Source organism: Emticicia sp. MM, from assembly GCF_001649495.1.
Window position 1 is genome coordinate 1 of sequence record NZ_LXHX01000012.1, and the last position, 57,671, is coordinate 57,671.

Annotated in this window: 54 protein-coding genes, 1 pseudogene and 1 riboswitch (1 of these 56 running past the window's edge); of the genes and pseudogenes, 26 read left to right on the forward strand and 29 right to left on the reverse strand. The window is 36.1% G+C overall.

Translation table 11 applies throughout. The features are described 5' to 3' along the window. Positions 1–90 precede the first annotated feature (90 nt). A complete protein-coding gene (locus A6M55_RS01510; RefSeq protein WP_064196229.1) occupies positions 91–444 on the forward strand; it encodes a hypothetical protein in 354 nt (117 codons plus the stop codon). 180 nt (positions 445–624) lie between these two features. On the opposite strand, the pseudogene glyA reads toward A6M55_RS01510, so the two are convergent. The 6 genes and pseudogenes from glyA to A6M55_RS01540 all read right to left on the reverse strand — a co-directional run bounded on the left by glyA (position 625) and on the right by A6M55_RS01540 (position 6,490). Then, positions 625–1,927 (reverse strand): annotated as a pseudogene (gene glyA, locus A6M55_RS01515) (serine hydroxymethyltransferase). A gap of 337 nt (positions 1,928–2,264) precedes the next feature. After that, the gene (locus A6M55_RS01520; RefSeq protein ID WP_015029539.1) at positions 2,265–3,599 is read right to left on the reverse strand and encodes a hypothetical protein; all 1,335 of its coding nucleotides are present in this window, start codon (positions 3,597–3,599) and stop codon (positions 2,265–2,267) included. 109 nt (positions 3,600–3,708) lie between these two features. Beyond that, positions 3,709–4,209 carry a hypothetical protein gene (locus A6M55_RS01525; protein ID WP_015029540.1) on the reverse strand — a complete coding sequence of 167 codons (501 nt, stop codon included), beginning with the start codon at positions 4,207–4,209 and terminating at the stop codon, positions 3,709–3,711. Between the two features lie 52 nt (positions 4,210–4,261). Next, positions 4,262–5,008, reverse strand: coding sequence for a phosphatidylcholine/phosphatidylserine synthase (locus A6M55_RS01530; RefSeq protein ID WP_015029541.1), 747 nt, complete (start codon positions 5,006–5,008; stop codon positions 4,262–4,264). Between the two features lie 75 nt (positions 5,009–5,083). Then, positions 5,084–5,719 (reverse strand): MBL fold metallo-hydrolase, encoded by a 636-nt coding sequence (locus A6M55_RS01535; protein WP_064196230.1) that lies wholly within the window; start codon positions 5,717–5,719, stop codon positions 5,084–5,086. Between the two features lie 81 nt (positions 5,720–5,800). Continuing rightward, positions 5,801–6,490: an SAM-dependent methyltransferase gene (locus A6M55_RS01540; protein WP_015029543.1), complete on the reverse strand. Its 690-nt coding sequence runs from the start codon at positions 6,488–6,490 to the stop codon at positions 5,801–5,803. A gap of 138 nt (positions 6,491–6,628) precedes the next feature. Here A6M55_RS01540 and selD point away from each other — a divergent pair, with 138 nt between their 5' ends. The 3 genes from selD to A6M55_RS01555 all read left to right on the forward strand — a co-directional run bounded on the left by selD (position 6,629) and on the right by A6M55_RS01555 (position 9,642). Beyond that, positions 6,629–7,660, forward strand: a complete 1,032-nt coding sequence (gene selD, locus A6M55_RS01545) for a selenide, water dikinase SelD (protein WP_015029544.1) — start codon at positions 6,629–6,631, stop codon at positions 7,658–7,660. A 79-nt stretch (positions 7,661–7,739) separates the two neighbouring features. After that, positions 7,740–9,164, forward strand: coding sequence for a glycoside hydrolase family 125 protein (locus A6M55_RS01550; RefSeq protein WP_064196231.1), 1,425 nt, complete (start codon positions 7,740–7,742; stop codon positions 9,162–9,164). A 157-nt stretch (positions 9,165–9,321) separates the two neighbouring features. Beyond that, a complete protein-coding gene (locus tag A6M55_RS01555) occupies positions 9,322–9,642 on the forward strand; it encodes a hypothetical protein (RefSeq protein WP_064196232.1) in 321 nt (106 codons plus the stop codon). Between the two features lie 37 nt (positions 9,643–9,679). Here A6M55_RS01555 and A6M55_RS01560 read toward each other — a convergent pair whose 3' ends face one another. Beyond that, positions 9,680–10,042, reverse strand: coding sequence for a DUF779 domain-containing protein (locus tag A6M55_RS01560; RefSeq protein ID WP_064196233.1), 363 nt, complete (start codon positions 10,040–10,042; stop codon positions 9,680–9,682). Positions 10,043–10,120: 78 nt separating this feature from the next. Next, positions 10,121–11,644: an aldehyde dehydrogenase family protein gene (locus A6M55_RS01565; protein ID WP_015029548.1), complete on the reverse strand. Its 1,524-nt coding sequence runs from the start codon at positions 11,642–11,644 to the stop codon at positions 10,121–10,123. Positions 11,645–11,926: 282 nt separating this feature from the next. Between A6M55_RS01565 and A6M55_RS01570 the strand changes: the two genes are divergently transcribed. Beyond that, entirely contained in the window at positions 11,927–12,841 is a 915-nt protein-coding gene (locus A6M55_RS01570; protein WP_064196234.1) for an AraC family transcriptional regulator, read from the forward strand. A gap of 60 nt (positions 12,842–12,901) precedes the next feature. Here the strand turns inward: A6M55_RS01570 and A6M55_RS01575 are convergent, their stop codons facing one another. Continuing rightward, on the reverse strand, positions 12,902–13,765 hold the full coding sequence (locus A6M55_RS01575) for an alpha/beta hydrolase (RefSeq protein WP_197491645.1): 864 nt from the start codon (positions 13,763–13,765) through the stop codon (positions 12,902–12,904). A 64-nt stretch (positions 13,766–13,829) separates the two neighbouring features. Further along, positions 13,830–14,309, reverse strand: a complete 480-nt coding sequence (locus tag A6M55_RS01580) for a hypothetical protein (RefSeq protein WP_015029551.1) — start codon at positions 14,307–14,309, stop codon at positions 13,830–13,832. Positions 14,310–14,515: 206 nt separating this feature from the next. On the opposite strand from A6M55_RS01580, the gene A6M55_RS01585 reads away from it, so the two are divergent. Further along, on the forward strand, positions 14,516–15,496 hold the full coding sequence (locus tag A6M55_RS01585; protein WP_064196236.1) for a DUF4382 domain-containing protein: 981 nt from the start codon (positions 14,516–14,518) through the stop codon (positions 15,494–15,496). A gap of 150 nt (positions 15,497–15,646) precedes the next feature. Beyond that, a complete protein-coding gene (locus A6M55_RS01590; protein ID WP_064196237.1) occupies positions 15,647–16,909 on the forward strand; it encodes a DoxX family protein in 1,263 nt (420 codons plus the stop codon). 2 nt (positions 16,910–16,911) lie between these two features. Here A6M55_RS01590 and A6M55_RS01595 read toward each other — a convergent pair whose 3' ends face one another. Together A6M55_RS01595 and A6M55_RS01600 are read right to left on the reverse strand one after the other, a co-directional pair. After that, the gene (locus tag A6M55_RS01595) at positions 16,912–17,325 is read right to left on the reverse strand and encodes a DUF6157 family protein (protein ID WP_015029554.1); all 414 of its coding nucleotides are present in this window, start codon (positions 17,323–17,325) and stop codon (positions 16,912–16,914) included. Positions 17,326–17,376: 51 nt separating this feature from the next. After that, a complete protein-coding gene (locus tag A6M55_RS01600) occupies positions 17,377–18,183 on the reverse strand; it encodes an alpha/beta fold hydrolase (RefSeq protein ID WP_015029555.1) in 807 nt (268 codons plus the stop codon). A gap of 181 nt (positions 18,184–18,364) precedes the next feature. Then, positions 18,365–18,455, forward strand: a riboswitch (TPP riboswitch). Positions 18,456–18,559: 104 nt separating this feature from the next. On the opposite strand from A6M55_RS01600, the gene A6M55_RS01605 reads away from it, so the two are divergent. The 7 genes from A6M55_RS01605 to A6M55_RS01640 all read left to right on the forward strand — a co-directional run bounded on the left by A6M55_RS01605 (position 18,560) and on the right by A6M55_RS01640 (position 24,932). After that, a complete protein-coding gene (locus A6M55_RS01605) occupies positions 18,560–19,285 on the forward strand; it encodes a class I SAM-dependent methyltransferase (RefSeq protein WP_064196238.1) in 726 nt (241 codons plus the stop codon). Beyond that, positions 19,285–20,337, forward strand: coding sequence for an AIR synthase family protein (locus tag A6M55_RS01610; RefSeq protein ID WP_064196239.1), 1,053 nt, complete (start codon positions 19,285–19,287; stop codon positions 20,335–20,337). Before A6M55_RS01605 ends, A6M55_RS01610 begins: the two co-directional genes overlap by 1 nt. Then, on the forward strand, positions 20,334–20,945 hold the full coding sequence (locus tag A6M55_RS01615; protein WP_082892894.1) for a thiamine phosphate synthase: 612 nt from the start codon (positions 20,334–20,336) through the stop codon (positions 20,943–20,945). The genes A6M55_RS01610 and A6M55_RS01615 overlap by 4 nt, the downstream gene beginning before the upstream one ends. Positions 20,946–20,949: 4 nt before the next feature. Beyond that, complete coding sequence (locus tag A6M55_RS01620) at positions 20,950–21,216, forward strand: Trm112 family protein (protein WP_064196241.1); 267 nt, start codon at positions 20,950–20,952, stop codon at positions 21,214–21,216. A 415-nt stretch (positions 21,217–21,631) separates the two neighbouring features. Then, positions 21,632–23,311, forward strand: coding sequence for a GH39 family glycosyl hydrolase (locus A6M55_RS01630; RefSeq protein ID WP_064196243.1), 1,680 nt, complete (start codon positions 21,632–21,634; stop codon positions 23,309–23,311). A 35-nt stretch (positions 23,312–23,346) separates the two neighbouring features. Further along, complete coding sequence (locus A6M55_RS01635) at positions 23,347–23,922, forward strand: Crp/Fnr family transcriptional regulator (RefSeq protein ID WP_015029561.1); 576 nt, start codon at positions 23,347–23,349, stop codon at positions 23,920–23,922. A 320-nt stretch (positions 23,923–24,242) separates the two neighbouring features. After that, positions 24,243–24,932, forward strand: coding sequence for a DUF4386 domain-containing protein (locus A6M55_RS01640; RefSeq protein WP_064196244.1), 690 nt, complete (start codon positions 24,243–24,245; stop codon positions 24,930–24,932). A gap of 110 nt (positions 24,933–25,042) precedes the next feature. Here A6M55_RS01640 and A6M55_RS01645 read toward each other — a convergent pair whose 3' ends face one another. From A6M55_RS01645 to A6M55_RS01665, 5 genes are all read right to left on the reverse strand, one after another. After that, positions 25,043–26,383, reverse strand: a complete 1,341-nt coding sequence (locus A6M55_RS01645) for a TolC family protein (RefSeq protein WP_064196265.1) — start codon at positions 26,381–26,383, stop codon at positions 25,043–25,045. A gap of 11 nt (positions 26,384–26,394) precedes the next feature. Beyond that, positions 26,395–29,475 (reverse strand): efflux RND transporter permease subunit, encoded by a 3,081-nt coding sequence (locus tag A6M55_RS01650; RefSeq protein WP_082892896.1) that lies wholly within the window; start codon positions 29,473–29,475, stop codon positions 26,395–26,397. Positions 29,476–29,483: 8 nt separating this feature from the next. Continuing rightward, positions 29,484–30,521, reverse strand: coding sequence for an efflux RND transporter periplasmic adaptor subunit (locus tag A6M55_RS01655; RefSeq protein ID WP_064196246.1), 1,038 nt, complete (start codon positions 30,519–30,521; stop codon positions 29,484–29,486). A gap of 187 nt (positions 30,522–30,708) precedes the next feature. Further along, positions 30,709–31,326 (reverse strand): Crp/Fnr family transcriptional regulator, encoded by a 618-nt coding sequence (locus tag A6M55_RS01660; RefSeq protein ID WP_156510959.1) that lies wholly within the window; start codon positions 31,324–31,326, stop codon positions 30,709–30,711. A gap of 296 nt (positions 31,327–31,622) precedes the next feature. Further along, a complete protein-coding gene (locus A6M55_RS01665) occupies positions 31,623–32,642 on the reverse strand; it encodes an aldo/keto reductase (RefSeq protein WP_015029568.1) in 1,020 nt (339 codons plus the stop codon). A gap of 178 nt (positions 32,643–32,820) precedes the next feature. Here A6M55_RS01665 and A6M55_RS01670 point away from each other — a divergent pair, with 178 nt between their 5' ends. Continuing rightward, complete coding sequence (locus tag A6M55_RS01670) at positions 32,821–33,111, forward strand: hypothetical protein (protein WP_015029569.1); 291 nt, start codon at positions 32,821–32,823, stop codon at positions 33,109–33,111. A 287-nt stretch (positions 33,112–33,398) separates the two neighbouring features. After that, complete coding sequence (locus A6M55_RS01675) at positions 33,399–33,746, forward strand: VOC family protein (protein WP_064196247.1); 348 nt, start codon at positions 33,399–33,401, stop codon at positions 33,744–33,746. Positions 33,747–33,819: 73 nt separating this feature from the next. Here the strand turns inward: A6M55_RS01675 and A6M55_RS01680 are convergent, their stop codons facing one another. The 3 genes from A6M55_RS01680 to A6M55_RS01690 all read right to left on the reverse strand — a co-directional run bounded on the left by A6M55_RS01680 (position 33,820) and on the right by A6M55_RS01690 (position 36,283). Then, complete coding sequence (locus A6M55_RS01680; protein WP_015029571.1) at positions 33,820–34,260, reverse strand: DinB family protein; 441 nt, start codon at positions 34,258–34,260, stop codon at positions 33,820–33,822. 82 nt (positions 34,261–34,342) lie between these two features. Then, positions 34,343–34,690 carry a YrdB family protein gene (locus A6M55_RS01685; protein WP_064196248.1) on the reverse strand — a complete coding sequence of 116 codons (348 nt, stop codon included), beginning with the start codon at positions 34,688–34,690 and terminating at the stop codon, positions 34,343–34,345. 114 nt (positions 34,691–34,804) lie between these two features. Beyond that, on the reverse strand, positions 34,805–36,283 hold the full coding sequence (locus tag A6M55_RS01690) for a serine hydrolase (RefSeq protein WP_064196249.1): 1,479 nt from the start codon (positions 36,281–36,283) through the stop codon (positions 34,805–34,807). Between the two features lie 339 nt (positions 36,284–36,622). On the opposite strand from A6M55_RS01690, the gene A6M55_RS01695 reads away from it, so the two are divergent. Further along, positions 36,623–37,483, forward strand: coding sequence for a sugar phosphate isomerase/epimerase (locus A6M55_RS01695; RefSeq protein WP_015029574.1), 861 nt, complete (start codon positions 36,623–36,625; stop codon positions 37,481–37,483). Between the two features lie 266 nt (positions 37,484–37,749). Here the strand turns inward: A6M55_RS01695 and A6M55_RS01700 are convergent, their stop codons facing one another. Next, entirely contained in the window at positions 37,750–39,996 is a 2,247-nt protein-coding gene (locus A6M55_RS01700) for a c-type cytochrome (RefSeq protein WP_064196250.1), read from the reverse strand. 475 nt (positions 39,997–40,471) lie between these two features. Between A6M55_RS01700 and A6M55_RS01705 the strand changes: the two genes are divergently transcribed. From A6M55_RS01705 to A6M55_RS01720, 4 genes are all read left to right on the forward strand, one after another. Continuing rightward, positions 40,472–42,211 carry a family 43 glycosylhydrolase gene (locus A6M55_RS01705; RefSeq protein ID WP_064196251.1) on the forward strand — a complete coding sequence of 580 codons (1,740 nt, stop codon included), beginning with the start codon at positions 40,472–40,474 and terminating at the stop codon, positions 42,209–42,211. A gap of 103 nt (positions 42,212–42,314) precedes the next feature. Next, on the forward strand, positions 42,315–43,079 hold the full coding sequence (locus A6M55_RS01710; RefSeq protein ID WP_064196252.1) for a response regulator transcription factor: 765 nt from the start codon (positions 42,315–42,317) through the stop codon (positions 43,077–43,079). A gap of 72 nt (positions 43,080–43,151) precedes the next feature. After that, positions 43,152–43,544 carry a DUF1398 domain-containing protein gene (locus A6M55_RS01715; protein ID WP_015029578.1) on the forward strand — a complete coding sequence of 131 codons (393 nt, stop codon included), beginning with the start codon at positions 43,152–43,154 and terminating at the stop codon, positions 43,542–43,544. 119 nt (positions 43,545–43,663) lie between these two features. After that, complete coding sequence (locus A6M55_RS01720; RefSeq protein WP_064196253.1) at positions 43,664–44,656, forward strand: amidohydrolase family protein; 993 nt, start codon at positions 43,664–43,666, stop codon at positions 44,654–44,656. 31 nt (positions 44,657–44,687) lie between these two features. Here A6M55_RS01720 and A6M55_RS01725 read toward each other — a convergent pair whose 3' ends face one another. After that, positions 44,688–45,410, reverse strand: a complete 723-nt coding sequence (locus tag A6M55_RS01725) for a DUF1080 domain-containing protein (protein WP_064196254.1) — start codon at positions 45,408–45,410, stop codon at positions 44,688–44,690. 268 nt (positions 45,411–45,678) lie between these two features. On the opposite strand from A6M55_RS01725, the gene A6M55_RS01730 reads away from it, so the two are divergent. Beyond that, positions 45,679–46,311: a nitroreductase family protein gene (locus A6M55_RS01730; protein ID WP_015029581.1), complete on the forward strand. Its 633-nt coding sequence runs from the start codon at positions 45,679–45,681 to the stop codon at positions 46,309–46,311. Between the two features lie 150 nt (positions 46,312–46,461). Here A6M55_RS01730 and A6M55_RS01735 read toward each other — a convergent pair whose 3' ends face one another. The 6 genes from A6M55_RS01735 to A6M55_RS01760 all read right to left on the reverse strand — a co-directional run bounded on the left by A6M55_RS01735 (position 46,462) and on the right by A6M55_RS01760 (position 52,634). Then, the gene (locus A6M55_RS01735; protein ID WP_064196255.1) at positions 46,462–47,253 is read right to left on the reverse strand and encodes a polysaccharide deacetylase family protein; all 792 of its coding nucleotides are present in this window, start codon (positions 47,251–47,253) and stop codon (positions 46,462–46,464) included. 23 nt (positions 47,254–47,276) lie between these two features. Then, complete coding sequence (locus A6M55_RS01740) at positions 47,277–48,809, reverse strand: S9 family peptidase (RefSeq protein ID WP_064196256.1); 1,533 nt, start codon at positions 48,807–48,809, stop codon at positions 47,277–47,279. A 153-nt stretch (positions 48,810–48,962) separates the two neighbouring features. Next, positions 48,963–49,499 (reverse strand): NADPH-dependent FMN reductase, encoded by a 537-nt coding sequence (locus A6M55_RS01745; RefSeq protein WP_064196257.1) that lies wholly within the window; start codon positions 49,497–49,499, stop codon positions 48,963–48,965. A 10-nt stretch (positions 49,500–49,509) separates the two neighbouring features. Next, positions 49,510–50,241, reverse strand: coding sequence for a sulfite exporter TauE/SafE family protein (locus A6M55_RS01750; RefSeq protein WP_064196258.1), 732 nt, complete (start codon positions 50,239–50,241; stop codon positions 49,510–49,512). Between the two features lie 222 nt (positions 50,242–50,463). Beyond that, positions 50,464–51,321 (reverse strand): DUF4261 domain-containing protein, encoded by an 858-nt coding sequence (locus A6M55_RS01755; RefSeq protein ID WP_064196259.1) that lies wholly within the window; start codon positions 51,319–51,321, stop codon positions 50,464–50,466. Between the two features lie 44 nt (positions 51,322–51,365). Next, on the reverse strand, positions 51,366–52,634 hold the full coding sequence (locus A6M55_RS01760) for a DUF5690 family protein (protein WP_064196260.1): 1,269 nt from the start codon (positions 52,632–52,634) through the stop codon (positions 51,366–51,368). Positions 52,635–52,834: 200 nt separating this feature from the next. Here A6M55_RS01760 and A6M55_RS01765 point away from each other — a divergent pair, with 200 nt between their 5' ends. Together A6M55_RS01765 and A6M55_RS01770 are read left to right on the forward strand one after the other, a co-directional pair. Further along, entirely contained in the window at positions 52,835–53,227 is a 393-nt protein-coding gene (locus tag A6M55_RS01765) for a BlaI/MecI/CopY family transcriptional regulator (RefSeq protein WP_015029587.1), read from the forward strand. A 37-nt stretch (positions 53,228–53,264) separates the two neighbouring features. Then, positions 53,265–55,379, forward strand: a complete 2,115-nt coding sequence (locus A6M55_RS01770; protein ID WP_064196261.1) for a M56 family metallopeptidase — start codon at positions 53,265–53,267, stop codon at positions 55,377–55,379. Positions 55,380–55,570: 191 nt separating this feature from the next. Here the strand turns inward: A6M55_RS01770 and A6M55_RS01775 are convergent, their stop codons facing one another. Next, a complete protein-coding gene (locus A6M55_RS01775; protein ID WP_041694100.1) occupies positions 55,571–56,353 on the reverse strand; it encodes a DUF1080 domain-containing protein in 783 nt (260 codons plus the stop codon). A gap of 505 nt (positions 56,354–56,858) precedes the next feature. Between A6M55_RS01775 and A6M55_RS01780 the strand changes: the two genes are divergently transcribed. Further along, positions 56,859–57,275, forward strand: a complete 417-nt coding sequence (locus tag A6M55_RS01780) for a T9SS type A sorting domain-containing protein (RefSeq protein ID WP_015029591.1) — start codon at positions 56,859–56,861, stop codon at positions 57,273–57,275. Positions 57,276–57,395: 120 nt separating this feature from the next. Beyond that, positions 57,396–57,671: the 5' portion of a DUF3244 domain-containing protein gene (locus A6M55_RS01785; RefSeq protein WP_015029592.1), read on the forward strand. Its footprint extends 141 nt past the window's final position; 276 of the gene's 417 nt are visible here — the first part of the coding sequence; it begins with the start codon at positions 57,396–57,398; its stop codon lies beyond the right edge, outside the window.

The following is a 57,671-nucleotide window of genomic DNA, read 5'->3' on the forward strand; positions in this document are numbered from 1 at the left end:
AGGTACTATGTATTGCATAATACTAAATAAAACACATATCTTTGTATTGTCAATCAAATAGATGGTTCTGACACACAAAAAAACGACATTATGAAAAAGCTATTATTACTTCTTGCACTCTCTACTTTCAGCTTCAGTTCAATGGCTATGGGTTTCCCGCATAATACCTATAAACAACAACGAACTTTGAGTAAGAACATTCAGCAAAAGAATATTGTAAGCGAAATTGAAAATTCATTAAAAGTAAATTTTGGTGAATTATCAATGGTAAAAGAAGATACAAATGTACAGGAATCGTTGGTAGAGATGTTTACTAATTTTGTGGTAGATTTTTTTACAAAGACTCTTTTCGGAACTAATGTATGCAAAGTAAATACAATCAAAGAAATTCAAACAGAGCGAATTGCGGTAAAGCAAGACTTTGAGTATTGCTTAGTAGCTTAAGAAATTAAAAATGAATTTATATACGGTTTAGTTAGGGTTTAGAAAAAGGCTTGGGTCGTTGACTCAAGCCTTTCTTATTGTAGGACAGATTTGTAAGCTGTCGATTTTTTACATAAAAAAGTGTGATATAGCTTCAAACCATATCACACCCTTTGACAGGTTTCAAACCTGTACTACAGATTAATATTGAAACAATGGATAATCTTTCATCCATTTATTGATTTCGCCTCTAACATTCGCAATCTTTGTTGCGTTATCATGATTCATCAACACTTCATCAATCAAATTAACGATTTTTACCATATCAGTTTCAACCAAGCCACGAGTAGTCATGGCGGCAGTACCCACACGCATACCTGAAGTAGTCATGGCTGTTTTATCATCAAATGGAACCATGTTTTTGTTTACCGTAATATCTGCTTGGATAAGCGAATTTTCAGCAATTTTACCAGTTAAGTTTTTCGGACGTAAATCAATCAACATCAAGTGATTATCTGTACCACCAGAAATAACTTTATAGCCACGGTTAATAAACTCTTGAGCCATTACTTTAGCATTTTTCTGAACTTGTACTTGATAATTGTAGAAATTATCAGTCAATGCCTCTCCAAAAGCGATTGCTTTAGCAGCAATGATGTGCTCTAATGGACCACCCTGAGTGCCTGGGAAAACACCAGAATCAAGTAATGATGACATCATTCTGATTTCACCTTTTGGAGTAGTGATTCCGAATGGATTCGGGAAGTCATTGCGAAGCATAATCACACCACCACGTGTTCCGCGAAGAGTTTTGTGCGTAGTAGTTGTTACGATATGACAGTGGTCAAAAAAAAAATGGGTCATTTAATAAACCTTTAGCCACCAAACCTGCTGGGTGAGAAATATCGGCTAATAAAAGTGCACCAACCGAATCTGCAATCTGACGAAGACGTGCATAATCCCAGTCACGAGAATAAGCTGAAGCTCCACAGATAATTAATTTCGGACGCTCGCGTTGAGCGGTTTCTTCTACTTTATTCCAATCGATTAAACCTGTTTCTTGTTCTACGCCGTAGAAGAAAGGTTGGAAATATTTGCCCGAAATATTAACAGGAGAACCATGCGAAAGGTGTCCACCGTGCGAAAGGTTGAAACCTAAGATTTTATCACCTGGCTGCAAACATGCCAAGAAAACCGCCATGTTTGCCTGTGCACCAGAGTGTGGCTGAACATTGGCCCATGAAAGATTGAATAATTGTTTAAGACGGTCGATAGCGATTTGTTCTACTTGGTCAACAACCTCACAACCACCATAATAGCGTTTTCCAGGAAGACCTTCAGCGTATTTATTTGTCAAAACACTACCTGCCGCTTCCATCACCTGTGGCGAAACGAAGTTTTCAGATGCAATTAATTCGATGCCGTGCAATTGGCGATTGTTTTCTTTCGTGATTAAATCAAAGATTTGTGTGTCACGAACGATAGAAGTTTGTACAGAAGACATTGTCAATTATCAGTTATCAGTAAACAGTTATCAATATGCTTGTCTTTGGTTATTGAACTTGTGTTCAATGTTTAATTCAGTACTTTCGCAAGTACGCCGTATTATGGATTTGACAGAAACCTGCCCTGCTTGTGATGAAGAAATATGTTACAAAATTAACCGATTATTACGATAAGAAGAATTTTTGACAAAATATTATTTGGGCGGCTACGAATTGTTTTGAAGTTTCTTGATAAAGTTATATTTTCAACTTTATCTCACACAGCTCCGGTACCTGAGCGAAGTCGAAGGTAGCGAAGTTGAAGGTAGCGAAGTCGAAACCAAAAAAATAATCTTCCTACTTAATAAATGGATGTTCTTTCAACATTTTCTCTAAAACCTCACAACTTGACACATAAGAAAGCTCGGTTTGATAACTTCCTCCATTAATAATAAATACACGTGGATATGCCTTAAAAAATGCTTTTTTATAGGCATCTGCCAAAGTTTCTAAGCCAATATCAAGGCGTTTTTCATTGATTTCTGCTTCGCTATATTCCCCTAATGACTCTTTTTGCCAGTAACTTTTTGAGAGTTTTTTGTCAATTTCAGGAGTATTACATTTTGAATGAGGGTCTAATTGGAAGCGAAAAACTTTTACTTTCCCAAATGAAAAAACATTGAGTGAGGTATTTTTTGAAGTATTGATATCTTCTCTGCTACGAAAATTTCCTCTGCTGGCATAAATTCTATTAATATGGTGTGGTAATAACTTACCATCTCTGACAGCTTGGTTTATCAGTGAACTAATATCACTTTCTTGGGCTGGAAAAGAACTTGAAAATAGGTCGAGCACAATACTATTATTGAGTAGTGAATTATTAAAATTCTGTTCTGCAAAGAAAAAGGAAGCTCTATCTCTTGAAACGTTGCGAGAATCTCTACCCGAAAGACCAATTAAATTTTCGTCAGGAAATCCATTATCTTCAATGATTTTCGTGATTGTATTATAGACAACATGTTGATTTTTTGCAAATAATTCGTTTTGAATTTTTCTTAAACTGTCTTGTTGAAGCCTTAGTTTTTCGGGCAAACTATTGAAAAAATAAAGGCTATCTATAAAACCTACTCGCCTGATGTTGATTGTGGTGTCTTTACCATTCTGTTTGATTGTAAAAGTTGGCTGTGATGCTTGATTTTTTACGAAATACTCTCTTAAATCGGCTGTCAGAGGAACTCGAATATTTCTGGAACCTAATGCGTATAATTTTGTCAGACTATCTCTTAATTCTTGATTAATGTTGGGCTTGATGAACCTTATTTGGTTTTCAAATTTTTCCCACCTTTTGCATGTATCAGCCACGAAATGGAAGAAAATATCTTTGCGTAAACTATCAGAAGGATAGCCTTTTTCTACGATTTTCTCCAAATAATCAAACATAGTTGAGATTTTACCAACCATGGCGGCACAAATGGCTGCATTGTAATAATCTTTAGCAAAAGGTTTTTTTACATTATCGAAGGCTGCTTTATAATAATCGAGTGCTTCGTAGTAATTTGTGTCAACAATGGCCAATTCAGCAGAATTAATAATTGGATGATAAATCCGAGTGAAATCGCCTTGTGCGAATAAAAGGCCGCTTAGTCCACAACAATGGAGTAAAATAATGACAGTAAGTATTATTTTTTTCATAAAATGCTGGCGAACTACTTTTCTGAGCTATTCTAATAGCTAAAAATAGAAAAACCTGTCCATTTTGGGGCAGGTTTTAAGAAACATTAACAATGTCTTAACAAATATTTTAGACTAAATATTTAAGGTTAATGGCGTAAAGACCCGTAAAAATAGCTGAGGCAATCAACGACATAATACCAATACTCCAGCCGATGCTTCCTCCAAAAATGACGATTGGAGCAAGGATTCCAACCACATTACCTGCAATGTAAACCCAAAAACCTTTTTTGCGGAGCCCCCACATCCAAATTGCACCGAGCATGATTAATAAACTTGAAATTAAGTTAACTCCACCCGCTAATACTAGGTTATCTCTTTGAAACATCTTCTCTGTTTCTGCTTGAGATTCTTCCACTTTTTCGATGTCTTTTTCAGACATATATTTTGAGAACATATCCATCATCATTTCATTGGCTTGTTCTTTACTTTCCATTACTTTTTCAGGTGTGAAAGTATTCGGAATTGCTCCATAAAATTTATAGGCATTCCAGATGAGAGTTAGTACACACAAAATGGTGAGTAATGTTGGGCGTACTGAGCCCGTATTTTCTTCGAATGGATTTTGCATTGTTTTTAGTTTTAAGGTCTGAAAATAATTTCAACCAATGATAAATAACAGTTTATGAGTTTTTCGGGAGTAAATTATTGATAACTGATAAAATGATATACAAAAATATGATTAACGGTATTGCAAGAAACTTTAAGCTTAGAAGTAAAATTACAGAAAGTATTAGAAAAATGTATTTGATTTGATTCGAAGCCCACGAAAAACTCTTAAATTTTAATGCAAATAGTGGTATCTCCGAAATTAGTAAGTAACTCATAATGAGCGTGTACGCTATTAAGAATGTAGAATTAAGAATTAAGAATGCGTATTCAGAATTAAATTTTATAATTAACGGAAAAGCCGCTACTACAAACGCATTGGCGGGAGTAGGAACACCAATGAATGAATCAGACTGACGAGTGTCAATATTGAATTTGGCCAAACGTAGGCAAGAAAATAAGGCTAAAATAAAAGCACTATAAGCTAAAGTTGGTAAATGAGTTTGTGATAAAAGATTGGACGGAACCAAATCTGATAAAATTGTATTTTCTTGCGTTGAAAGTTGAATTAGCTTAGCTACAATAAACGATGGTAATACGCCAAAAGTAACCATATCGGCCAAGGAATCAAGTTGCTTGCCTATCTCGGAATGTTGTTTGAGCAAACGAGCCACAAATCCATCTAAAAAATCAAGGATTCCTGCGATAAAGATTAAATAAGAAGCCCAAAGCAGGTTCCCTTCAAAAACAAAAACAATACCTACACAACCACAGAGTAAATTACAGAGGGTCATGATATTCGGAATAGTAAATAATTTCATAAACTTGTAGGACAAGTTTCTAACTTGTCAGATTGTATTAAAATATTATTTGAGCGAACAATTCTGAAAAGTGTTCTACAAAAAAGGATTGGTTTTGCGTTCATAGCCGATAGTCGTGGGGTCGCCGTGGCCAGCATAAACCGTAAAGTCATCATCAAGCGTTAGAAATTGAGTTTCTATGCTTTTAATTAACGCTTCATGGCTACAAAACGGAAAATCAGTTCGCCCAACGCTACCTTTAAAAAGTACATCTCCTCCTATGACAAACTTTTGGGTATGATTTACAAAAGCTAAATGTCCGGGAGCATGTCCGGGCACGAATCTTATTTCAAGCTCTGAGTTTCCAAAGAATATTTTATCGTTTTCATCAATAAATACATCAGCTTCTACGGGTTCGTAGCCCTTGATTTCCCACATTCGACAGCGATTTTCTACATCAGCTAAAATTGGCACTTCATTTTTATGAATAGCCATTTTTACCCCAAACTTACGCTTTACGTAGGCTGCCCCAAAAACATGGTCGAGATGGCAGTGTGTTTGAACTAATTGCTTTACTACAAGACGATTATCGGCTATAAAATCGGCCAATTCTTCTTTTTCATATTGAGCTAAACAACCAGCATCTATGATGATAGCCTCATGAGTTTCGTCCCATAAGATATAGGTGTTTTCAGCTATCGGCGAGAAGGTAAAAGAGTGTATGTTTATCATTTTGGGTAAGTCAACAGTCAATGGACAACAGCCCACAAATTATTATTTAATTGATTTTTCTATCTTAAACAGTCATATTCATTACAAAAGTAAAAAAATAGTAGGCTTTTTGTGTAAATCTGGCTTAGATTTTCGCCAATCTTTCACCCTTAATGTTTTAATAAATTCTTCAGGAGCAGTCACATTACATGCAATGCAGAGCAAAGTTTCTGGATTGAGATTTTGTAAAACATCTTCCAATAATTGGTTATTGCGGAAAGGTGTTTCCATAAAAATCTGTGTTTGCTTTTTTTTCTTGGCCAGTTGTTCTAATTCACGAATTGATTTTATTCTTTGTTGTTTATCAATCGGTAAATAACCATTGAAAGTAAAACTTTGTCCATTAAATCCAGAAGCCATCAAAGCCATTAAAATAGAACTTGGACCTACCAATGGCACTACTTTATGGCCAAGTTGATGAGCGTAGCCAACCGCAACCGAGCCAGGGTCTGCAATGCCAGGACAACCCGCTTCGCTGATGATACCTGCATCTGTTTTGAGCTTTTTGAGTTGTGCAAGGGTTTGTTCGGGTGGTGTATCTTTATTCAATTCATAAAATGTAATCTCATCAATTACTTTGTTGAGCTTAAGGCTACTAATAAATCTTCGGGCGGTGCGGAGTTCTTCCACAAAAAACACATTCAATTCGCTCACGACCGCTTTTATTTGAGTTGGAAGTACTGTTTCTTGGGTATCAGGGGCGAGTATGGTAGGTATTAGAAAAAGGGTCATATTTTGTTTAGTTCAATTCCGAAACAAGCAGTTTTGTTTATATACTTTCTCGAATTGTATTATAAAAACTAGTTTTATAAAAACCATTTTACAATATTATGTATTTTTACGGCGGTTTACAAAATTACCACTCCTACCATGACTGAAATAAAACTTACTCAATATAGCCACGGCTCAGGTTGTGGATGCAAGATTTCTCCGAAGGTTCTTGACCAAATTCTCCATACAATTTCACCACAAAATACTTACCCAAACTTATTGGTAGGGAATAAAGACAAAGATGATGCAGCGGTTTTTGATATGGGTAATGGAGATGCACTTATCAGTACCACCGATTTCTTTATGCCAATCGTTGATGATGCCTTTGATTTTGGTCGAGTTGCTTCTACGAATGCTCTAAGTGATGTGTATGCCATGGGCGGAGAGCCGCTAATGGCAATTGCTATTTTGGGTTGGCCAGTTGACACAATTCCACCTGAGATAGCTCAAAAAGTGCTCGATGGAAGCCGTGCCACCTGTACGGCAGCAAATATTCCGCTGGCGGGTGGGCATAGCATTGATAGTCCTGAGCCATTTTTTGGTTTGGCGGTTACGGGTAGAGTGAAAATCGAACATCTGAAACAAAATTCTACTGCCACAGAAGGTTGTTTATTATATCTAACCAAGCCTTTAGGAGTAGGTTTATTAACTACCGCACAAAAAATGGGTATTTCGAATCCAGAAAATTTACAAGCTGCCGTTGAGCAAATGACTACACTAAACAAAGTAGGAGCTTCTTTAGGAAAACTCTCTTCGGTAAAAGCCATGACCGATGTAACAGGTTTTGGTTTACTTGGGCATTTACTTGAAATGTGCGAAGGCAGCCATCTGAGTGCAGAAATTAGTTATGACAGGGTGCCAAAAATTGCGGGAGTGACAGATTATTTGTATCCGTTTTGTGCACCGAAAGGATGCAATACCAATTGGGATAGCTACAAAGAAAAAGTATCGGTAATGAGCGATACCCAAAAAATATTATTGGCGGACCCTCAAACTAGCGGAGGTCTTTTAATTGCTGTTGAACCTTCTGGTAAAGAAGAATTAGAAAGAATTTTAGAGGAAAATGGCATATTAGCTGAATCTTTTGGGCAGATGATTGCTAAAACCGAAAAAAGTATCAATGTAATTTAATTAACCCAATTTTACTTATCGCGATGAGTTTGTAAACCCATCGCCATGGAATTTGAGAACAAAACCTCGATAATATAAAATGCAACACATCAATCGCCGTAAATTCATACAGCAGAGTACTTTAGCTAGTGTGGGTTTATTGTTTCACAATCAAAGTTTCGGACAAGATTTTCCTACTGTACGTGTTTCTGCGGATAAGCGAAATTTTAGTAGTCCAGCTATCGAATCAATTATTGGACGTATGAAAACGCTCATCAAAGACCCAGAATTGGCTTGGTTATTTGAAAATTGTTTCCCGAATACCCTCGATACGACTGTTCATTTCAAAAAGAAAGGAGACCGCCCCGATACTTTTGTGATTACTGGCGATATTCATGCGATGTGGCTACGAGATAGCACAGCACAAGTGACACCTTACTTAAGTTTGATGAAAGAAGATGCTGCCCTACAACAACTCATTGCAGGAGTAATTAATCGTCAGACGGAATGTATTTTGATTGACCCTTATGCTAATGCGTTTAATGATGGTCCCGGAAAATCAGAATGGTTGAGCGACCACACTGATATGAAGCCCGAACTTCATGAGCGTAAATGGGAGCTTGACTCGCTTTGCTATACAGTCCGTTTAGCCTATAATTACTGGAAATTGACCAATGATACTAGTGTTTTTGATGAAAAATGGCTGAAAGCGGCTCAAAGTATCATTGCCACTTGTCGAGAACAACAACGGCTCAAAGGAGTAGGTAAATATCGTTTTGGTCGAACTACTTCTTGGTCAACTGACACCGTTCCCGGAAATGGACTAGGTAATGTAACTAAGCCAAATGGCTTGATTCATAGTATTTTTCGCCCGTCAGATGATGCTACAATTTATCCGTTTTTGATTCCTGCTAATTTATTTGCCGTTGTATCTTTCAGACAAATCGCTGAAATAGCTACGAATGTTTATAAAAATGCAGAATTTGCCAAAGAATGCCAAATTTTTGCGAATGAAGTAGAATCGGCTATCAAAAAATATGCAATTATTACACATCCAAAGTTTGGTAAAATATACGCTATGGAAGTGGATGGATTTGGTAATTGTCTTCTGCAAGACGATGCAAACGTTCCAAATCTAATGAGTTTGCCATATTTAGGGGCAGTTAAGGTAAGCGACCCAATCTATCAAAATACGCGTCGATTTGTATTGAGTGACTCAAACCCATATTTTTTTAAAGGAAAAGCTGCCGAAGGGGTGGGTAGTCCACATACGTTAGTTAATCAGATTTGGCATTTGAGTATTATCATGCGTGCCATGACTTCTACTGATGATAAAGAGATTTTGCAACAGCTAAAATTCTTGAAAAATACGCACGCAAAAACTGGTTTTATGCACGAATCATTTGATAAAGATGATGCTGCTAAATTTACAAGAAAATGGTTTGCATGGGCCAATACGCTTTTTGGCGAAATGGTATTGAAAGTGGCCAAAGAACGCCCACATTTACTTAAAAATACACTTTAATTGTAGGACAGATTTGCAATCTGTCAATTTTTACTGAAAAATCTCCGACTTTGTAGCGTTGGTTCTGCCGTTCAGAGAACGAAACCAAACCTACAAGGTCGAAGACTTAGCAGAGCAGTTGAACGAATTATAAATATTGATATCACGATTTAAACTAATGAAAATATTAAAAATAGCCATCTTGAAAGATGATTTTGATGAAATTTTGAATGGCGAAAAAAATGAGGTATATCAAGATTTTATACCTTTTTGGGAAGAACAACTGCTGATAAATGACAAAGAAGGAGTCAGATTCAGAGAGTATGATGCTGTTGAGTTTAGAAATGGCTTTGAGGCAAAAGTACCGACTATTTTGATTGAATGGAAAGGTACAGAACTCGAACTTTTTGATGAAGCTCCACGAGGTTCGAAAGACCCTGAAGATTATTTTTTTGTAATTAATTTGGGAAAAATCATTGAAACAAAATACTGCGGATGAAACGATGCTAAAGTAGATATTTTAAGGGTGTAAATTTCTAAATCTCCCCTAAAATCACAGATTCTTCTTCAGTAAAAAGCCTTGATTTGATCACGAAACGTACACCAAGTGGAATTTCAAGCGAAAAACTTGCTCCTCTGCCTTTTACTACATCTAGTGTAAGGTGCGTGTGTTTCCAATATTCAAATTGGTCTCTCGACATATAAAAATCACATCCGTGAATCCTACCGAGCTTTACATCGGTTTCATTGAGCATTAATTCTCCTACCTGAAAACACATTGGGGCAGAGCCATCACAGCATCCTCCGCTTTGATGAAAAAATAGTTCTCCGTTTCGGTCTCTTAATTTATCAATAATTTCTGTAGCTTCGGGCGTAATAGCCACGCGTTCGATTGACATATTATATTATTTAGACAATAAATACAAAACGTAGAGACAAGGCATGACTTGTCTCTACAAATCGGTAAATAGGTATTATCAGAAAAATCCGAGTTTATTTTTATCATACGAAATCAGCATATTCTTCGTTTGGCGATAATGATTGAGCATCATTTTGTGCGTTTCACGACCAATACCTGATTTCTTATATCCACCAAATGGAGCGTGTGCTGGGTAATCGTGATAGCAATTTACCCAAACTCTACCTGCTTGCACGGCTCTTGCCACAGTATATGCTTGGTGCATGTCACGTGTCCATACGCCAGCACCTAAACCATAAAGTGTATCGTTGGCAATGGCAATGGCTTCAGCCTCATCTTTAAAAGTTGTTACACAAACCACTGGCCCAAAGATTTCTTCTTGGAAAATACGCATTTTATTATTTCCCTTGAAAATGGTAGGCTTGATGTAATAGCCACCTTCTAAACCTTCGTTATAAGAGGCTCCACCACCAGTTAGTAATTCTGCTCCTTCTTCTTTTCCGATTTCAATATAGTTCAAGATTTTCTCGTATTGGTCGTTCGAAGCCTGAGCTCCCATCATTGTTTCAGGGTCGAGTGGGTGCCCAAGTTTAATCGCATTTACACGCTCAACTACACGTTCAATAAAAGCATCATAGATTGATTCTTCTACCAAAATTCTTGACGGGCACGTACAAACTTCTCCTTGGTTTAAAGCAAACATAGATGCTCCTTCGAGGGCTTTATCGAAAAACTCATCATCAGCTTCCATGATACTTTTGAAGAAAATATTTGGCGATTTACCACCCAATTCTAACGTAACTGGAATAATATTTTTAGAAGCATATTGCATAATAAGCTGACCAGTAGTGGTTTCGCCAGTAAATGCAATTTTATTGATACGTGGGCTTGATGCCAATGGTTTTCCAGCTTCGATACCAAAACCATTGACAATATTCAAGACACCTGCTGGCAGTAAATCCTGAATTAATTCGGCCAAAACCATGATACCTACTGGCGTTTGCTCGGCTGGTTTCAATACAACACAATTACCTGCCGCTAATGCTGGAGCAATTTTCCAAGCAGCCATCAATAATGGGAAGTTCCAAGGAATAATTTGTCCAACTACGCCAAGTGGCTCATGAATAATTAATGAGAGTGTATTGGCATTTAATTCTGATGCTGAACCTTCTTCTGCACGAATAACACCCGCAAAATAACGGAAGTGGTCAATTGCCAAAGGTAAATCTGCCGCCATAGTTTCACGAATGGCCTTGCCGTTATCCCATGTTTCTACACGTGCTAAAAGGCTAAGATTTTGCTCTAAACGGTCTGCAATTTTCAATAAAATATTGCTACGAGTAGTAGCCGATGAAGTGTTCCAGCTCGGAGCGGCTGCCCATGCAGCATCTAATGCTAAGTTGATATCTTCTTCAGTAGAGCGTGCTACTTGGGTAAATACTTTGCCATCAACTGGAGAAGTTACTTCGAAGTATTCGCTTTTTACCGGAGCTACCCACTTGCCACCAATGAAGTTGTCGTAATGAGTCTTGAAAATAGGTTTTTCTACTAAATTACTTTTTGCTGTTGTTACCGCTGACATAGTTATAAATAATTATTAAGGTGAAAAATGATAATGCAAATAAATCTTGCAATAGTTATATTTAGTGTCATTTTTCTACCCAACAATTTCATTTTTCTGCCAACTGATTGCACTTTTCTATATTGAATTGCACAATCCTATCAATTTGCATAGAATAATTCAATTTAGATAGTGATATTTTTTGTAGAAATAATAATATTAAGTAGGTTTGTTTAAGATGTTGTTCGTGGTTGGTAGCCAATTGTTAACAGAAAATCGTTAGAAACTAAAATCTTGGGAGTTATGATAAATCTAAATTCTTCTCACTACGAAAATCGTAAGCTGCAAAGTTTGGTTGAAAACAGAACGATTCATACACTCAATAATGCGGAATTGAATGTCTTTGAAACTCATCAACAAGCATCTCAGGTTTTGCTTCGCTTTAAAGAACTTGTATTAGCAAGCATGATTAAAGGGAAAAAAGTGATGCACTTAGAAAATACTCATTCTTTTGGTTTTCTACCTGGCGAATCGGTGATTTTGCCTTCTAATGAATTAATGTGTATAGATTTCCCAGAAGCTACCGAACTTAGTCCTACTCAGTGTTTAGCCTTGGCATTTTCTGAATCAAAACTTCAAGATACCGTTGATTTACTGAATTATCGTGGAACTAAACAAAATGGAAAAGAATGGAGCATGACTGATTATAATTATCATTTCACTAATGATGTAGCCATTAATCAGATTCTCCAACGTCTTATCTTTATTTTTGCCGAAAAACATCCTTCGAAAGATATATTTGCCGATTTGCTCATTCAAGAATTAATCATCAGAATTCTACAAACTGAATCGAAAAGTATTTACTTGAAAAAAGCTCAAACTCATTCTAATAATGACCGTATTTCGTTTATTATCAAGTATATTCAAGATAATATCACAGAAGATTTATCAATAGAACTTTTGAGTGAAAAAGCTTATATGAGCGAGTCGAATTTTTATCGTACATTCAAGCATGAACTTGGGTCTTCGCCAAATGATTTTATCATCGAAGAACGTTTAAAAGTAGCTGAAAGCTTACTCCGAAACCCCAAAGTGAGTATTAAAGAAGCTTACATGGCCAGCGGATTCAATAGTTTCTCTTATTTCTGCCGTATTTTTAAGAAAAAGAAAAAACTTTCGCCAACTGAATTTAAAGAGCAAACTTGTGTAATAAAATAAAAAGGGAAGACTTTCATCTTCCCTTCATGTAGAAGTTGTGGAATTGTTAGTATAAAAATCTTAAAGATATTTGTCGGCGAAAGTGAGCATGATATCAACGGTTTCATTTAGTCGGCCCCATTCGTGGTAGAGTTCTGGATAAAAATAGTATTCGTGCTTGCTTCCCATTTCTTCTAATTTTTGTTTCATTTTTTCACCTTGTTCTGGCGGTACAATCGTATCACTGCCACCATAAAATAGAATTGTTGCAGGCGAACTCTTTTTCATCTGATAATATGGACTTGCCGAGCGGTATTCTCTAACAGTTTCTTCACTGAATGGCTGACTAATAAGTTTTACAATATCGCTATTCATTCGTCCTTGGCGTAATTTATCAGAAGTGAGGTCAGCGGGGCTAGCAATTCCTCCTACAACTTCCACCAAATTTTTGTTATCGGCTGTGTAGGAATAAAGCATAGCTAAATGCCCACCTGCACTAATTCCTAAAAGAAAAAATTTAGGTGTGATATTAAGCGAATTTGCTTCCTTGTGTAACTTTTTGAGAAGCATGCCTATATCGTCAAGTTGCTGCTTATAGGTAATACCTTGTTGAAAAGTAAGCCTGTAATTCATGTTTACAATGGCACACTTAGTGTTTTTTTGTCGAAAATGGTCAACAATGGGGTTAATAAATCCTTTATCACCCTCGCTCCATCCACCTCCGTGCAAAAGCACAATTACTGGTACTTTTGTTGATTGATTTTTCGGTAAATAGAGGTCATAGTTTTGAAGTTCATTATCACCATAATTTTCATTTTTTCTTACTTCATAATCTAGCGTTTCATCGGCTCTAATTGAATAATTTTTATTAATAAGTGGTACTAAATCAATAGTATCACATGAACTCAACAATAGCATTGAACTTACGATAAAGAAAAATCTCATGGCTATAAGTTTTGAAGCAATCATCTGATAAATAATTATTTATGAATAACTCATGACTATTACTTTATTTGATGGCTATTCTAGCCGTTAGGGCTATATCATCGAGCCATAAGCCTTGATAACCAACGACGTTGAGGGCGGGTTTCCAGTCTAAACTAAGATTAAGCGGGATTTCTTTAAATGTATATTCAAGTCCCAAGATTCCGTCAGCTCCAATCACTGTGTGGTTATCATAATTTTCAAACCATGGATTTCCGTAGCGTCCGCCATTTCTCCAAAATCCGATATGCCCGCCAATTCCATAATACCAACGCCAATTTGGGGTTTCAAAAGCTGCTTTATGAATTTCATACAATCCTGTGAAGTTTACTCCCTGCCATCTCGAATACACAATTCCTTCAAATGCCTCTTTATTATTCATTTTATATTTTACACTTAGCCCATATCCATAATTGAGTCTGGCACCAATCCCTAACTTATATTGAGCGTTTGCAACAGTAAATGTGGTAATGATAAACAGGAAGCTTATGAATATTTTTTTCATTTCAGGAATTTAATTAGTTTGATTTTTCTCATTAAAACAATGTGCCAAAAGCTTATGTAGGGTATTTGTGGGGAATTTATGTGGAAAAAAATACACAATTTGAGGAATAGTAATAGGAAATGATGGTTTGAAGATTCGTGGAATATTTTTTTTGATTTTGCTGGAAAAGTAGATTAATCATTACACAAACACAACTTAAGTTAAGCATGAAAACATTTAAAATTGCCATTTTAATGGCTAGTATGTTTCTATTGCAAGTAGCATGTCAGAAACAGGATGATTCTGTAACACCCGTAAGTCAGCAAGACCCCAATGCTCCAAAAGGAGATATGCGTATTGGTATAACTGACGCTCCGATTGATGATACCAATATTAATGGTGTTTTCGTAACAATTACAGAAGTTAGATTTGATGGTAAGGTATATGATGCTTTCAAAGGTCCTAAAACTGTGAATCTTTTACAATTACAAAATGGTAATTCACTGAATTTGGGGGATGGTAAATTTCAAACAGGCTCATATAGTAAATTGACTTTGGTGATTGATTATACCAAAGATGCAAGTGGGAATGCTCCTGGATGCTATGTACAGAAAACTGATGGAGCCAAGGAAGCATTAGTGATTTCAGGAAATGCTAAACAAGAAGTAGAGATTACAACTAAGAAATTTGATGTGAGACAGAGCGGTGTAACCGATTTAATGATTGATTTTGATTTAAGGAAGGCCATTAAAGAAATGAATAGCAATAGTAAAAAGAGTTATGCTTTTGTTACGTATGGCGAGTTACAATCTTCTATTCGATTGGTCAATAGAGCTTCTACTGGTGATATAGTGGGTAAGATTGATAATTATAATCCAATAATCAATGGTCAGGTAGTGGTGTATGTTTATAAAAAAGGTACTTATAACGAAAATGCTGAAGTAAAAGGACAAGGTGAAAGTAGTGTTACTTTCAGGAATGCCGTGACAAGTGCAAAAGTAGATGGTGCAGGAAACTTTAAAATAGCATTTTTGGAAGAGGGTGATTATGAGCTACATTTTGCTACCAATAAGAGTACAAGTGGAGCAATCATAGATTTTAGTTCTTTTTTGAATCTGAATTCAAATCTTGCACTCAATAGTATTGCCGTAAAATCGAATACACAAGTGAGCTTATCGCTCTCAATCAAAAGCATCATAGGTTTGTAAAGAAATTCATAAATAGTGTTTAGGTTAGAAAATGGTAAATGGCTGTCCTTTGGGACAGCTTTTTCTTTTATATGATATTGGAAAAGTAGCAAGTAGTTTATAAATTACTGTTGTTTTATAATTTACTTCTACCCAAAACATTATTATTTTATGTCAGATTTATCCAAATGGTCGATTAGCCATAAAATCGCTTTTTATTTTTCTTTTCTCTTCTTGGGCTTAAACTTTTTCCCCTTTCCTCTCGAATTTTTAGGCGGCCTAATGACTATGCTATGGAGTTTTGTGGTTGATTTTTTCGGGAAAATCGTTTTTGGTATTCCCGAAGTGACGGTTCGGCCTAATGGGAGTGGTGATACTACTTGGAATTGGCTTCAACAATTAGCCATTGTAAGTTTTTCTACAATAGGTAGTATTGTTTGGTACGTGCTTGCCCGTAATCGACCTAATCATGAAAAATTAGCCTTTTGGTTTAAAATTTGGCTACGATATTTTTTAGCAGCTACTATGTTTTCGTATGGGTTGGTAAAGATTTTTCCTTTACAGTTTGGGAATATTACAACCTATCGCCTTTTCGAACGCCTCGGAGAAATGAGTCCGATGGGGCTGTTATGGACATTCATGGCGTACTCTAAGGGCTATCAATTTTTTGGTGGACTCATGGAAGTGATAGGAGGGGGATTATTAATTTTCCGTAGAACCACAACTTTAGGTGCAGTCATGAGTGCGAGCATTATGCTCAATGTTTTCATGATGAATGTCTTTTATGATGTACCCGTGAAAATCTTTTCTTTCACTTTATTGCTCATGTGTGTGTATTTGTTAGCTGCTGATGCTAAACGCTTATGGCTGTTTTTTGTGGCTAATAAACCTACTCAGTCTGCAGAAGAAATAAAGGTTTTTGAAGGAAGAAAATGGTATAAATATGGCAGAATTGTTCTAAAAACAATATTTTTAGGAATAGTAGGTGTAATGGGTTTTTATGAAAACTTTACTACAGCCAAAGATATAGATACTCCAAAATCTTTAATTTATGGGCCTTATAAAGTTGAAAGATTCGAACGAAATAATACTGTTTCTGAAACTGACACTCTACGCTTGCAAGAAGTATTTATCGACCGCCGTGGTGCATATGATATGCTTTATGTAACGAATGACGATGGTCTGCGTAAACGAGCCAATTTTACGCTTGATTCTGTTAAACACATTTTACGCATGACAGACTATGCTGCTCCTATCACCGATACTACGCAATACACTTTTACGTATTCACAACCAGATGCGGAAACATTAATGTTGCAAGGAAAAATCAAATCTGATTCGATTCGAGTGGCCATGAAGAAAATGAAACACCGAAATTTCATTCTCACTAGTCGTGGTTTTCATTGGATAAATGAAGTGCCTTATAACAAGTAATATCATCGACTTGACCGCATGGCTTTTACAACTGTTGTAGATTTATCATTCAATAACTTTTCGTATTCGCTCGAATCGCAGGCATAAATGGCAACTTTACCTTGTTCATTGTGGTGTACACCCCAGCCATACCTTTTAGTAAGTGGCGAGGTTCGTAAGCATGCTTGTCCTTTTGAGAAAAATGCCGTACGAGCTTCGGTTAATTCTTTTTCTGTAAGGTCGTTTCTTTCGGCGAATACCTGAAAAATTATATCATCTGAAGTATATTTATAAGGGTGTTTCCGAAGTATATCAAACTGCAAATTGGCTACCGATTTTTTATCTCCTTTATGTGGAGGCATTTCGCCAGTGTTGGCTGGGCAGTCATCGGCTATGGCAATTAATGTCGATTCGTAATTGGTCGTATGTATTTTCATGAAATTTTTCTTTAAAGGAAACACTGCTTACTGTCAACCCTATGTCAGTAATTATTTTAGAAAGCCTATAATTTCAGCCGAAAATGCTTCAGTATTATAGGTAATATTATGATTACCCTTTACAATACTCAATTTTGCATCTCTAAAGTAAGTTTGTAGAACTTCTGGGTTGCCGTTATCTTTATCTTCATCACCTGCAATAATTAAGACTGGTTTGCTGAATTTTTTCAATTCCTTTGGCGTAGTGACGGGTTGATACTTTTGTAAAAGCCCCAGAGCTACTGTATCAGCATTAATAGATTTGGCATATTTTACTGCACCCTGAGCTTCGGGATATAGATGAAATTTTCCGTTAAAAGCGGCCGCAAACATTAGTCTTCTATCCCAATTTGGATTTGTAAAATGCTGCCCCATACCGCCTAAAACTACTTTTACCACACGTTTATCCTTCGTAATTAATTTTGCTGCAACAATGGCTCCTCTTGAGTAGCCGACTACTTCATAAGATTTTATTTTTAAGTTAGTAAGAATCCCTATCACGTCTTTTGTTTCGATATCATTTGTATAAAATTTATCTTCATGAGGTTTATCGGAATGTCCGTTCCCTCTTAAATCAGGGACGATTACACGATAGCCATTCTTCAAAAGATCTTTATACAGGGCTGTTTTTCGCCAATTTGCACCTGTATTGATAAATCCATGTAAAAGCACAACGACCTTTCCCGAACCCGAATCAGTATAGGCAATTCTAATTTTGTCGGGAGCTTGATAATATTTGAAATTCTGGGCAAATCCAAATGAAGAAATAAGGAGAATGAATATCACACCAAGAAGATTTAATGGTATTAAGCGTTTCATAATTTTAAATTGGGGCGAAAAGAGTATGCAAGTTAGAGCATATTCACAAAGTCAAACTTATTTTGGTCGATTTAGACATTGAAGGTACATAAAAGATTTGACTAACGGAGTTTACTAATAAACAAATAATAAAATGAGTTTTTTCTATATTTATTTCAATTGATGATTACATTTGTAATATATTTCATGCACGGGGTGCTGTAAAAAGCTGAGATGATACCCGAGAACCTGAACTGGTTAATACCAGCGTAGGAATGCAGGAGCCAATAAGATATTGAGAAGAGTAGCCTTAGAGCTTTATCTAATCTATATACGTTTTGAGACCTCATTTCGAGCATTCAGTGCAGAAATGAGGTTTATTTTTATCAAAACTATTATGGAAGAATTAGAACTAAGCGAAAAAAGTTTGGTGAAGCCACCACTCCGCAATTGGCAGGGCCGAAAAGAATGGTTTTTTAACCGTGAACACACCGATACCTACGAACTTTGGTACGAAGGCCGCTACAAACGAGCCGAAGTTTGGCAAAAGAAAATTATGGGTAGATTCGTGAAGTCTGACCCAAGAATTAAAACACTACTCGAATTTGGTTGCGGAACTGGCCGTTTTACCCGTTGGTGGAAAGAAATTGGCATTGATGCTTCGGGTGGTGATATCTCTCCTTTTATGTTGGGGCAGGCCGTTCATCTTTTTGGTGGAAATCTTGTCTGGGCTGATTCTCATTTTATGCCTTTCAAAGACCACACTTTTGATGCACTTGCGTTTATTACCACCTTTGAATATTACCGTGACCCCGTGCAGGTAATTCGTGAAGCTGCAAGAGTGGGCAAATATGGAATTGCCTTCGGAATGATGAATCGTAATTCTCCAAAAGTGGTTCGACGAAGAGTGCAAGAAGCCTTTGGGAAAAATCCGTTCTACGTAACTGCTACTTTCTACACGCCTGAAATGCTTACCCGAAAAATCCATGAAGCACTTGAAGGACGTAGCTATACCATTGAGTGGCAAGCAACTGGCCTACCCGAATGGTTTCCTGTGCAAGAATGGCACGTACCTTATGGCGATTTTTTTGGTTTGTTTGTACGATTCAATGATGTGGATTAATGGAAAATATAGGAAAAATCAACGAAGAATACTTTAAAAAAGTTATCTTACCTAATAGTGGCTTTAAGCGTAAAGAAGTTGTTATTGGGCCAAATTTTGGTGTCGATGTGGCACTTGTAGAATTGCCAAACAATATGGCCATGGCTCTTACCTCTGACCCACTGAGCTTAATCCCTACTTTGGGTTTGCAGGAATCAGCGTGGCTTTCGGTGCATCTGATGGCCAACGACATCGCTACCACCAGTTTTGCTCCAATGTATTTACAAACGGTACTTAACTTACCAACTAGTATCTCCGATGCTCAGTTTAGAGAATATTGGCAATACATTGATAAGTTTTGTAAGGAAATTGGCGTTGCAATTACGGGCGGACACACCGGCACAATTGAAGGCCAAAACTCGACCATTTCGGGTGGTGGAACATTGATAACTATTGCTCCGCAAAAACAAATACTTACTTCGAATAACGCTCAAATTGGTGATTCAATCATTATGACCAAACAATGTGCGATGTCATCTGTATCTATTTTGGCGATGTCCTTTCCAAAGACTATTCGTCAGAAATTAGGCACTGAAGTAGCACAAAAAGCGGAAGAATTGTTTTATCATACCTCTGTCTTGAATGAAGCATTGGTTATCAATAAACTTAATCAACAACAGAATGTGGTGAATGCGATGCATGATGTTACGGAGGGTGGTGTGTTAGGTGCAGCTTTCGAGATGGCAATCGCAAGTGGTTTAGGTATTGAAATTCAGGCAGATAGGCTCAATATTTCACCAATTGTCAGCTCAGTTTGCGAAGTTTTTTCATTTGACCCTCGTTATTGTATTGGAGCGGGTTCAATGATTATTTCGGTTCAGCATCAATACGAAGAGTTGGTAATCAATACTTTACATGAGAACAATATCGAGGCCTGTACGATTGGGAGTTTCACAGCATTAGAAGAAGGCCATAGGATGGTTGAAAATGATGAAGTTAAGCCAATGACTTACCACGAAACGGACCCTTACTGGGCAGCATTTTTTGAGGCATTCAAACGTGGTTGGAAATGAAAAAAAGCATTTATCTCATCGCCGACCCAGCCATCGAACAAAGTGTTTTGCTTGATAAAATTGAGATGGCTCTGAAAGGTGGTATTTTTGCCGTGCAATTATGGAATAATTGGCAAAAGGTAGCTAATAAAATCGAAATCATTGAAACTATCCATCAACTCACAAAGTTGGGAGGTGTGCCTTTGATTCTTAATGAAGGTCAAGATTGCCTTGATTTGACTTGTTTTGATGGAATTCATCTTGATTTTCCCAACGAAATGATACAAGAATACCGACAAAAACGACCAGATTTAATTTGGGGACTCACTTGTTCAAACGAAACCGAAAAACTCATTTGGGCTGAGCAAAATTCGTTGGATTATATTTCGTATTGCTCAATATTTCCATCGAAAACCAGTAATAGTTGCGAGCTTGTTAGTTTTGATACTATTGACAAAACTCGCGAGTTTTTTAGTCGAAAAGTATTTTTAGCGGGGGGAATTAATCAAAATACGATTCCGAATCTCAAAGAATTACAATTCGATGGTATTGCCTTGGTATCGGCCATTATGGACGCCGAAAATCCAACCGAAGTAGTATTGAATTATTCAGAAATCTTAAACCATTAAAGTCATGACCAAAAGTTTTTTTGATAAATTATGTTGCCCATTTGATAAATCTGAACTTTCAATTCAGGTTTTCACCGAAAAAGAAAATAACATCATTCATGAAGGGCTTATCACTTGTCCAAATTGTAAGCGTTTGTATCCAATCATTCATGGAGTGCCGATTATGATACCCGATGCTTACCGAGAGGCACAACTCGAAAAACCATTTTTTAAAAAATGGAATGATAAGCTAAGTCTGGAAGCAAAAGCCAGCTTGATATTGGAAGAATAAACGATGAAAAATGGTTTTTGGGGTAATGTATCCAAACTGAATTTATTCAATGAGCTAATTTCAAAAGGGGAAAATAAGTATTTAACTTGAGTTTGGATAAAGCACTTATAGCTAATTGGTTATAAACTTGAAATTACTCCAAAGGAGTTAAATATTGGTAGAGAAATATGCTATCACCTCTATCCAAGCCCCATTGGGTGAAACATTTCGTATAGTCTTTGATGTATTTTTTTCTACCAAATATAAAGCCCCGCCTGGGGCAAATATGATTCAATTTAATCCCGAATTTACTTTATTTAATAAAAGCCGAGTATTGATGAATTTTCGATACTCGGCTTTTATTCTTTGCATTGGAAGAAGCAAAAAAGTATTTTCCAAGTATATTTGCTTTAAACTCTATTCATCCTAACATTAAATGAAAAAAGCCTACTTTCTCTCTATCCTTATAGCCATTTTTCGACTGAGTTTTGCACAAGAAGCAACTAAGACAACTATCCAAATTGATTTGAATAAAAAAGTTGGCGAAATGAGTACCATGTGGGCTTGGTTCGGTGCCGACGAACCCAACTATGCTTACATGAAAGATGGCAAAAAATTGCTGACCGAATTAAGTCAACTAAGTCCAGTACCCGTTTATTTTCGAGCCCATAATATGCTTACTTCTGGGCATGATACTCTTACTATGAAGTGGGGTTCTACCAATGTTTATACTGAAGATGCCAACGGAAAGCCCATTTATGATTGGACAGTCGTCGATAAAATTTTTGATACTTACCGAGAAAGAGGCATCAAACCAGTGGCACAATTTAGTTTTATGCCCGAAGCTCTTTCAATCAAGCCACAACCCTATGAGCATAAATGGAAACCCGGAATGCCTTACAATGAAATTTATAAGGGTTGGACTTTTCCGCCGAAAGATTATAAAAAATGGGCCGATTTGGTCTATGCGTGGGTAAAACACTCGGTAGAACGCTATGGAAAAGCCGAGGTAGAAACTTGGTATTGGGAATTATGGAATGAACCAAATATTGGTTATTGGAGCGGAACGGTAGAAGAATATTGTAAACTTTATGATTATACCGCCGATGCCGCCAAACGAGCTTTGCCAACGATTAGAATAGGTGGCCCTGAAACAACTGGCCCAAGTTGGAGTAAAGCGGCTGATTTTCTTAAAACTTTTCTAACGCATTGCGAGTCAGGGACTAATTATGTGACGGGTAAAGTAGGTTCTCCGCTTGATTTTATTACTTTTCATGCGAAAGGTGCTCCAAAAATTGTGGATGGACACGTACAAATGAATGTAGGAACCCAACTACGAGATATTTCGGAAGGATTCCGAATTGTTACTTCTTATGCCAAATTCAAAAACTTACCTATTATCATTGGCGAGTCAGACCCCGAAGGTTGTGCGGCTTGTGGCATGAAAACCAACCCATCAAATGCGTATCGAAACGGCACGATGTATTCGAGTTATACGGCTGCTTCGTTTGCCCGAAAATATGCCTTGGCTGATTATTTCAAAGCTAATTTATTGGGGGCAGTGAGTTGGTCATTTGAGTTTGAAAATCAACCCTATTTTTATGGTTTCAGAGATTTAGCCACCAATGGCATTGATAAACCCGTATTGAATGTTTTCAGAATGTACGGCATGATGTCGGGCAATAGAGTGGAAGTAAAGGGTAATCAGAATTATACATTTACGATGGTGCGAGATTCGAGCGTACGCAAAAAAGCCGATATTGATGCCCTCGCCAGTAAAGACCAACGCTCAGCAGCGGTAATGGTTTGGCATTATCATGACGATGACCTAAAAGCTGAAGATGCGACAGTAGAAATAGACTTAAAGGGTTTTCCTGCTCAACAAGTCAATTTTAAGCATTACCGAATCGACAACGAAAACAGTAATTCATATGAAGTTTGGAAGAAAATGGGTTCACCCGAAAACCCGACGGCCGAACAAATTAGTATCTTAGAAAAAGCAGGACAATTGGCATTACTCACCTCGCCAAGCTATTTAAAATTGACCAACGGTACACTAAAACTCAATTTCAAATTACCCCGTCAAGGTGTTTCGTTATTGAGGTTTGATTGGTGATTTAATTTTAAAATGGATTTTAAAACAGAATGACAATGGATAATCTCATCATCAACTATATTTCAAAATACATTCCACTAACGGAGGAGGAAATTGAAATCATCAAAGAGCAAAACTTGATTCGTTACTTTAAAAAGAATGAGCTTTTGCTAGAAGAAGGGGAGTATGCCAAAGAATGTTATTTTGTATTAAGTGGTTGTGTAAGAGCCTATTATCTAATGGATGGCGAAGAACGAAATACAGAGTTTTATATTGAAAATCAATCAATTACGCCTGTTAGTTATCAAACTAAAAAGCCTTCGGAGTATTATTTATCTTGTTTGGAAGATTGTGTCTTGGCATTGGGTAGTGATGAACGAAACCAGAAACTTCTTGAAAAAGTGCCCAAACTCACCACCATGATTATGCAAATGAGCAACGAAATGTTGGTGCAAAAAGTCATAGAATTTGATGAATTTAAGACCTTCAGTCCCGAGCAACGTTATCTTAATCTTTTAGAAAAACGCCCTGATTTAGTCAATCGAATTCCGCTTTATCATTTGGCGAGTTATTTGGGTATTACGCAAGTATCTTTGAGCCGTATAAGAAAACGTATTTCGGTGCAAGTATGATATTGGTAAAAAAAATATCACCCCTTCGGGGTTTGTTTGTATGGTACGTACACGAATTTCTATAATCTTTTCACCTCTTAGAGGTTAGGTATAGAATGGCGAAGCTATGAAATAATTATAGCAAATAAGGTCATCCACACACATTTCCTCTTCGAGTTTTTGTAAAGAATGGCGAAGCCATGAAATGACCATAACAAAGAAACATATAAATAAAATCCTTAAGGAATGGTATTTTTAAGGACCAGTCGCTTATTATCTTTTGTTAATTTTTCTGAAAAACGGCTTTGGTATTTTTGCTGAAACATTATCGAAAAAGCAAAATGAATATTCAGAAAAACGACAAACAAAATGCAACTATTACGGGTATATTTTTTATTCTTGCGGCCATCTCATCCATTATTGGACTAAAACTCTACGACCCTATTTTGGCGGAAACTGATTTCATTACTTCCGCTCGCCAACATCATCATGCTATTGTTTGGGGAGCAATAAACGAACTTATTCTTTGTATTACAGCAACAGGCACAGGCTTGATGATGTATCCATACTTAAAAAAATACAATGAAAGTTTAGGATTGGGTTATCTAAGTTTCCGAATGCTGGAGGTAGTATTTATCATGATGGGAATTGTGGCAGTTTTAGCGGTGCTTTCTATAAGTCAACATTATGCCAATCATGCAATTGATAAACCAACGGCTACTGCCTTAGGTTTGGCATTTATTGAATTTCATGATTGGACTTTCATGTTGGGGCCTAATTTTATGCTCGCCATTAATACGTTTATTTACAGCTATGTTTTCTTCCAAACTAGACTCGTGCCTAAAAAACTGGCTATTCTTGGACTAACGTCAGCCTGTTTGATTATGCTTGCAGCTATGCTTGAGATGTTTCATATTATTGAGCAAATATCAACTTTAGGCGTAATTTTGGCTATTCCAATCGCTTTTTATGAAATGTCATTAGCGGTTTATTTGATTAGAAAAGGCTTCCAAATTGAAGAAAATAAATAAAAGAGATCTCTTGAATTTCAATAGATGATTTACTAACAGGATTTGTTTTATTCTCTTCATTGCCGTAAGTTTTAACTGACGGCAATGAGTAATTTGAAATAATTCATTTTTTACTGTCCAATCAAAGCATCTAAATCTGAAAGAGCAATTAAATAAGCCAATTTAGCGGCGTACACATCAGCTTCTGCTTTGGCCAAGACTGCTTTGGTAGCTAAAATATCGGTTTTCAGGTTCATTCCTGCTAATTGCTTGTCTTCTTGCAATTTCAATTCCTCTTGGCGGTATTTGAGGGCTTTTTCTGCAACATTAATCAATGATTTACTTTGTTGAGCTTTTCTATATGCTTTTTCTATTTCATACAAAAGTTGCTCTTGTGTATAATCAATATTTTCTTCGGCTTGCTTCATTTGTAATGCCCTTTGTTTCTGAATTTGTTTATTGGCATAAAGGTCTTGCAAATTCCATTTCAGATTTACGCCAATAAACGGATTATTGGCAGGAGCAAGTGGATTGCCACTTTGGTAGGCATAACCCGTCACTAAACCAATATCTGGGCGGTCGCTGAGTTTAGCAGCTTTGAACCCCACCTCAGTTTTATATTTATTTAAATTAGCAATTTGAACATCGGGATTGGTTGAAATACCAGACTTATAATCAGTGATTGAAGAAAGATTATTCACAACTGGTAGGGTGGAGGTCAATGAAAAATCTTCATTGGGCAAGCCTGCTAGTTTAGCTATATCTGCCTTGTAATTTTGAATCTGAAAATCGAATTTTAAGATATTTTGCTCTTCATCGGCAATACTGGCCAAAATACCTGCTTTATTCAAATCTAAAGTTTTCCCAGCAGTGATAGCATTTTCTAAATCATTCAATCGATTATTGGCCAAATTGAGTTTGGCTTGAGCTTCTTCTTGTTGTTTTTGGGCAATCAAAGTGGCATAATAGAGCTGTTCGATGCCGTGTTTAAGTTGTAGCGAAACCTTTAGTTTTTCTTTTTCACTTACTTGGTTTTCTACTTTACTTACTTCAATACCCATTTTGATTTTGGCTTGTTGTGTTAAGGGCATATAGGCGGTCAATCCAATATTATAATTATTATTGCTTCCAACAGTTATGTTTTTATCAGTATTTGGAAGAGGCACTTGCGTAGTGGCATTCATAGGAATTACGCCAATTGCACCAGCAGGAATTGTAATATTTGCCAAATTTACATTGTATTGGTAAGTGCTACTCAGATTTACCACTGGCAAACGCTTGATTTCGTCTTCTTTGACTTTTATTCTTTTTTCTTCAATTTGTAATTGCTTAATAGCAAGACCTTTATTCGATTTGATAGCAATTTCACTCAATTGTTCTAATGAATAAGTAGGTGTTGTTTGGGCAAAAGTGCTTTGGTTTTCAAGAAGAAAACCTAAAACCAAAGCTATATATATGCGTAAGTTTTTCATTGGAATAATCATTATTGGTTCAACAATACATCTTTTTTGTCACGAGGTTTTATCCAGCCAATATAAAGAACGGGTACAGTAATAAGGGCCATAATCATACTCCAAACAACCCCAAATGCTAGTACACTTGCCAGCGGAGCCCACATCGGAGATTTAGAGATAATCATGGGAAGTACCCCGATGGCTGCCGCCATGGCAGTCAGGAATATCGGACGTAATCGACGTTTACCACTTTCAACGGCTGCGGTCTGAATATCCATGCCGTGCTTCATGAGTTCATTGGTGTGGTCAACTAAGATAATGGCATTTCTTACGACAATTCCCGATAATGAAATTAGACCTATAAAGGCAGTGAAACTGAAATTATTACCCGTAACTGCCAACCCTAAAATTGCTCCAAACAAACTCAATGGAATGGTGAGCATCACAATGCTTGATTCTTTGAGGTTACGGAATTGGAATAATAAAATGAAGAATATTAAAACCAAACTTGTCACCAAGGCAGTAATCATTTGTGAAAAGGTTTCTTGCTTGTTGGCATATTCGCCACCGTATTCGATATGATACCCACTTGGTAATGAAAGTTTTTCAATTTGTGGTTGAATCTCTTTCAATAATTCAGCGGGTAGAACACCCTCCGAAACTTCTGATTGTACGGTAAGTGTACGCACACCATTACGGTGGATAATCTTACCAGTTTGCCACTGTGGTATAAGGTCTACAATCTGGCGAAGTGGTACGTTTACTCCTGTAATTGGTGATTTTAAGTAAACTTTTTGTAAATCATCCGTACTTTGGCGGTTTACATCATCTAATCTCAAAACGATATTTACTTGGTTATTTCCTTCGTAAATTGAAGAGATAGCGGCTCCGCTAAAACCAGTGTAAACGGTTTGGGAAATGCTGCTTGTTGTGAATCCTAAGCGACTTGCTTCGGGTTTTAAATTTAGTGATAAACCATAATAATCCTCAGCAAAATCGTTTCTGATGAGTTTACTACCTTTGGCATTTTTCATGATTTCGGCTACTTGCGTGCCTATTTTTTTCAAATGAGAAATATCTTCGCCCACAATTCTAACCTCTACTGGTGCTTTCATCGGCGAACCTTGTTGCATGAGTTTCACGAAAGTTGTACCTTCTGGAATAGTTGTATCTACTTTTTTTCTTAACTCTTCTACCAATTCTTCGGCCGTTTTATCGGTTGTTGTATTGACCAAAATCTGTGCATAATTACTTGTAGGAAACTCTGGCGAGAAATTATAATAAAATCTCGGTGAAGCAGTGCCCGTAAAAGTTGCATAAGAAACCACTCTTTTGTCTTGCTTAATAATGTTTTCGGCTTTTTGAATGGCCGCATGAGTTTTCTCTAATTTTGTGCCTGTGGGCATCCATAATTCAATAATAAACTGATTTCTTTCGGCCGCAGGAAAAAACAGTTGACGAACACTGGTTTTGAACAAAAACCCAGCTAAAGCAATGGGAATAAGGCTACTAATAATGGTCGTTTTAGGGTATTTTACGCACCAATCAATCAATTTGTTGTAGCCTTCTTGCATGTAATCAAGCAATGATTTTCTTTTCTTTTTGTTCTCATTTTCATGGTTATGTAAGCCTTTTTTGATGAAAACATAGCACAGCATAGGTGTCAGTAACATCGCTACAATAAAAGAGGATAGCAGGGCAATGGCAACCGTAATGGGCAAAGCAAAGATAAATTCGCCGATACTGCCATTAAGTAAAATCATTGGCATAAACGAAGCTACAATCGTAACGGTAGCCACTAAGACAGGCATTACTAAGTCGTTGGCACTTCTCCAAGCGGCTGTCCAGCGGTCGATGCCTTCATCTAATAATTCTACATAATTATCAGCAATTACGATGGCGTCATCTACGACCATTCCTAAAACCAAAATCAAAGCAGCCAACGAAACTTGGTGTAGTTCGATTCCTAATGCGTGCATCATAGCGAAGGTTACTGCCACCGTTACAGGAATGGCTGTTGCGGCAACCGCTGCAATTCGGAATGGTAAAAGCAAAATCACAACGATGATGACCGAAATAATTGCCAACATAAATTCTTGGATAAAATGAGATATATTTTCCTCTACCAAATGTGGTTGATTGACAATTGTAGTAATCTTTACATCAGAAGGGATTACTTTTTGGGCATCAGCTATTTTTTGATTTACCTGCTCTCCAAATTTTACAATATTGTTACCTTCTTGCATTTGAATAGCCAACAATATTGCTTGATTGCCATTGACAGTAATGATACTTTGAGGTTCGGTATAGGCTCTTTTGAGCTGAGCAACGTCTCCTAATTTAACAACTGAGCCATTTTGTGAAGCTCCCACAATTTGATCGGCTAAATCGGTTTCTGTGCTATAATAACCTTTGGTATAAAGCGTAGTTCTGTTGTTTTCAGTTTTAATATCACCCGTTGGGTTTATCTTATTTTGCGATTGTAAAAGACTCACAACTTGCTGCAAATTTACGCCATATTGAGAAAGTTTCTCAGAACTCGATGAAACTACTATTTCTTCTTTTTGGTCGCCAATGCGTTTAACTTTCGAAGTGGCAGGAAGCGTGCGAAGGTAATCTTCTAATTTTTGAGCGTAACTTTTCAACTCATTCGGACTCGCAGTTTTACTTTCTAAAGCAATTACCATTGCTTCGGTATCGCCAAAATCTGAATTTACAATTGGACCCCTCACACCTTCGGGTAAATCAATTTGTTTGGCTACCAAAAGTTGATTACGAAGTTTACTCCAAAAAATATCGGGCTGTTTTACTCGCTCAGTCAATTCTACATTTACTACCACTACGCCATCTTTGGTAGTTGAGTAGGTTTTTGCTTTGTTTACTTCTTCATATTGGAAAAGGTATTGTTCAAGCTTCTTGGTTACTTGCTCTTCTACCTGTGCCGAATTGGCTCCAGGATAATAGGCAATCACTAAGCCTGTGCGAATCGTAATTTTGGGGTCTTCGCGGCGGGGCATATTCAAAAGTGATTGGATTCCGATGGCAAATAACAATAGTAAAACCGAGATAGTTACTTGCTTATATTTTAATGATGCTTGTATGATATTCATCGCCTTAATTATTTGATTGTTACGGCTGAACCGTCAGAGATTTTATTTTGACCTGCTACTACTACCCATTCTCCAGCGTTTAAGCCTGTAAGAATTTCTATCTTATTTTCAATCATTTTTCCGAGGCTTACTTCACGCTTAAATGCTTTGTTTGAAGCCTTCTCGACCACAAAAACGTAGGTCAGATTGTTGATATCATGATTGATACATTCGGCAGGAAGAAGTGTGGCTTGTTGTGCATTGTTCACACCAATTTTTGCTTCAGCAATCATACCGGGGCGAATCACTTGATTGGGGTTGTCAACTTCAATTTTGATGGTAAATGCTCGTGACGTGACATCAGCCGCAGAGCCAACTTCTACTACTTTTCCTGTAAAGGTTCGGTCAAGAGCCGAAATAGTTATTGCTGCCTTTTGGCCAATTTTTATGTATTGAAGTTCACCTTCAGGTATATAAGCCAACACTTTTACCTTACTAATATCTGAAATGACAAAACAAGGAATGCCCGTACCGACAATTTCTCCAACTTCAGTTAGTTTTTTGAGTAAAACCCCACTTATGGGCGAGTAGAGTTTGGTGTCACCTTCATTTTTAGCTTGTAATTGTTGTTGAAGTTTTGCTTGTTGTAGCGTGAAATTTACTTTAGAGAAATCACTTTCAGTAACGCTTCCTTTATCGTGTAAAAGTTTTAAACGATTGAATTCATCTGTCACGGCATTGACCTGAACTTCTGATAATTGTTTCGCAATGTTATAGCTAGTAGGGTCTAAACTGGCCAATATTTGTCCTTTTTTTACTGTTTGCCCTTCTTTAGTTCCGATAAAATTTACTTTACCTGCTACCAAAAAACCTAACCTTACGGTTGTATTGCCTTCAATATTTCCACTGACAGAAATATCATTTTTTACAGAAGTTGTTTTTACTTCTTCTATACTTACTGGAATAGCCGCTTGCTCGACTTTCTCTTTTTTAGATGTTTGTGTTTGATTACAACCAGCGAGCATCAAAATCATACTCGATAGTACATATAGTGCTTGATTCTTCATTTTTTTATTGATTTATAGCGAATTATCTTTTGTTCAGCTTTGATGCTACAAAGTTGGGGGCTTATTTTTTGTGAATTTTTAAGATAGATTAAAAAATGAGCTGAGAATGATTTTTTTGAGAAGCAAAACAAAAACACCCCGATGGTTTGATTCCATCGGGGTGCCGTATTGTATTTTCCAAAGAATATTAGATTTGTCCACGTATCACGCTCAAGGTTTGCTGCGTAATTCCTAGATAAGAGGCAATATGCCCCAGTGGAGCACGTAGTAAGATATTGGGATATTCTTTCAACATGCGTTCGTAACGCTCTTTGGCTGATTGAAACTTAATGGTATGAATAATATCCGAAAATCTTTTCACGGCATCATATAAAAGTAGTTTTTCAACTTCTTTTATTTCGGGAAATTGCTGTAGCTTGTTAAAATCATCGTAGCGAAAAGTGGTAATTGTAGTATTTTCTAATAATTCATACCCATAAATGGCTGGAGCATTATGAAAAATACATTCAATTGGTAAGATAAAAGCGGCTTCCGCTACAAAAGTATGCGTGATGTCTTTGTCATCTTTGGTATAAAATGAGCGGAGTAGTCCTTCTTGTACATAATATACTCGTTGTGAAGTTTCTCCGGGCATAAGCAAAGTATGTCCTTTTGAATACTTTTTGGTTTTGCTATTGTCATGTAGCCACTCAGCAATAGAGTCAGAATAAATGCCTTGTTGTTTGAGGAAAGTCGAAATATCCACTTTATTATTCAGATGATAACTGGCAATAAATGTATGAAAATATTTTTTATTCTGAATCAATAAAAGTTGAACTCATGAAATATCCTGTAATTTGGATAAAAGATGTGCCATTGGTACTGTATATCGGTAGAAGTAATGAAAATTTAGTTTATTAATTTTCATTGCCGTCAGTTTTAACTAACGGCAATGAATCATCAGATACTATTAGTAATTACCCAAAAAAATCTTTATATAATATTCATGATGCCTCATGGTTACAATCTTTTACTGAGCATTGGTCGTTAATTTTTAGCCCTAAAAGAGCAATTTTTAAATTACTTTCCATCAAATATTTGAATCGGGAGTATTCAGCCAAATTAATTTCTATAAGCACTTTGACGAGTAACCATCCATCCTGGATACTGCATTGGGAGTGGGCTTACTGCATCAATTTTCTTTAAATCTTCAGAAGAAAGTTCTATTTTGATTGAAGCTAAATTATCATTGAGTTGGGCAATGGTTTTAGCTCCGATAATCGTACTAGTAATACCTGATTGATGCCTTACCCATGCCAAAGCTATTTGAGCAACAGTGGCTTGATGTGCAGCTGCAATTTCGGCCATTACTTCTACTAAATCATAAGCCTTTTCTTTGTTAATGGGAGGGAAATCAAAATTTATTCTTCTTGAGCCTTCTGCTGCTTGTTCACGTGTATATTTTCCACTTAAAAACCCTCCAGCTAGTGGACTCCACGGGAAAATAGCTAATTTATGATGAGCAGCCATAGATACTAACTCATGTTCAATATCTCTACTAACGGCTGAGTAATAATATTGTAAGCCGATAAATTGATGGAAACCTTTAAGTTTGGCTATTGTTTGTGCTTCCGAAACCATCCAAGCTGGCCAATTACAAATAGCAATATAACGGACTTTACCAGTATTTACTACATCATTCAAGGTTTGTACGATTTGCTCAATCGAAGTCTTTGGGTCAACGCCATGCACATACAAAATATCAATGTAATCTAATTGTAAACGCTTTAAACTTGCTTCTACCGAATTGAAAACATGATAGCGAGAAAGCCCTGTGCTGTTAGGCTTGTCGTCCATTCGAGCTAAAACTTTGGTAGCAATTACCACTTGGTCACGAGGAATTTTCAAATCAATTAGCGACTGACCTAATAATTGTTCTGATTGCCCAAAAGAATACGCATTGGCAGTGTCAATAAAATTAATTCCAGCCTTAATGGCTGCGTCGATGAGTTCGTTTACTTCTTGTTGTTGAAGTTTACCGATGTTATCCCACATCCCAGCGTTTTGGCCTCCAAAAGTCATTGTTCCTAAACAAAGTTCCGAAACCAATAGACCTGTTTCGCCTACATAGTTATATTTCATCTTGTTGAATGTGTTTGAATTTATGTAAAAATGACAAGGTTTTAATTGAATGACAAACGATTAAATTGTCATCTGAAAGCATAACAAAATAATTTGTAAATTTTTCTTGCGATGAAGCATTATTTTATTTTACTTTGAAAAACAAAGTTCTTTTTAATAATTAAAAAACTGTAAAATTATGATAGCTAAAAACAATCGATTGACAATTATTTTCGCCATAGCATCTCTGATTTTATTATTACCATTGGTGGCTATGCAATTTACAAGTGAAGTAAACTGGTCAGTTTTTGATTTTATTGTTGCTGGGGTGCTACTATTTGGTACTGGTGGATTGATTGAATTTTCATTGAGAAAAATTAAAAGTGTAAAGCAACGAGTGTGGATTATTGTCGGAATTTTATTCATCTTGTTTCTTGTATGGGCTGAACTGGCAGTAGGCCTATTTGGGACACCCTTTGCTGGAAACTGATAACCATTTAATATGCGTTATCCTGAATTTTTAAGGCGATAATTTATTGGGAAAATGTTTGTTGTACTTCATGGCCGCTAGTTTCAACTGACGGAATCTAATAAAAATAAATTTGACTTTAGTCAAAGTCCATTGTTTGATTAAAGTCAAATTTGACAGTATAGAACTGTTGGATTCGCCCAAAAGACAGGAGTGATGTTTATTTCAAATAAGGGCTGATTCGTCTTTGTATTTTACTCTTTCTTAGTTATATTCGAGTAAAATTAAATTAAAAAGAAGCACAAATAATGATAAGCATTGCTATTCCAAAACTCCCCTTTATTGAAAAACAACAAACAATTGATTTTTACGTAAATCAACTGGGTTTTTCGCTCATTTCAGATTATGGTGAGTATTTTATCATAAAAAAAGATAATGCTGAGCTTCACTTTTTTTATCACCCACAGCTTAAACCAGCGGCATCACATTTCATGATTTACTTAAGAATTGATAAGGGAATTGATGAATTCTACCAAAATCTTTTATCAAAAAAAGTAAGCATGATTACGCCGCTTGAAACAAAACCGTGGGGGCAAAAAGAGTTTGCTTTGACTGATACTAATAGTACCTTACTTACCTTTGGAGAAAGTAACTAGTAATTCCACCATTATCACTTTGATATGATTTTATAAGGTATAGCTTTCAATAAAGTAAAAGAGATTAAAAAAACTATTTGCCTTTGCTTAAAATTGCAGCAATTTGTCCACTATGATGTGAGTTATGATATAAAATATGACTAAAAATTCTAAATCTACTCACTTTTCCGAAGAATGGAGTCTCTATTTCTTCAAGCCAAAATTGTTCGGGTTTCTCTTCTATCAATTTATTTAGCTTTTCAAAACCCTTATTAATTAACATACTACTTTCATCAGTATTACTGCCTTGTCCATTATCTAATTGCCCCATTGTAGTATTGGCCACTTCGGGTTGTAAGCCAAAAAAGAAGGTAAACATATTGAGGGTTTCAGCAATATGGCGGTAAATAAACCCAACAGAATTCGATGCTGAATTTAATTTCATTTGGGCATTTTCGTTACTTACTTTTTTGAGAGTCACACCATTACTGATTTGACTTTGAAGAAGCATATCGAGCATTAGGTTTTTCATCATATAATTTTTCGCTTTTGTAAATTTTTGATAATGTTACTGAAAATCTTTGAAAGTTTTTATTTCTCCGCAATTATATAGGTATTTAAAGGATTCCCTTTTCATCAAGATGTGAGAGGGATACACTCAAAATAAAGCATATAGAGTAGATGATTGACCATTTATTCTTGCCTAAATCTATTAAAGCCAATGTTCCCATCGAAAACATAAAAATTCTAAAGAGTGAAAGCCAAATATTCTGAAATCTAAGGTTTGATTTGGGTGCCGCAAAAACAGCCCAAATCGTAATGACAATCAGAAATAAAATAATTGCAAAAATCCATTTGGTAAAAGAGGTTTTACCTTGAGAATAACCCCAAAAACCGACGCTAAAAAATAAAACTAATTCTAAGCTAAAAGCGAGGGCATAATTAAAGTATTTGAGAACTTGCATGATTAATAGCTCTAATTAATGGTACAATTCAAAAAAAAATTATCCGAAGGATTTAGATTTAATAATATAAGCTCTTGTCTATCATTATTCTAAAGTCTTCGGATAATTTATATTCTATTTCAACTTAATGCTGTATGCCTGAATTAAAGGTGGATTTTCGGGTGACATTGTGAAACTTACTTCTACTTTTCCTTTCTCACATTCAATTAAAAATTTGCCTCTAAGTGCATTTTCTGGTACAATTTCGTTTATTTTAACTATTTTTCCAACTTTATCAAAGATTCCTTCGGCTTCAGCTTTTAGCAAATCAGGAAAATAATCCATGAAGAAATTTTCGGCGAAAATGCCAGTTTTCTCTGCCCCCTCCCAAGAAGGCAGTAATTTTACTAATTCATTTTGACGTTGTTTCAGAATCGGAGAAACAGGGAATGGAATAGGACTAATACCCGCTTTTTCAATAATGTATGGAACTATCTGATTATTCATCAAGGCGGCACTGCCATAAGTCCCGTTAGTAAACGTCACAATTCCGATACCATATTGTGGTACAATTTTCCAATCAGAGCCAAAACCCGGTAAACCTCCAGAATGCCCAATACTTCTGATTTGGTTACAATTTTGGTCGATTCTTAACCCATAACCATAGAAAGAAACATTATTGCAAGGTTCGCCTGAACCTGTAAAACCACGGTTATTCATGCTCCCAAAATTGGCTGGGAAATGCATTTCTTTCAAAGAACTTTTCTTCAAAATAGGAGAGTTAGGTGCGTTTACTTGGTAAGCCTTTTGGTGAAAGACCATGTATTTGGAAAAGTCTTCGATAGAAGTAAGAATACCGCCCATGATTCCGTAAGCACCATCGCCTTCAAATGGCTGTTCAATGTATTGCTCACGCAACCAACGGTAGCCCCTAACAAGTTGATTATCTGGTACTTTGGTGTAATCCCAATAAGTATTATTCATGCCAAGAGGCTTCCAAATTTTGTTAATGATATAGCTTTGGTAGCTTTGTCCCGATACGTTTTTAATGATTTGTCCCAACATCGCAAAGCCCATATTGCTATATTCATAAGCAATTCCAGGTTCGTTGGAGAATGAAATTCCCTTCTTAAACATTTTCAACATTTCTGCTTCGGTGATACCCAACTGGCGATCACCCCAAGGATTGTCTTCAGGAAAACCCGCTGCGTGCGTAAGCAAATGACGCACTGTAATATCGGGCGAATCGGCTGAATATTTTTGCCCTCTTAATTCGGGAATGTATTTCCAAACGGGGTCGTCGAGTTTTAGTTTACCAGCATCTCTTAATTGTAGAATTGCCACCGATGCAAAACTTTTCGACATCGAGGCAATACGATAAACTGATTGATTATCAGCTATTTTATTTGTTTTGTAATTAACCGTACCACGATTGCTCTGATGCACAATTTTGCCATCAACTAAAACTGCATACGATACACTCGATAAATGATTTTGTGTTCGGAATGCTTCAAATTTGGCATCTAATTCTGGTACAATTGCCTTGATTTTATCTTCGTTACTTTGGGCAAAGAGATTTTGGCTGAGTAGTAAGAAAAAGATTAGTTTTTTCATGTTTTGGTTGATGAGGGGTTTGGTTATTACAAAAATAGGGAAAAGGTTTATTTTATTTAGATTCTTCTCTAATCGAAAGTATTAAATTTTATTCCGTAGTTAATCGCCTAGGCTAATAAATAACCTTTTTTTAGATGTACTTGATTGAAGTTCTTTCGGTATTACTTCAAAATCAAAAATATTATATGCCCAATTATATATTACCAAAAAATAGCTAAAAAACATTAAATTACTTCTCTATTTCATTACTAGACTATATTATCACAAATTCATTTCCCCTTTAATAAAAATCTATTTTTCAAATGTTGTAATATTGCAAAAAAATCAACCAATAGAACAATGAAAAATAGAATCCTTTCTCTAATTATCGTATCAATTTTGTTCAACCTATCCTTATCTGCTCAGAAAAAATGGGGTGGTATGACGCTCTACACTGTTAGAACTGAAATGGGTAAAGACCCTAAAGCTACGCTTAAAGCGGTTGCTGATTTAGGTTATAAATACATTGAGGCAGTAGATTATAACAATGGAAAGTTTTATGGAATGACGCCTGATGAGTTTAAATCATATACTAAAAGTATTGGTTTACAGCCAATTAGTATTCACATGGGTGGTATGAATACCAAAGATGCTGATAAGCAGATTGCTGATGTAAAAGCAGCGGGCTTTAAATATTTCATTGCCCCAGTTCCGCCAATGGGTATGTTTAAATTCGACCCTAAAACAAGGTCTTTGTCAATGACTGAAGATGTTGACCGTTTAGTTGGTGTTTTAGATACTATTTCACGTAAAGCAACGGCTGCAGGTCTAGAGTTTCTATACCATAATCATGCTTTTGAATTTGAAAAGAATAGTAAAGGTATTGTGCCGATTGATTATTTATTGGAGAAACTTGACCCTAAATATGTTAATTTCCAAATGGATTTGTATTGGGTTACAAAAGCAGGTGTTGACCCAGTGGCTTATTTCCAAAAGCACCCAGGTCGTTTTAAAATATGGCACGTAAAAGACATGGACGACCAAGGACGTTTTGCTCCAGTAGGCAAAGGTACTATTGATTTTGGTAGAATTTTGAAAAACAAAAAGCTATCAGGCATGAAGTATTATATTGTTGAGCAAGACCAAGTTTTTGACGGAATGACACCAATGGAAGCCATTAAGACAAGTAAAGAAGGATTAACAAAATTTGGCTTTAATTAATCTTTAACACAAGATAAAAAAGCTCGGTAAAGATATGTTCTTTACCGAGCTTTTTTATTATCAATAAAGTGAGTGATTAATATGCTCCGTAGGAGAGTTATATATTGGTAGAAAAGATTATTTCTCCTCTTCTTTTGAACCCCGAGGGGGTGAAATATTTCACTCGGGGTTCAATTATGAGACTGCTTATTTTTTATGCCTGTGGCCGATTGTTAAATATTTAACTATGGTGAGGACATGTTTTATTCAATTATTATAACCATTTTTTACTTCTCAAAATCTGTTTCGAGCAGTTCTTTTTCGCTAAATAATCCACCACTTGTTGGCTTTTTATCTCTCAGTTTTTTGATATCACTTGCTGAAATATTTTTAAAATCTTTAGCAAAAGCATTTTGAGTATAGCGAATGATATCGGCTATATCAGAGTCAGAAAGTGTATTGTTATTTGCTAAACCTGGCATTTCATTATTGAGTTGGTATTGCTTGCCATTGACGGTAATTGGGCCACTCAAACCATGTAAAATGATGGAAGCAAGTCTTTTCATCGAACCATTGATATACTCAGAATCTTTCAACGGTGGTGCCAAATCCTGAATCCCTTTACCATCAGCACCATGACAAGTCGCACAAATACTTCTGAATAATTTTAAGCCATTGGTGCGGTCATCAACTACATTTTTTTCTCTCACAAAAATCGGATTCATCTCTTTTTTCTGACGATTATTAATAGCCAAAGTTAAATTATTCTTTAGCATCGCAGCAGGGTTCTGGCTAGCAACGTATTGTTCTTCTTTTCCTTCTAAACTACTTACAATCGCTTCTTGGAAAATGCGTTTATCGGCATATTTCTTTTCAACTTGGGCAAGTATTGGCAAGAAACCATTATTATCTACTTTTATCCAAGCGTTTAAGGCAAGAGCTAAATAAAGGTCTATGGTTTCGTTGTTTTGAGCAAATAACTGAGAGCTAATATCCTTCATTTTAGGAGATAAAGGTGCAGCAGCAAAATGTTCTGAAAGAACCAAGGCATGAGCAAGAATATCTGCTTGCTTGGTTTGAGTCATCAAATCACTAAGGAGTCCAAATGTCAATGAATTTAGTCCCTCTAAAGTATAAAGTGCATGAATTGCCGCCAACTCGTTATTACCTTTAGCAAGAGCAATTAAATCTTTAACAATCGTTTTATCATTCTTGCTAATTAAAATCTGTTGGCTTCTGTCTCTCAACCAACCATTTGGACTGCTCAATAATGCTACTAAATCTTTGGTAGTGGCTTTTGATAAATCTGGAATTGGATTGGTTTTAGTAGTTTTGCTTACAACTTTCAGAATTCGACCAGCATTTTGTAAAGTATCCAATTTTTTATTGGCCAATTGCTCCGTAAGATAGTGCGAAATATAAGCTTTATGTTGAATGATACCTCGGTGCATATCAACGATATACATAGCTCCATCTGGCCCATTGAATAAATTAACTGGGCGAAAACCTTCATCAGTTGAGGCAATGAATTCTTTTCCTTCTACTGCTTGTTTGGCTGAAGTTTGTAGCGAGCTAAAATTCAGATAATTACGTTTAATGAGGTTTGCTTCTGGCACGCAAACAAAAGCATTTTGATTATAATCGCTCGGGAAAGCTCCGCCACGATACACCAATGGCCCACATGAAGCCGTTACTTCTTTCAAATAACCATTTTCATCTAAAACACCTTTCTGATAGCCTCTATTCACAGAGGTTTGATGAATCGGAAACACACGATTATTGGCAATTTTTTGTCCTTCGGCAAAGGTTGGTTTGAAATACTTATTTCTAATAACCTTGTTCGGTAAAACGAAATCACTTTGTAGTTGAACACTGTTGTTGTTATAATAAAGTCGTCCGAAATTATCTTTCGTGATACCCCATTGTCCACGATAAGTGGTGGCTTCTTTTATCCATTTACCATTTTTTAATTGATACCTAAAATTATAATTTGCATTATAAATCCAGTTGTCAATATTCATCATTAAGCCATTTGAAGTATGCTCCACGTTACCACCTTCTGCGTAAGTTGGGTCAACGAGTGTTTTCTTGCCTGGTTTATCATTTTTAATCTCAACAAACCAAAGTTTTCCAGCATCTACATATAGCAAACCACCATATACATGAGCGAGGGCACGAGGCAAAACTAATTTGTTTAAAAACACTTTTGAGTGGTCAATTACCCCATCTTTATCTAAATCTTCTAAAATAGAAATTCTCCCAGTAGGTTCATCCTCGCCAATACCTTCAAGATTTGGCATATATCCAATCATTTCTACTGTCCAGATTCGACCTTTGTTATCAAAGTCAATACTTACAGGAGCTTTCAAAAATGATTCAGATGCGATTAACTTTAACTCGAAACCGTCTTCGATTTTATACTTTTCGAGTGAAACTTTAGGTTCCTCAAAAGCAAGAAACTTAAAGCCAAAAACAAAAACAGAAAGGGTTAATAAAGCAATAAAAGCTACTCTAAATGGCACTGTTCTAGTCATGATTGTTAAGGTTGTTATTTTTTACACTCTCAATATTTATAAATTAAAAATGAGAGATAATTGTTTATAAAGAATTATCAAAATTACCTAATTATTTTTGTTGCTAAAAATCTGATTAGCATATTGTTTGGTTAAATTTTAATTATTAATCCTATTTGTTTCCAATAAACAATTTAGAGGATACAGAAGTGAGAAAATTAAAGAAAGATTTATGGAAAGGTTGGGTTGAATAATATTAAAGTTGAAGAGGTCTCAGTGGTGGGAGTTCATAGCTCCCAATGGGACTTGGAAAGAAGAGGCTTTCAATATTCCCTATCGATATTTAATCCCTAACGGGATATTTTGGCATTATTTTGCTCTATTAATTTCTCCAAAATATTAAATAAGCCCCAATGATGTGCTTAAATAGCAGCAAGAAATCAAGCGTTTCTAAATAGATTTTGATAAATTGCCCCAAAATTCTATTTGACCTTCGATGAAAAAATATTTTCTTTTTGCCTTAATAATCCTTGCATTAGCTTCGGCTCAAGCTCAACAAAAAACTTATTGTAACCCAATCAATGTAGATTATGGTTACACACCCATTCCAAATTTTAGTGAGTGGGGGCGTCACCGTGCCACTGCCGACCCTGTAATCGTCAATTTTAAAGGCGATTATTATATGTTCAGCACAAACCAGTGGGGTTATTGGCATAGTCCAGACATGTTGAATTGGACTTTTCACTCAAAAAAATTCCTTCGCCCCAAAAACAAAGTTTATGATGAACTTTGTGCCCCAGCCGTGGGTATTATCGGTGATACAATGGTAGTTTTTGGCTCGACCTACACCAGCGAATTTACGATTTGGATGAGTACGAACCCAAAAGCCAATGAGTGGACTGCCTTAGTTGATGACTTTGAAATTGGGGGCTGGGACCCTGCCTTTTTTACCGATGACGATGACAAGTTTTATATGTACAACGGAAGCAGCAATCGTTATCCACTTTATGGTATCGAATTAGACCGTAAGACCATGAAACCAAAGGGTTTTCGTAGAGAAATGTATATGCTTGAATCTTGGAGATATGGTTGGCAGCGTTTTGGCGAGTACATGGACGATACATTTTTGGATGGTTTTATTGAAGGAGCAACCGTAAACAAACATAATGGTAAGTATTATTTACAATACGGAGCTCCTGGAACAGAAATGAGTGGCTATGCCGATGGCGTTTTGGTTGGAAAAACACCGCTTGGTCCTTGGGAAGCACAACCTGACCCTTTGAGTATGAAACTCGGAGGCTTTGCTCGTGGGGCAGGGCATGGAGCATCGTTTCAAGATAATCAGAAAAACTGGTGGCATGTTTCTACGATTCAGCTTTCAACTAAAAATAATTTCGAACGCCGCATAGGAATTTGGCCAGCGGGTTTCGATAAAGATGATGTGATGTGGTGCAATACTGCCTTTGGCGATTACCCGCATTATATTCCTTCTTCGGGTTTAGATATTAAAAAGACCTTTACTGGTTGGATGTTGCTCAATTACAATAAACCCGTTGAGGTTTCTTCTACCTTGGGTGGGTATTTACCTAACAATGCTGTTGACGAAAGCATGAAAACATATTGGTCGGCTGAAACAGGTAAAGCAGGAGAATGGATAAAAACCGATTTGGGGAAGTTGTCAACCGTCAATGCAATTCAGATAAACTATGCTGACCAAGATGCAGATTCTTCTTTTCTAGGAAAACAAGTCAATATCAAGCATCAATACAAACTTTTGTCGAGTGTAGATGGCAAAAAATGGACGATTTTGGTCGATAAATCAAATAACCAAACTGATATTCCACATGAATATGTTGAACTTTCACAGCCGATTCAAACTCGCTATATCAAACTCGAAAACGTATCAATGCCAACGGGTAAATTTGCTATCAGTGGCCTAAGAGTTTTTGGCAATGGCAATGGAACAAAACCTGATGCTGTTAAAGATTTTATGGTACTAAGAACCGAAAAAGATAAACGCAGTGCGTGGATACGTTGGCGACCAGAGAACAAAGCTTATGCTTATAATATTTATTACGGAACCGCTCCCGATAAACTCTATAATTGTATCATGGTGCATAACGCCAACGAATATTGGTTTAGAGGAATGGATAAATTGAGTACTTATTACTACACTATTGAGGCTATTAACGAAAACGGTGTTTCTGAAAGAAGTAAGGTTTTAGAAGTGAAGTAAATGAGTTACGCAGAACAAGTATGACACACCTCATTTGAGGATTTTTTAACTAAATTACGGAAAAAGGGGTGTCACACTTCGTCTGTATTGAACTATTCGCCCAATGAAATTTGATATATACATACCTTCTGAGCGTCTGAAACCCTATATTAAGCAATTGGTGGTTTCAGAGAATGCGAATGAAAGTATGTATAAAGTTTTTCCCTCTACAAGCCTCGTAATCGGATTCCAGTATCGGGGTCATTTGATAAATATTATCAATAATTCAGAACATACTCTGGCAACTGCAGGTATAACAGGGCTTACTGATTCTTACAAAATATTCAAAAACTCGGCAGGAGTTGGTACTGTTCTGGTCTATTTTACCGAAGTAGGTTTGGCCTATTTTTCTTCTTTACCTGTCAATGAATTATTCAACCAGAGTGTTTCGCTAGAAAATTTATTCGATAAATACAAAATTCAAGAAACTGAAGAAAAACTGGCGTCTGCTAACAGCGACCAACAAAGAATCAATCTCGTTGAGCATTTTTTACTTTCACAACTCAAAGAAATTGAAAATGATAAATTAATTGTGGCTGCCGTTAGAATGATTTATGAATCGAATGGTAATATTAGAATCCGTGAACTGAATGATAAATTATGCATTAGTCAGAGTCCATTTGAGAAAAGGTTTCGGAAATTAGTTGGTACTACGCCTAAAAAATTTGCTACAATTGTACGTTTTAATAATATCCTGAGTAAAATAGACCAAACAAAGTCATTAACCGAAATTTGCTACGAGTATAACTATTTCGACCAAGCACATTTTATTAAAGACTTCAAAAAGTTTACGGGAGATACTCCCGAATATTTTAAAACTCAAACGTAGAAAAACGATTTTTTACAATCACCTCCCCAAACATTGTTAGAACTTTGTCACATCAAACAAAATTTCAAGACAATGTTTACATTAGAACAAATCAAAACAGCTCATGCAAAAGTAAAATCTGGGGCAGATTTTCCAGCTTATATTCAAGAAATCAAGGCTTTTGGCGTAACTTATTATGAAGCCTTCGTTGCTGACGGACGCATTGTTTATTTCGGAGAAAACAATTTTCAAATTACCGCTCCTGCTAAATATGAACCATTATTGCTTGCAGATGTTTGCAATGCAGAACAATTTAAGGCCGACCTTTTAGCTCATCAGCAAGGGCAAACAAATTACCAGACATTCTGTAATGATTGTGCCAAGTCAGGCATAGAAAAATGGGCAGTTTGCTTTGAAAAAATGACTTGTACTTATTTCGATAAAGCCAATCATGAGATTTTAATCGAACAGATTCCATCTAAATAAAAAACAGAAGCTGTAATTTTATCAAACGAGGCTTTGTTGAAGCTATTTTCTATATTTTAGTTAATAGTGTTAGATTTTTTTGTATTTTGCTAAGTAACTTTTTCTAAAATTATACGTGAATGAAAAAAACATCTAACTTTCAATCCTATTTTTTAATCTTATTGATGCTTTATGGTTCAGCTTTCGCACAAGGAACCAAAAAACGTCCCCCAATCATTGATGTACACGTACACGCAATGAAAGCCAATCCCAATTTTGCAAATGACCTTTGTCCTTGGTTTTTGAAAAATATGCCAGGAGGTGACCCCAAACAACCTACACCATCTTTTTTGAATGGCGATTGCCCCGACCCACTAAAAGCCGCTAAATCAGATAAAGAAATGCAAGATGCTTTGTTGGGTACAGCCGAACGCCTCAATGTAATAATGGTAGCGAGTGGTGATGCCGAAATTTTGCATAAATGGCATAAAGCAGCTCCTAATCGAATTATACCTTCTTTGGGTGTGAGTAGTGGTAAGGAAATGACTGTAAAAGCATTTGAAGATTCTCTTTCAGGAGGTTTTTATAAAGTAATGGGCGAGGTTGCCCCGCAGTATCAAGGAATGTCGCCGAGCGATATGACTCTCGATGAATACTTCGGAGTAGCAGAAAAACTAGGTGTCCCTGTCGGAATTCACATGGGTACTGGCGGAAATGGCATGGCTAATATTACTTCCCCAAAATACCGAGCATCATTGGGTCGTCCGTTTTTGTTAGAAGATATGCTGGCACGCCATCCGAAATTAAAAATTTGGGTGATGCATGCAGGTTATCCAATGATTGACGAAATGATAGCTCTAATGGGAGCCAATGCTTATGTATATGTTGACCTCGCTGGTTTTATTTGGAGTTATCCATTAGAAGAAGTACATGCCTACATGAAACGATTGATTCAAGCTGGTTTTGGGAAAAGAATCATGTACGGAACCGATTTGATGGTTTGGCCAAAATTACTCGAAACGTCTATCGGGGTTATTGAAAGTGCCAATTATCTTTCAGAAGACCAAAAACGTGATATTTTCTTTAATAATGCAGTTAGGTTCTTTAATTTAGATGAATCAAAGTTCAAATAAATGAAACAGGGGCAAAAAGCCCCTGTTTCATTTATAATTCCTTGATTTTTATATTTCGAAATGCCACACCTTTCGACCATTCTTGTAAAGCAATATGCCCCGAAGTACTCTTTCCGAATAAAGGGAAGTACTTAAATCCACTATTGTCTACTTTATTTTTCCATGATTCAGAGTTAAAATCTTGTTTAGCAGTTAGTTGGCCATTCAAATAAAATTCGATTGCTCCATTTTTCTGTATAATTCTCGATTCATTCCATTGACCAACAGGTTTGGGCTGTATTTTATTGATTTGGGGCATAAAACCATACAAGCAAGCTGCCCATTTAGTTGAATCTTTTAAATAATCAGCTCCAATGTTTTCGTGCTCAAGGAGTTGATATTCTGGTCCTGAAGCCCATGCTGTTGGTACTGTATCTTGCTCAATAACATTGATAAATACACCGCTATTTCCTGCTTTAGAAATTTTCCAATCGAATTTTAGCTCGTAATTTTGATAAGATTTATCCGAAATTAAATCGCCGTGCTCTACTCCAACAGAATCAGTATTACAATAAAGTTCACCGTTTTTTACCATCCAAGTTGAAGCAATTTTTCCTTTATTATATAAATGCCATCCATTAGTAGTTTGACCATCAAAAAGTAACTGCCAATTTTCTGATTTTTCTTTATCACTCAATTGATTATCAGCGGTTTGCTTTTCTTGGCAGGCCATTACTATACCCAAAGAAATAGTTAAAAAGAGGATTTTTTTCATAGAATTTGTCTTTGTAAAAGGTTGAACTTAATTATTCAAAAATAGATAAAAAATATATAATTGCCTCTTATTGGTAGCTCTCTTTGCTTTTAAACCAAAAGTTTTCATCTATTGAATATAGAAGAGTAGGGTGGATTTTTTGAAAAATTGACATATTCTATTAAAAAATAATACAGAAAAAAGAATATTTAGATTCTATGAACATCAACGAACTTTGTGGGTTTGTACATTGTATGTATAGACATAAAAGACTAAAGAAGATTAAAAAATGAGCTTAATTGATAACATGCAATGGAGATACGCCACTAAGAAAATGAATGGCGAGAAAGTATCTCAAGAAAAACTAGATATTATTTTAAAGGCAGCAAGTCTTGCCCCAACCTCTTCGGGCTTACAACCTTTTGAAATATTTGTGATTAGCAATAAAGAATTATTGTCACAAATTCAGCCAATTGCATTTGGTCAGAGCCAAATTGTTGATTGTTCGCATTTATTGGTTTTTGCTGCTTGGGATAATTACACAGAAGAACGTGTAAATCAAAGATTTGACTTTATGAATTCTGAGAGAGGATTACCTTTGAGTACGACAGATGCGTATAAAAGTAATCTTTTAGGTATGTATTTACCACGTGACCCACAAGTAAATTTTGAACACACTGCCCGTCAATCGTATATTGCTATGACAGCTGCACTTTTGGCAGCGGCAGAGGAGAAAGTAGATGCAACTCCAATGGAAGGTTTCAATCCTGTTGCTTTAGATGAACTATTGAATTTGAAAGAAAAAGGTTTGAGAAGCACAGTTTTACTACCTTTAGGCTATCGTGATGAAGCCAATGACTGGTTAGTAAATCTGAAAAAAGTACGTATTCCAAACGAATCGCTATTTACTTTCATTTACTAATTTCGAAGTCAAATAGATAGTTGATAAAAACGACCGAACTAAGGTCGTTTTTATTTTTTACAACACACTTATAAATGAGTCATTGCTAATAGGATTTAAGATTTCTAAGAAAATCTACTTTATTTTAAAATAATATTTTTTTACTTCGATTTACTTAGCTCTGAATGCCTTGATGTATTCGGCAGTATCAAGCATGGTTTCAATCATTATATCCTTTTGATTTTCTTTGAGGTACTTTAAAAATTTACGGTGCTCTTCAATTTTTACATCTAAACCATTTCCACCACCAACACCGTGAAACAAAACAACTAATAAAGCATTGTTGGTCTTGGCTTTTTCTGCCCACTCAATCATTTGCTCGGCAGTATGGTTATTGACAACGAAGCAATCTACATCATAAAGATTGATTTTATCAATGGTGTGCATTTCATCTCTAACCGCACGGGCCGCTACAAAATCAGCTTTCATGTCATCCATGAAATTCTTATCGCCGATTTTCATATCTCCACAAGTAAAAGCAAAAGTACGCTTTTTTTGTCCATCTAAAGCCTCCAAAAACACATTTGTCATCCTTACTTCATTGAGCATTCGTTGGTAAGTATACTGGCTCATGTCTTGTTCGCCTTTAACCCAATTTCGGCCTGGTAAATTTCCTAAACAAGGATGATAAAGTGTATGATTACCCAACTCGTGCCCACGTTTAGCTAAAGCTCGCCATTCATTGAGTCGAGTTTTACAAGCATCCGAAAAAGCCGTTAGGTAAAAAGAAGCTTTTAGTCCCAAAGAATCGAGCACTGGAACAGCATTGTCTAAATGTTGATGTATGGCATCGTCGTAGGTGATTACTACGGCACATTTCTTTCCTTTCCAAGTAGTATTTGATTGAGCTTTGACCGAAAAAATGAAGCATGAAAGTATGAGGAATAAGTATATTTTTTTCATTGAAATTATAAAAAGTAGTGATTTTATTGTTTTTTATAGGCTAATACACGATTTGCCCACGGAATAAAATATTTAAAATTAGGAGCATCAGTATGCCCTCCATCATGCTGACGCCAAGCTAATTCTCCATCAAGCATATCGGTGTTTACAGGAGGCATTTTTTCTTTCGTGTAATCATTGCTTACGCCCAAATCCTTTGCCCCAAGTAATTTAAAAACACTACCAGCGGCAATGGTTGCCATATAACTACCCTTTTGGTCAAGCCATTTGGCATCACCTTTTTCGGGTATTCCATAACTAATAAAGGTTGGGCGTGGGGCACATAGAGCAATTAATTGATGCGAATCTACAGGTAAATCACAACCAGTTTTCGAACCAAAACTTGCTTCTGAAGCTCCGTATTTCATGTAATTGCCAGCCATCCAATAATATTCTCCTCCAGTTAGACTCTCGACGGCCTCACCAAAAACTCTTCTATGAAGTGTTGTTCCACCTTTACCCGACGAACCAATTAAACCTATGGCAAATCTTGGTTCAAAAGCCAATGTCACCAATGCAGCTTTTCCGTATCGCGAAACACCCTCAATTCCCACACGTTTAGCATCAACTAAGGGTTCAGTTTCTAAATAATCAAGCCCCCGAGCCGCCCCCCAAGCCCAAGCACGTAGGGCTCCCCAGTCGTCGGGTTTGCGTGGTTGACCTTTATTCACTAAACCAATAATTCCACGGGTAATACCTGCTCCATTATCAGCCTGAATACTTGCGGGGTCAATGGTGGCATAACCCCAACCAGCCGCCAATAATTGTTCGGTTGGGAGGTCGCTTGGAGGAGCAAAAAAGTTTGGCCCAGGCAAGCGAGTAATGGGTTGATAAGCAGGATATTGGTCAAATATGGCTTTCAGAGAAGGGTCTTGTTTAATCATCATTTCTTTGAAAGCATGATTGATTTTTTCCATATGTTCGGGCGAAGGCTGTGCTGGTGAAGGAAACGATGGACGGCCAAACATCATTAAAACTGGAACTGGACCTTTCACATTGCTCGGTATAACAACCATCATATTTATATCTACGTTGATGAGTGGATAGTCACTGTTATCTACGTGTCCGATTACTTGTTTGGCAATGACGGGAATTCGCCCTACAAACTCTTTGTCAGTAATTTTTACAGTCCATTTTATGTTGGGAATTTGTTTGGGTAAACGCCCATATACTTCTCGCTCAATATCTTCAATGAGTTCTGGGCGGCGTTTATTCCACCATATTTCAGGAGTGCTAACTTTGCTTCCATTTTTCAGCGTCAGTACATCGGGTAGCTGTGGACAAGGATTGGCCAAGGATTCATCATAATTAGCATGATTTGGTGCTGATTCATTGCCACTTGGGCCTGGTCTAAGCGACTTTATTCCTAAAAGTTGCATCATGTGGTCGTGATCTTGTTGGTCAGTAAATACAACAGGTTTAGGAAATTTGCTACTATCAATTTTGGAGGTTTGGGCCGAAGTTAGACCCGAAATGCCCAAAGAAAGACATAGTAAAATTGTAGCGTTAAGTTTCATTTTATAATTGAATAGAGAATAGATAGATGATAAAATTAGTAGATAAAAATCAATACATGTCAAATTGACAAATATTTTTTTAATGAATAATGTAGAATGTAAAATGGATAATTTGATTTAGTTGGGTTGAAACAACTGGAAATATAATATTTATTAAGCGACAATTTCGGCTAGGTTGTTCATTAGCTCAGCTAAATTCTGTTTGAGAGTAGAATCAATGATTTCTCCTTCATTATTAAATTTTCCTTTGATTCCTGAAATTAGTAAAGTGGTACTTAAATCGAATTTTGCAGAGAGGGTTTGCATAATGAGTATCAATTCAGCGTGCCCTTTTTGTCCATCTGCTGAGGCTGTCATTAATACAGTTGGTTTCTCAGAGAAAATAGTAGTAGAAACAGACCATTCAAGTGCATTTTTTAAGCCACTCGGAATACTAAAAATATACTCCGGCGTACAGATAATCACGGCATCTGCTTGCTGAATATATTGCCGAAAATTTTGTATTTCAATGGGTGGATTTTCAGCCGACGAGAGTATGGGGTCAAAGTGTGGAAGTGTTTTTAAATCAATTAGAGGCAAGAAATGGAAAGCATCTTTACTGATTTCTTGTAAATATTTTACTAATTGATGATTAGAAGAATTGGCAATAGCACTTCCTACAATTACAAAAACACTTTTCTTTTGCGTCATTGTGCGGGAATTAGGTCGTAAAATATTTAATTGTTTGAAAAACAGACGTAAGAATAATAATGGCTAATACGATATAACGAAAGGCGGTTTCGGAGGTGTATTTTAAAATGACTTTACCTAAATAACTTCCCAAAATACTGATACCAATCAAAAAGGGTATCAATAATAAAAATTCTTTCTTGAAATAACCATTGCTTACATATACAAATGCTCGGCTACTATCTACACCTAAATCAATCAATGCAGAAGTAGCTATAAAGATGTCTTTGGGTAATTGAAAAGCCGCCAAGGTAATTCCTCTAATTGCTCCGCCAGTGCCCAAAAGACCGGCTAAAAGCCCAGAAGCCACACCCCCAATATAAAGATTAGTATCAGTTTGTTGGATGGTTTTATTGAAGTTATACATGAGATACAAAGATAAAATTACCAATGCAATATTCATGAATAATTCTAATGGTTTGGTTGGTATAAAGGTAGTGAGCCAAGCACCAATAATTACGAAAATAACCGCTGGGATGCCTAATTTTAAAGCAATATCTTTGTTGATTCCTTTTCTGAATATGGCAATTTTTGAAAGATTGCTGAAAACATGAAATACTGCGGTGATGCCTAAAACAGTTTTGAAATCAAAAAATAGAGAAGCAATAGGCACAAACAAAATTGAAGATCCAAAACCTGACACAGTTCCGATGATTTCGGAAATGAGAGCGAGTATAACAAACAAGTAATATTTTTCTGTCATGTTTTGATTGTAGTTAAAATGATAATTTATTGTTTTTTAGCCTAAACTAATGATTTGTTTTAGAAAATATTCTCATCTTTTATCGTTTAAGTGAATAGAAAATAAAACTAGAAGGTGTAGTAAAAAAGAGGTTTGGAAAAAAGAGCTGAGAAAGCAAATTATTAATAAAACGAGTTTTTCTAAAAATCTTTGAAAACTCCATTTTTTAATTAGTTGCTATGTTTAGTTTGGTATTAACTCAATCAACATTCTTTCGGGCTTTACCTTCGCCTCTTTTCGATTAGTTTTCCATACTGGATTTTCTCCAATTCCTTGCACGGTTGAGTTACTTCTAAATATGTCACCAGCATCGAATGTGTAATATGCTATATTGTGTAAAACTTGAGCAATATCGTTGGGTTGATAATTCTTGAATCTACATTCAAAATCAGGTAGACCGAAGGCATGTAAACCAACGGTATCCATTAAGAAACCGCCATCACCATCTGAAACATTATACATTCGAACATTCATTGAACCATATAAAAATGCTCCTTGTTCACCTTCGCACAAATCAAGGAATGCCCCTGGATTGATTAGTTTATCACTATTTCTAAAATAAATGGCTGTTGGTTGAGTGGCATTTACCACCGATAAAACAAATTTTTGAAAATATTCAAGTCTTTTTTGATAGTTTAGGCCTCTCGACATAAAATCAAAAAGGTTGATTTCAACAGTAGATTTTTTCAGACTTTCTTCTGCTTCTTCCCAATCCCATGCCTGACGTAGTGTACTGGTAAATCGCTCAAAATTAATAGCTCCCTCTGATATCATGATATTTCCTTGTGCAGGAACTTCACCTTCCTCAAAATTAACTGTGTATTCTGGAAAATAGAACGATAAGCTTTTCTCATTTTCTGATGATTTGACCGTAGAAAACCTTTTATTCAATTCCGCCAAAATATCTTCTTTACTAACGCTTGGTTGGTTTTCGTAAAATAAGCTTACGAATTGCATCTGTGGCTCATTTGGCGAGAATGTTGGTTGTGATTGTGGTTCTGATGTTGTATTTTTCTTTTTAAACAAATCAAATAATCCCATAATATTTGTGTTTTTGTTTCAATAATTGATTCTTTGTGATTTTACTATTCACTTCTTTTCTTAACACTTAAATTCCACATTGAAAGCCCTACGAGTATTACATAAATGATAGAAATACCATAAGAAAGAATAATAAAAAAATCGAGGTAATTGATACTTTTTTGAAAGAAATTCTTATAAAATAATACTAAAATACTTCCTAAATAAGCATAATAATCGGCAAAAGTAATCAAGAAGCCCACAGTTCCCGACTTTTTGAAAGCAGCAATCATTCGCTCGAAATATAAACTATTACACATGGCATAGGCCATATAAACTCCTAAACCGAGCGTAGTGAGCCAAGCAACTGGAGAAAGGAAATGTTGCTCAAAAAGAAACGTACTAATACCTATTAATAGACCACCTGCCAACATTAAAATCTGAATAATAATGAAAGCTTTGTAGTTATTATGTACCCAACGCATGGCGGCCATCATGAGCAATACTGTAATTGCAATTGGTGTCTCTGTTTGTGTAAAAATAGCTGAATTATTGCCATATCCCAGTAGTTTCCAAATTTCTGGAGTAAAGTTATCTCTGAATTCACGAAAGGTAGTGAGCAATACATAGGAAATAACAAAGATACCCAAACTCAAAGCAAACTCTGCTATAAATGCCTTACGGTCGGCTTTTTGCATGGGTTTGCGTTCAGTTCGATTTTGTTTATCAGCTTCAGTTGGAGGGGGAATTTGTCCCATAAGCCACGTACAAATGCCAAAAGGTATAATCATAATGGCACAAGCAACAAAGGGCATCCAAAACTGACTTACTTGGAGTGTAGTCATTACCCATTTTCCAATACTTTTTGCAAAACCTGAGCCCATGATAAATGATGCCGTAAGTACAGCTACCAATAAATCGGTATTTCGGCGGCCTTCTAAAAACCCTAAAATTGTTCCATAGACCATCCCCAGTGGTAGGCTTGCCAAAAAGATAAATACCAAATTGAATGGAGCAGGTGTAAGAGCAAAAAATAAATAACAAACCCATGATAGGGCTATCATGATGAGTAAATTTCGAGAGCGATGTTCGGGCAACATTTCCGAAACATATTTTATCCCCAAACCCTTTGATACGGCAAATCCTAAAACTTGTGCTGTGATAATTAGAATTTTAAAATTTATTCCCCAAAAAATGAGTTCATCGTAAGTTGCGGCGGTGTAGGCTCGCCTAAAAGGATAGAAGCATAAATAGGTAAAAAAAGCAGTTATCGAAGCAAAAAGAGTTAAGTTAAAGGGACTTCGAGCTATTATTGCATTCAGTTTAGGGGGCATAATTTAGCTTAAGGGTTGAAGATGAATAGTCAAAGATAGTTTTTTACTTGAAAATCAGCCTTCTATTCTTTAAGTAAATTATAATTTTTAGCATTTTAACATTTTTTAACGCCTTTCTACGAATTATTTCGTAATAAGATTTGGAAGTACGAATGTTTTCGTATTATATTTGCTACGAAATTATTCGTAAATAATAAAAGATGGAAAATTCAGCACTAATAAAACCCACCGAATCTGAGTTGGAGATTTTGCAGATTTTGTGGCAATTGGGCAAAGGCACGGTTAGGCAAGTAAATGATGAACTCTCTAAAACTAGAGAAGTAGGTTATACGACAACGCTCAAATTGATGCAAATTATGCACGATAAGCACATAGTAAACCGAACCGAAGAAGGGCGTTATCATCTCTACGAAGCAGCTATCGGCGAAGAAGAAACTCAACAACTTTTACTCGATAAATTTGTTGACGCTACTTTCAGAGGTTCTGCCATGAAATTGGTTATGCAAGCACTTGGCCACCAAGAAGTAAGCCTTGACGAGCTCGACGAGATTAAGAAACTCATCGCCCAAAAAGAACAAAATTTGGGTAACTAAGTCTATTACAAAATACAAATTATGAAAAACAAAAATTATGAAAAAGCTAACAGAAATTATTGATTACAACACAAGTTCGGCTTTGGGCTGGACGCTTATTCACTCAATTTGGCAGGGATTTGCCATTTTGCTGGTATTTGGTATTCTTTACTATTTTTTCAAACCATCTACTACTCGTTATAGACTTGGTATTGGAGCATTATGTGTACAATTCTTAGCGGCGATAATTACTTTTTTTACCATTTATGAACCTAATGTTCCAGTTGAATTAGCAAATCAAGGACAATTAAGCCTTTTCTTCCTCAAAAATACAGGGCTTGTATTTACACCTCAAAAATTAAGCTTTATTCAACAAGTTGAGCTTTTCTTGCACCAAAATTTAGATATTTTCGTGATGATGTGGTTCATAGGAACAAGCCTATTATTATTGCGTTTAGTAGTTGGTTTTACTCATGTGCAAGGCATGAAAATTCAGCAAGTGAAACCTGTAAATGCTACTATCCAAGCATTAATGGATACTTTGCTTGAAAAGACACAAATGCCAAGTACAATCAAGTTACTGGAATCTGCCAGAGCTTCTGTGCCTATGACTATTGGTTGGTTGAGACCTGTAGTACTTTTACCAATTGGAATGGCTACTGGATTAGGAATTAAGCAGTTAGAGGCCATTTTAGCACATGAATTAGCCCATATTAAACGCTATGATTATTTGGTTAATATTTTCCAAAATGTGATAGAAATTCTCTTCTTCTATCATCCAGCTACGTGGTTTATTTCGGGAAAAGTACGTGATGAAAGGGAGAATTGTTGTGATGATTTTGCCGTGGAAATCTGTGGTGATAGCTTAGTCTTAGCCAAAGCTCTTACGCAGGTAGCAAGTTATCAGCATCAACCTCATTTGGCTATGGCTTTTGGGGCAAAACGCCAGACTTTCATGGATAGAATTAAACGCATTATTGGTATCAACGATGCAAAACCGATGAGTTATGGCAATTGGGCTGCGGTATTTGTCATGATTTTGGTAGTAGCTCTTGGAGTGACTTATGCTCAAAAGGAAATTAAAAAAGAAAAGAAGATTGAAAAAGCTAAGAAGGCTAATGTATCTATCAATAAATTAGTCGAAAAGAGCGAAGAAATTCAGTTAGAAGGTAGGGTAATCATACCTACCGATAGCTCTAAACTTGAGGAAGTTGAGGCTGAAATGGAGGTATTGAGTAAAGAAATGGAAAAGTATAGTCGCGAAATGGAAGTGTTGAGTAAGCAGATGGATGAAAAATATGCTCGCCAGATGGAAAAAGAAAGCGAAGCTATGCAACAAGTGCAACGTAAATTCCAAGTGCCACAACGTAAAATCCAAGATTTGTCTATTCAAATACAAGAAGTGAGTTTAGCGATGCAGAAAATCCATAATAAATATATGGATTCTGATAGAATGCCAGTTGAAGCAGAGCAAAAGCTCAAAGCATTAGAAAAGCAAGAGCGAGTACTGGAAAAACAAATGCAAGAAGTTGAGCAACAAATGCACAGCGTAGAAGCAGAAATGCGTCCTTTTGAGCAACGAATGCATCGTTTAGGTTCTCCAATGGATAGTTTGGGTAGATTGATGGAACGCTATGCTAAACCGATGGACTCCCTAGGAAAGATAATGGGAGAGAAGGGAAGAATTCTTGAGAAATTAGCAAAAGAAGAAGAGGCACGTTTCAAGAAAGATTTAGAAGTTCTATCCGAAATGCTTTATAAAGATGGTCTAATCAAAAATAAGAAAGATTTCGAACTACGCTTAAAAGGAGATAAATTATTAATAGACCTTGAGCCTCAATCAGCGGTGGTTTATGATAAAGTATGGGATTGGATTAATAAAACTTGGGGTAGTCGTTATAAGGGGTTAAAAGAAAAAGATTTTAGAATCAACGTAAATGGCGATGAAGTAAATTTTAGCACCCACGGTGGCCGCAATTATTATCATCATGGAGGTACTTACCCTGCTCCTCCGCCGCCACCTGCACGTATTTCAACGCCAAGGGCTTCAGGTATTCCAGCTCCTCCAGAGCCACGAAGTTTACATACGCCCTCAACTCCACATGCTCGGGCAGCAATTAGTAAACCTATGCCCCCCAAAGCTCCGAAATCAGTGAAAGGTATAGTTGATTAAAATATATTTTCAAAGCAAATACTGTAAGTTTAGTAAATGAGCAGTAATTAGTTAAAGGTTTTAATCGGGGTGATTTAGCAAAGTAACTTTAAAGGTGAGATTGAAAGATTAACCTTTAATTAATTAGAAAAACAGAAACAGCTTCTTTTTTGGAAGAAGCTGTTTCAATAGAAATATTATTTATCAAACAATTACAATCTTCTAATCCAGATATTTCTGAATTGAGTTTTATTGCCATGGTCTTGTAGGTGAATTACATCTTCTCCATGAGCTTCTGGATACATGTGTAAACCAATATAATTTGTAAGACCCAAAATTGTTGTATTATTCTGAACCAATACTCCATTATGTAATACAGTAATGCGTGCAGGGTAATCTAAACGGCCATCTGGTTTAAAACGTGGAGCTGTGTAAATTACATCATAAGTATTCCATTCAAGTGGGCCACGCATAGCGTTTACGAGTGGGGCTGTATCTTTATAAATACTACCAGCTTGTCCGTTACGATATGTGCGGTTTTGATAAGAATCTAAAATTTGTAGTTCGTAGCGGTCTTGAAAGAAAACACCACTATTGCCACGTCCTTGGCTTACACCTTTTACTTCATCTGGTGCCGAAAACTCAATGTGTAATTGACAATCGCCAAATTTTAATTTTGTTTTGATATCGCCTGTACCTGGTTCTACTTCAAATCTACCATCAATTACCTTCCATTTTGGAGCAGACCCATCCTTAGCACTTACCCATTGAGACAAATCTTTACCATCAAAAAGAATAATAGCATCTGATGGAGCATCGGCGTTGGTTTTTCCGGGTGTAACCACTCCAACCTCAGGTTCCCAAATCTCAGTCATTTCTGGTTTCATTGGCATTGGCGAAACCGCAGGTGGGGTAGAAGAGTACTGTGCGTAGGATTTTGCACTGAATAACATAACAGCTGCAAATGCAGAAGCCACGATTTGGATTTTTTTCATCTCAGTATTAAAGGTTGATTGTTTAACGCTCAAATGTAATAAAGTTTTGTGAATCATCAGCGAATACTGTACGAAAATGAAGTTTGATTGTACGAAATCGGACAATTTTTCGACCAATAAGTAATTTATTAAAATGAACTTATTTTTGTAAGTAACTGATAGATAATTAGTTATGTTGGTCGACTAAATAGGCATGATTTATTGGCACAACTTTTTCATTGATTAATTGGGGCGAAACAAGGAAAATAGGGTTTGAACGAAATAATATTCTGAATATTATGTGTTTGTATTAAAAAATTAATAATTAAACAGAATAAAATTTTGTGACAAGCGTCAAAAACTCCATCAAGCATAATCGCCATTCGTCCTTTTAAAATAACCATTTGAGTAGTTTGTATTACATAGTACCGAGTTTTGCACATAACTTTGAATCGTCAAAGAAAAACAATGACACTTAACAAAAGAAAAAGCTAAAACTTTATAAAACATTTTAAAAAACAAAATTATGAAAACGTTACAATCAACTTTCGCAATCGCTTTATTAGCAACTTCAGTAATCTTCAATGCAAATGCAGAAGAAAAGAAAACAGAAAAAAATGAAGCAGCAGCTTCCACAACCAACTCAATTGCAAATTATAAAATGAGTAACCTTAAAGTAGGTTTGTATGAAGCAGGTCATGTGAACTCTTTGAAACTGAATCTTACACTTACAAAAGACGCTGGTAAGACAGCAACTGTAAAGTTAATGGATGAAAAAGGAAATGTTTTGGTTGAAGAGAGAATTAGTAAAAATGAAACGGCTTATAGTTTCCGATTTGATTTCTCAGAAACGCCAGTAGGTACATACTACGTAGAAGTAATAAATGGTAATCATATTGTTACAAAAGAAGTATTAAAAGGTAAAGGTACTTTAAGCTACTAAAACCACTTATCAAGTATTTTGACCGATGGTCTTAAAACTTGAAACGCGGCAGCCACACAACTCATCTTATAATCGAAAAAGCTATAAAATTCAAAAACATTTTAAATCAATTACAAAATTATGAAAACGCAATTTAAAAATTTCGCAGTAGCTCTTGTAGCAGGTATCTTCTCTTTTTCATCAGTTTTGGCTAACAGTCCAATCGAAAAAAATGATGAAAGTAAAACCGCAACTAAACGTTCTTTTAATGTAGGAATGTATCGAATTATCAACTCAATGAAAGTGAATGTTTTGGTTGATAAGCAAGATAGTAAAGCATTGGATATTTCTGTGAAAAACGAACAAAATGAGGTTGTTTACAGCGAAGTTGTTGGTAAAAACATCAATAAGTTTTCT

What these genes read in the sequence shown, in the direction of transcription:
- A6M55_RS01510 (WP_064196229.1), top strand. Translation starts at nt 91, where the DNA reads ATGAAAAAGCTATTATTACTTCTTGCACTCTCTACTTTCAGCTTCAGT.
- A6M55_RS01520 (WP_015029539.1), bottom strand. Translation starts at nt 3,599, where the DNA reads ATGAAAAAAATAATACTTACTGTCATTATTTTACTCCATTGTTGTGGA.
- A6M55_RS01525 (WP_015029540.1), bottom strand. Translation starts at nt 4,209, where the DNA reads ATGCAAAATCCATTCGAAGAAAATACGGGCTCAGTACGCCCAACATTA.
- A6M55_RS01530 (WP_015029541.1), bottom strand. Translation starts at nt 5,008, where the DNA reads ATGAAATTATTTACTATTCCGAATATCATGACCCTCTGTAATTTACTC.
- A6M55_RS01535 (WP_064196230.1), bottom strand. Translation starts at nt 5,719, where the DNA reads ATGATAAACATACACTCTTTTACCTTCTCGCCGATAGCTGAAAACACC.
- A6M55_RS01540 (WP_015029543.1), bottom strand. Translation starts at nt 6,490, where the DNA reads ATGACCCTTTTTCTAATACCTACCATACTCGCCCCTGATACCCAAGAA.
- selD (WP_015029544.1), top strand. Translation starts at nt 6,629, where the DNA reads ATGACTGAAATAAAACTTACTCAATATAGCCACGGCTCAGGTTGTGGA.
- A6M55_RS01550 (WP_064196231.1), top strand. Translation starts at nt 7,740, where the DNA reads ATGCAACACATCAATCGCCGTAAATTCATACAGCAGAGTACTTTAGCT.
- A6M55_RS01555 (WP_064196232.1), top strand. Translation starts at nt 9,322, where the DNA reads ATGAAAATATTAAAAATAGCCATCTTGAAAGATGATTTTGATGAAATT.
- A6M55_RS01560 (WP_064196233.1), bottom strand. Translation starts at nt 10,042, where the DNA reads ATGTCAATCGAACGCGTGGCTATTACGCCCGAAGCTACAGAAATTATT.
- A6M55_RS01565 (WP_015029548.1), bottom strand. Translation starts at nt 11,644, where the DNA reads ATGTCAGCGGTAACAACAGCAAAAAGTAATTTAGTAGAAAAACCTATT.
- A6M55_RS01570 (WP_064196234.1), top strand. Translation starts at nt 11,927, where the DNA reads ATGATAAATCTAAATTCTTCTCACTACGAAAATCGTAAGCTGCAAAGT.
- A6M55_RS01575 (WP_197491645.1), bottom strand. Translation starts at nt 13,765, where the DNA reads ATGAGATTTTTCTTTATCGTAAGTTCAATGCTATTGTTGAGTTCATGT.
- A6M55_RS01580 (WP_015029551.1), bottom strand. Translation starts at nt 14,309, where the DNA reads ATGAAAAAAATATTCATAAGCTTCCTGTTTATCATTACCACATTTACT.
- A6M55_RS01585 (WP_064196236.1), top strand. Translation starts at nt 14,516, where the DNA reads ATGAAAACATTTAAAATTGCCATTTTAATGGCTAGTATGTTTCTATTG.
- A6M55_RS01590 (WP_064196237.1), top strand. Translation starts at nt 15,647, where the DNA reads ATGTCAGATTTATCCAAATGGTCGATTAGCCATAAAATCGCTTTTTAT.
- A6M55_RS01595 (WP_015029554.1), bottom strand. Translation starts at nt 17,325, where the DNA reads ATGAAAATACATACGACCAATTACGAATCGACATTAATTGCCATAGCC.
- A6M55_RS01600 (WP_015029555.1), bottom strand. Translation starts at nt 18,183, where the DNA reads ATGAAACGCTTAATACCATTAAATCTTCTTGGTGTGATATTCATTCTC.
- A6M55_RS01605 (WP_064196238.1), top strand. Translation starts at nt 18,560, where the DNA reads ATGGAAGAATTAGAACTAAGCGAAAAAAGTTTGGTGAAGCCACCACTC.
- A6M55_RS01610 (WP_064196239.1), top strand. Translation starts at nt 19,285, where the DNA reads ATGGAAAATATAGGAAAAATCAACGAAGAATACTTTAAAAAAGTTATC.
- A6M55_RS01615 (WP_082892894.1), top strand. Translation starts at nt 20,334, where the DNA reads ATGAAAAAAAGCATTTATCTCATCGCCGACCCAGCCATCGAACAAAGT.
- A6M55_RS01620 (WP_064196241.1), top strand. Translation starts at nt 20,950, where the DNA reads ATGACCAAAAGTTTTTTTGATAAATTATGTTGCCCATTTGATAAATCT.
- A6M55_RS01630 (WP_064196243.1), top strand. Translation starts at nt 21,632, where the DNA reads ATGAAAAAAGCCTACTTTCTCTCTATCCTTATAGCCATTTTTCGACTG.
- A6M55_RS01635 (WP_015029561.1), top strand. Translation starts at nt 23,347, where the DNA reads ATGGATAATCTCATCATCAACTATATTTCAAAATACATTCCACTAACG.
- A6M55_RS01640 (WP_064196244.1), top strand. Translation starts at nt 24,243, where the DNA reads ATGAATATTCAGAAAAACGACAAACAAAATGCAACTATTACGGGTATA.
- A6M55_RS01645 (WP_064196265.1), bottom strand. Translation starts at nt 26,383, where the DNA reads ATGAAAAACTTACGCATATATATAGCTTTGGTTTTAGGTTTTCTTCTT.
- A6M55_RS01650 (WP_082892896.1), bottom strand. Translation starts at nt 29,475, where the DNA reads ATGAATATCATACAAGCATCATTAAAATATAAGCAAGTAACTATCTCG.
- A6M55_RS01655 (WP_064196246.1), bottom strand. Translation starts at nt 30,521, where the DNA reads ATGAAGAATCAAGCACTATATGTACTATCGAGTATGATTTTGATGCTC.
- A6M55_RS01665 (WP_015029568.1), bottom strand. Translation starts at nt 32,642, where the DNA reads ATGAAATATAACTATGTAGGCGAAACAGGTCTATTGGTTTCGGAACTT.
- A6M55_RS01670 (WP_015029569.1), top strand. Translation starts at nt 32,821, where the DNA reads ATGATAGCTAAAAACAATCGATTGACAATTATTTTCGCCATAGCATCT.
- A6M55_RS01675 (WP_064196247.1), top strand. Translation starts at nt 33,399, where the DNA reads ATGATAAGCATTGCTATTCCAAAACTCCCCTTTATTGAAAAACAACAA.
- A6M55_RS01680 (WP_015029571.1), bottom strand. Translation starts at nt 34,260, where the DNA reads ATGATGAAAAACCTAATGCTCGATATGCTTCTTCAAAGTCAAATCAGT.
- A6M55_RS01685 (WP_064196248.1), bottom strand. Translation starts at nt 34,690, where the DNA reads ATGCAAGTTCTCAAATACTTTAATTATGCCCTCGCTTTTAGCTTAGAA.
- A6M55_RS01690 (WP_064196249.1), bottom strand. Translation starts at nt 36,283, where the DNA reads ATGAAAAAACTAATCTTTTTCTTACTACTCAGCCAAAATCTCTTTGCC.
- A6M55_RS01695 (WP_015029574.1), top strand. Translation starts at nt 36,623, where the DNA reads ATGAAAAATAGAATCCTTTCTCTAATTATCGTATCAATTTTGTTCAAC.
- A6M55_RS01700 (WP_064196250.1), bottom strand. Translation starts at nt 39,996, where the DNA reads ATGACTAGAACAGTGCCATTTAGAGTAGCTTTTATTGCTTTATTAACC.
- A6M55_RS01705 (WP_064196251.1), top strand. Translation starts at nt 40,472, where the DNA reads ATGAAAAAATATTTTCTTTTTGCCTTAATAATCCTTGCATTAGCTTCG.
- A6M55_RS01710 (WP_064196252.1), top strand. Translation starts at nt 42,315, where the DNA reads ATGAAATTTGATATATACATACCTTCTGAGCGTCTGAAACCCTATATT.
- A6M55_RS01715 (WP_015029578.1), top strand. Translation starts at nt 43,152, where the DNA reads ATGTTTACATTAGAACAAATCAAAACAGCTCATGCAAAAGTAAAATCT.
- A6M55_RS01720 (WP_064196253.1), top strand. Translation starts at nt 43,664, where the DNA reads ATGAAAAAAACATCTAACTTTCAATCCTATTTTTTAATCTTATTGATG.
- A6M55_RS01725 (WP_064196254.1), bottom strand. Translation starts at nt 45,410, where the DNA reads ATGAAAAAAATCCTCTTTTTAACTATTTCTTTGGGTATAGTAATGGCC.
- A6M55_RS01730 (WP_015029581.1), top strand. Translation starts at nt 45,679, where the DNA reads ATGAGCTTAATTGATAACATGCAATGGAGATACGCCACTAAGAAAATG.
- A6M55_RS01735 (WP_064196255.1), bottom strand. Translation starts at nt 47,253, where the DNA reads ATGAAAAAAATATACTTATTCCTCATACTTTCATGCTTCATTTTTTCG.
- A6M55_RS01740 (WP_064196256.1), bottom strand. Translation starts at nt 48,809, where the DNA reads ATGAAACTTAACGCTACAATTTTACTATGTCTTTCTTTGGGCATTTCG.
- A6M55_RS01745 (WP_064196257.1), bottom strand. Translation starts at nt 49,499, where the DNA reads ATGACGCAAAAGAAAAGTGTTTTTGTAATTGTAGGAAGTGCTATTGCC.
- A6M55_RS01750 (WP_064196258.1), bottom strand. Translation starts at nt 50,241, where the DNA reads ATGACAGAAAAATATTACTTGTTTGTTATACTCGCTCTCATTTCCGAA.
- A6M55_RS01755 (WP_064196259.1), bottom strand. Translation starts at nt 51,321, where the DNA reads ATGGGATTATTTGATTTGTTTAAAAAGAAAAATACAACATCAGAACCA.
- A6M55_RS01760 (WP_064196260.1), bottom strand. Translation starts at nt 52,634, where the DNA reads ATGCCCCCTAAACTGAATGCAATAATAGCTCGAAGTCCCTTTAACTTA.
- A6M55_RS01765 (WP_015029587.1), top strand. Translation starts at nt 52,835, where the DNA reads ATGGAAAATTCAGCACTAATAAAACCCACCGAATCTGAGTTGGAGATT.
- A6M55_RS01770 (WP_064196261.1), top strand. Translation starts at nt 53,265, where the DNA reads ATGAAAAAGCTAACAGAAATTATTGATTACAACACAAGTTCGGCTTTG.
- A6M55_RS01775 (WP_041694100.1), bottom strand. Translation starts at nt 56,353, where the DNA reads ATGAAAAAAATCCAAATCGTGGCTTCTGCATTTGCAGCTGTTATGTTA.
- A6M55_RS01780 (WP_015029591.1), top strand. Translation starts at nt 56,859, where the DNA reads ATGAAAACGTTACAATCAACTTTCGCAATCGCTTTATTAGCAACTTCA.